41 protein-coding genes are annotated in these 46242 nt (G+C 43.2%); 3 read left to right on the top strand and 38 right to left on the bottom strand.

Going from position 1 to position 46242, the window contains the following annotated elements:
- Window positions 1-68: 68 nt before the first annotated feature.
- The 23 genes from LIZ08_RS07435 to LIZ08_RS07545 all read right to left on the bottom strand — a co-directional run bounded on the left by LIZ08_RS07435 (window position 69) and on the right by LIZ08_RS07545 (window position 23420).
- On the bottom strand, window positions 69-620 hold the full coding sequence (locus LIZ08_RS07435) for an ECF-type riboflavin transporter substrate-binding protein (RefSeq protein ID WP_003008479.1): 552 nt from the start codon (window positions 618-620) through the stop codon (window positions 69-71).
- 14 nt (window positions 621-634) lie between these two features.
- Entirely contained in the window at window positions 635-1483 is an 849-nt protein-coding gene (locus LIZ08_RS07440) for an S-adenosyl-l-methionine hydroxide adenosyltransferase family protein (RefSeq protein WP_023918945.1), read from the bottom strand.
- Window positions 1473-2069 carry an MptD family putative ECF transporter S component gene (locus LIZ08_RS07445; protein ID WP_227038599.1) on the bottom strand — a complete coding sequence of 199 codons (597 nt, stop codon included), beginning with the start codon at window positions 2067-2069 and terminating at the stop codon, window positions 1473-1475. Before LIZ08_RS07445 ends, LIZ08_RS07440 begins: the two co-directional genes overlap by 11 nt.
- Before the next feature lie 12 nt (window positions 2070-2081).
- Window positions 2082-2774 carry a methionine ABC transporter permease gene (locus LIZ08_RS07450; protein ID WP_003008487.1) on the bottom strand — a complete coding sequence of 231 codons (693 nt, stop codon included), beginning with the start codon at window positions 2772-2774 and terminating at the stop codon, window positions 2082-2084.
- Window positions 2771-3838 carry a methionine ABC transporter ATP-binding protein gene (locus LIZ08_RS07455; protein ID WP_227038600.1) on the bottom strand — a complete coding sequence of 356 codons (1068 nt, stop codon included), beginning with the start codon at window positions 3836-3838 and terminating at the stop codon, window positions 2771-2773. Before LIZ08_RS07455 ends, LIZ08_RS07450 begins: the two co-directional genes overlap by 4 nt.
- The gene (locus tag LIZ08_RS07460; protein WP_227038601.1) at window positions 3831-5204 is read right to left on the bottom strand and encodes a M20/M25/M40 family metallo-hydrolase; all 1374 of its coding nucleotides are present in this window, start codon (window positions 5202-5204) and stop codon (window positions 3831-3833) included. Before LIZ08_RS07460 ends, LIZ08_RS07455 begins: the two co-directional genes overlap by 8 nt.
- 72 nt (window positions 5205-5276) lie before the next feature.
- Window positions 5277-6140 carry a MetQ/NlpA family ABC transporter substrate-binding protein gene (locus LIZ08_RS07465; RefSeq protein ID WP_070449873.1) on the bottom strand — a complete coding sequence of 288 codons (864 nt, stop codon included), beginning with the start codon at window positions 6138-6140 and terminating at the stop codon, window positions 5277-5279.
- Window positions 6141-6164: 24 nt separating this feature from the next.
- Window positions 6165-6992 carry an amino acid ABC transporter substrate-binding protein gene (locus tag LIZ08_RS07470; RefSeq protein ID WP_009731556.1) on the bottom strand — a complete coding sequence of 276 codons (828 nt, stop codon included), beginning with the start codon at window positions 6990-6992 and terminating at the stop codon, window positions 6165-6167.
- Window positions 6993-7118: 126 nt separating this feature from the next.
- The gene (locus LIZ08_RS07475; RefSeq protein ID WP_227038602.1) at window positions 7119-8258 is read right to left on the bottom strand and encodes an amidohydrolase; all 1140 of its coding nucleotides are present in this window, start codon (window positions 8256-8258) and stop codon (window positions 7119-7121) included.
- Between the two features lie 145 nt (window positions 8259-8403).
- Entirely contained in the window at window positions 8404-9492 is a 1089-nt protein-coding gene (locus LIZ08_RS07480) for a DUF4352 domain-containing protein (RefSeq protein ID WP_227038603.1), read from the bottom strand.
- Between the two features lie 154 nt (window positions 9493-9646).
- Window positions 9647-10558 (bottom strand): DMT family transporter, encoded by a 912-nt coding sequence (locus LIZ08_RS07485; RefSeq protein WP_070505221.1) that lies wholly within the window; start codon window positions 10556-10558, stop codon window positions 9647-9649.
- A gap of 95 nt (window positions 10559-10653) precedes the next feature.
- Window positions 10654-11697 (bottom strand): 2,3-butanediol dehydrogenase, encoded by a 1044-nt coding sequence (locus LIZ08_RS07490; protein ID WP_021153756.1) that lies wholly within the window; start codon window positions 11695-11697, stop codon window positions 10654-10656.
- Window positions 11698-11830: 133 nt separating this feature from the next.
- On the bottom strand, window positions 11831-12214 hold the full coding sequence (locus LIZ08_RS07495; protein WP_003005450.1) for a hypothetical protein: 384 nt from the start codon (window positions 12212-12214) through the stop codon (window positions 11831-11833).
- 99 nt (window positions 12215-12313) lie between these two features.
- Window positions 12314-13756 carry an Asp-tRNA(Asn)/Glu-tRNA(Gln) amidotransferase subunit GatB gene (gatB, locus tag LIZ08_RS07500; protein ID WP_003005611.1) on the bottom strand — a complete coding sequence of 481 codons (1443 nt, stop codon included), beginning with the start codon at window positions 13754-13756 and terminating at the stop codon, window positions 12314-12316.
- Window positions 13756-15222: an Asp-tRNA(Asn)/Glu-tRNA(Gln) amidotransferase subunit GatA gene (gatA, locus tag LIZ08_RS07505; protein WP_227038604.1), complete on the bottom strand. Its 1467-nt coding sequence runs from the start codon at window positions 15220-15222 to the stop codon at window positions 13756-13758. Before gatA ends, gatB begins: the two co-directional genes overlap by 1 nt.
- The gene (gene gatC / locus LIZ08_RS07510) at window positions 15222-15524 is read right to left on the bottom strand and encodes an Asp-tRNA(Asn)/Glu-tRNA(Gln) amidotransferase subunit GatC (protein WP_070575453.1); all 303 of its coding nucleotides are present in this window, start codon (window positions 15522-15524) and stop codon (window positions 15222-15224) included. Before gatC ends, gatA begins: the two co-directional genes overlap by 1 nt.
- Window positions 15525-15642: 118 nt before the next feature.
- Window positions 15643-17136, bottom strand: coding sequence for a glycosyltransferase (locus LIZ08_RS07515; protein ID WP_227038605.1), 1494 nt, complete (start codon window positions 17134-17136; stop codon window positions 15643-15645).
- Window positions 17133-18416, bottom strand: coding sequence for an accessory Sec system glycosyltransferase GtfB (locus LIZ08_RS07520; protein WP_227038606.1), 1284 nt, complete (start codon window positions 18414-18416; stop codon window positions 17133-17135). The genes LIZ08_RS07515 and LIZ08_RS07520 overlap by 4 nt, the downstream gene beginning before the upstream one ends.
- A gap of 25 nt (window positions 18417-18441) precedes the next feature.
- The gene (locus LIZ08_RS07525; RefSeq protein WP_227038607.1) at window positions 18442-19329 is read right to left on the bottom strand and encodes a glycosyltransferase family 2 protein; all 888 of its coding nucleotides are present in this window, start codon (window positions 19327-19329) and stop codon (window positions 18442-18444) included.
- Complete coding sequence (locus tag LIZ08_RS07530; protein WP_227038608.1) at window positions 19316-20539, bottom strand: glycosyltransferase family 8 protein; 1224 nt, start codon at window positions 20537-20539, stop codon at window positions 19316-19318. The genes LIZ08_RS07525 and LIZ08_RS07530 overlap by 14 nt, the downstream gene beginning before the upstream one ends.
- Before the next feature lie 112 nt (window positions 20540-20651).
- Window positions 20652-21230, bottom strand: a complete 579-nt coding sequence (locus LIZ08_RS07535) for a cysteine hydrolase family protein (protein WP_049490805.1) — start codon at window positions 21228-21230, stop codon at window positions 20652-20654.
- Window positions 21230-22018 carry a GTP-sensing pleiotropic transcriptional regulator CodY gene (gene codY, locus LIZ08_RS07540; protein WP_045759799.1) on the bottom strand — a complete coding sequence of 263 codons (789 nt, stop codon included), beginning with the start codon at window positions 22016-22018 and terminating at the stop codon, window positions 21230-21232. The genes LIZ08_RS07535 and codY overlap by 1 nt, the downstream gene beginning before the upstream one ends.
- A 187-nt stretch (window positions 22019-22205) precedes the next feature.
- Window positions 22206-23420, bottom strand: a complete 1215-nt coding sequence (locus LIZ08_RS07545) for a pyridoxal phosphate-dependent aminotransferase (protein WP_049473129.1) — start codon at window positions 23418-23420, stop codon at window positions 22206-22208.
- A gap of 208 nt (window positions 23421-23628) precedes the next feature.
- Here LIZ08_RS07545 and LIZ08_RS07550 point away from each other — a divergent pair, with 208 nt between their 5' ends.
- Window positions 23629-24081, top strand: a complete 453-nt coding sequence (locus LIZ08_RS07550) for a universal stress protein (protein ID WP_003008541.1) — start codon at window positions 23629-23631, stop codon at window positions 24079-24081.
- Between the two features lie 286 nt (window positions 24082-24367).
- Here LIZ08_RS07550 and LIZ08_RS07555 read toward each other — a convergent pair whose 3' ends face one another.
- Entirely contained in the window at window positions 24368-25768 is a 1401-nt protein-coding gene (locus LIZ08_RS07555) for a Cof-type HAD-IIB family hydrolase (RefSeq protein WP_227038609.1), read from the bottom strand.
- A gap of 62 nt (window positions 25769-25830) precedes the next feature.
- Between LIZ08_RS07555 and LIZ08_RS07560 the strand changes: the two genes are divergently transcribed.
- Entirely contained in the window at window positions 25831-26793 is a 963-nt protein-coding gene (locus LIZ08_RS07560; RefSeq protein ID WP_227038610.1) for an asparaginase, read from the top strand.
- Window positions 26794-26878: 85 nt separating this feature from the next.
- Here LIZ08_RS07560 and recG read toward each other — a convergent pair whose 3' ends face one another.
- The 8 genes from recG to manA all read right to left on the bottom strand — a co-directional run bounded on the left by recG (window position 26879) and on the right by manA (window position 38461).
- The gene (gene recG / locus LIZ08_RS07565) at window positions 26879-28894 is read right to left on the bottom strand and encodes an ATP-dependent DNA helicase RecG (RefSeq protein WP_227038611.1); all 2016 of its coding nucleotides are present in this window, start codon (window positions 28892-28894) and stop codon (window positions 26879-26881) included.
- Between the two features lie 57 nt (window positions 28895-28951).
- Window positions 28952-30064 (bottom strand): alanine racemase, encoded by a 1113-nt coding sequence (gene alr, locus LIZ08_RS07570; protein ID WP_227038612.1) that lies wholly within the window; start codon window positions 30062-30064, stop codon window positions 28952-28954.
- Window positions 30051-30416, bottom strand: coding sequence for a holo-ACP synthase (acpS, locus tag LIZ08_RS07575; protein WP_049515909.1), 366 nt, complete (start codon window positions 30414-30416; stop codon window positions 30051-30053). Before acpS ends, alr begins: the two co-directional genes overlap by 14 nt.
- A gap of 86 nt (window positions 30417-30502) precedes the next feature.
- Window positions 30503-31531: a 3-deoxy-7-phosphoheptulonate synthase gene (locus LIZ08_RS07580; protein ID WP_227038613.1), complete on the bottom strand. Its 1029-nt coding sequence runs from the start codon at window positions 31529-31531 to the stop codon at window positions 30503-30505.
- Window positions 31532-31583: 52 nt separating this feature from the next.
- Window positions 31584-34103, bottom strand: a complete 2520-nt coding sequence (gene secA, locus LIZ08_RS07585) for a preprotein translocase subunit SecA (protein ID WP_227038614.1) — start codon at window positions 34101-34103, stop codon at window positions 31584-31586.
- A gap of 174 nt (window positions 34104-34277) precedes the next feature.
- Complete coding sequence (locus tag LIZ08_RS07590) at window positions 34278-36122, bottom strand: APC family permease (RefSeq protein ID WP_070449905.1); 1845 nt, start codon at window positions 36120-36122, stop codon at window positions 34278-34280.
- 374 nt (window positions 36123-36496) lie between these two features.
- Window positions 36497-37237 (bottom strand): MerR family transcriptional regulator, encoded by a 741-nt coding sequence (locus tag LIZ08_RS07595; RefSeq protein WP_049490815.1) that lies wholly within the window; start codon window positions 37235-37237, stop codon window positions 36497-36499.
- Window positions 37238-37516: 279 nt separating this feature from the next.
- A complete protein-coding gene (gene manA / locus LIZ08_RS07600) occupies window positions 37517-38461 on the bottom strand; it encodes a mannose-6-phosphate isomerase, class I (protein WP_065428400.1) in 945 nt (314 codons plus the stop codon).
- Window positions 38462-38576: 115 nt separating this feature from the next.
- Between manA and queG the strand changes: the two genes are divergently transcribed.
- Window positions 38577-39716 carry a tRNA epoxyqueuosine(34) reductase QueG gene (gene queG, locus LIZ08_RS07605; protein ID WP_227038615.1) on the top strand — a complete coding sequence of 380 codons (1140 nt, stop codon included), beginning with the start codon at window positions 38577-38579 and terminating at the stop codon, window positions 39714-39716.
- Between the two features lie 21 nt (window positions 39717-39737).
- Here queG and LIZ08_RS07610 read toward each other — a convergent pair whose 3' ends face one another.
- From LIZ08_RS07610 to LIZ08_RS07635, 6 genes are all read right to left on the bottom strand, one after another.
- Entirely contained in the window at window positions 39738-40364 is a 627-nt protein-coding gene (locus LIZ08_RS07610) for a GNAT family N-acetyltransferase (protein WP_227038616.1), read from the bottom strand.
- A gap of 83 nt (window positions 40365-40447) precedes the next feature.
- Window positions 40448-40963: a phosphatase PAP2 family protein gene (locus tag LIZ08_RS07615; RefSeq protein WP_049487921.1), complete on the bottom strand. Its 516-nt coding sequence runs from the start codon at window positions 40961-40963 to the stop codon at window positions 40448-40450.
- A 609-nt stretch (window positions 40964-41572) separates the two neighbouring features.
- Window positions 41573-43333, bottom strand: coding sequence for an ABC transporter ATP-binding protein (locus tag LIZ08_RS07620; RefSeq protein ID WP_049486256.1), 1761 nt, complete (start codon window positions 43331-43333; stop codon window positions 41573-41575).
- A complete protein-coding gene (locus LIZ08_RS07625; RefSeq protein ID WP_021153784.1) occupies window positions 43326-45128 on the bottom strand; it encodes an ABC transporter ATP-binding protein in 1803 nt (600 codons plus the stop codon). The genes LIZ08_RS07620 and LIZ08_RS07625 overlap by 8 nt, the downstream gene beginning before the upstream one ends.
- Window positions 45125-45571 carry a MarR family winged helix-turn-helix transcriptional regulator gene (locus LIZ08_RS07630; protein WP_021153785.1) on the bottom strand — a complete coding sequence of 149 codons (447 nt, stop codon included), beginning with the start codon at window positions 45569-45571 and terminating at the stop codon, window positions 45125-45127. Before LIZ08_RS07630 ends, LIZ08_RS07625 begins: the two co-directional genes overlap by 4 nt.
- Before the next feature lie 135 nt (window positions 45572-45706).
- The gene (locus tag LIZ08_RS07635) at window positions 45707-46117 is read right to left on the bottom strand and encodes a peptide deformylase (RefSeq protein WP_024054812.1); all 411 of its coding nucleotides are present in this window, start codon (window positions 46115-46117) and stop codon (window positions 45707-45709) included.
- Between the last annotated feature and the right edge of the window lie 125 nt (window positions 46118-46242).

Consider the following 46242-nt stretch of genomic DNA (forward strand, 5'->3'; position numbering starts at 1 on the left):
GGTGGGACGACGAAATCGAATTCTAACGAATTACCGATTTCTGTCCCACTCTCTTATCTTCTGTACATTTAATCTTTGGTCAAACTTCCATCTTTTGTTTGAGTCCGTGCATAAGCAATCAAGAGAAGAGAACCTGCAACAGCTACTGTTAATGCATTAAATGAACCCGCAACAACACCTTGTAGAAAGACTTTATTGGCACTTTCCTTGTAGATCAAGACATCTCCAACCGGAGCAATCAAGCCCCAGATCACAAGGTTGGATACGATTTGAACAACGTTAAAGACAATTAATTCTTTCTTTGTCACTTCCCCTTTAAATTCACCGATTTGTTTGCGGAAGAAACCAACAAAGAGTCCAAACAAACCACTTGAAATGATCCAAGTCCACCAAAGACCACCTGACATAGCGTCCTTAATGGCATGACCAATCAAGCCGATTAAGAAGCCGACAATTGGGCCAAAGACTACACTAAAGAGAGCTTGAAGGGCATATTGCAACTGAATGCTCGTATTCGGTGCAGGTGCAGGGATTTGCAACATAGCAATCACGACAAAGAGGGCTGCTCCAACCCCAATAGCTACAACATCTTTAATTGAAAATAATGATTTCTGTTTCATTATGATATCTCCTATTAATTTTCCATTTTTCTAATCTCGATATGCCAAGAAGCCCCAACTCCTACATTATAGGCCTTGGCAAAGGATCCCTGGTTGATGGCAAGACCAACACGGTAAAGGGAATTGATATAAAGGATTGGCTGTCCAATCCGCACGTCGGCGAAAGACTTGCCGTAGGTTACTTGGTTTTGATAAACCAGCATGTCATTGTTATAGATGGTCACTTCAAAACGTTCCCCAAATTCAGGTGACAAATGATTGAACTCTTCCCGAGTAATGGAAGTCCAAAGAGAACCAAAGCGCACATCTAGGATGTCAACTGCACCTTTAACAAGATTATCCTCAAGAACCGTCTCAACCACTGGGATTTCCACAATATGTTCGACACTGAGTTCTGGTCCGACTTCTTCAAAACTAATATGGCCACTGGCCAACTTAGCTCCTGTATAGGCGTAGACATCACGCCCATGGAAGGTATAAGAAAACTCTGTATTGGCCCGGCGGTTCTTCACTTCTGAAATCTCACGGATAGCAACAATCCCTACATGTTTCTTGATAAAAGAGAGAGTTCCATTATCCGGAGTGACAATGTATTGATTTTTCGCCGTTTTAGCTACGACACTCTTTCGTTTGGAACCGACACCAGGATCGACCACCGAAACAAAGGTTGTCCCTTCTGGCCAGTAATCTACTGTCTGAAAGAGACGGTAACTCCCTTCAAAGATATTGTAGGGGGTAATATCATGAGTTAAGTGGTGAATTTTAATGGTTGGTGATTCTTCTAAAGCAACCCCAATCATAGCTGATACTGCTCCATCCACCAAACCAAAGTCTGACTGAAGAACTAGTAAATTATTGTGCATCTTTATCTCCTTTTTTGGCCAATAATGGAAGAAGGATGTTCGATAGTCCCCATCCTAATCCAGCACCCAGTATGACCGTGAGGACAAACCAAGTGATGGTCGCTAGATCTGGTGATACCATCACCCGATTGACATAGTCTATCGATTTACCACGATCCAGTAACGACATGCGGTAACTGGCTGGATAGAACCACATCATAAGAATGGGCCCTGTCGTCGCAAAGGCAAAAATAACAAAAGACAAGGCATTTCGTAAATTCGAGCGAAAACGACCACTTGAGGCGACCATCTCCGCAAAACTTCCGGCGATCAAGGCTGGAATAAAGGCCCCTGCACCCTGACGCGAAAAGAGGAAGAAGGATCCGATCACGCAGCCAACTATAAAGATAGATCCAACTCCTTTTATTTTTTCTAGATAATAGCGGTAGATCGTCCCGCCAAACAGGGCTGAAAAGGCAGGAGCATAAAACATATTTCCTTGATGATCGACCAGATTTCCAACTAAGACCCCCAGTCCAATCGCAAGAAAATAGAGGAAAATGAAGGCTCCAACTTGTTTTATTTGATTCACATTTATTCTATTCATTGGATACTGATCCTAACGGTGGCTAATTTTCTTCGAAAGGAAGTCCCCGATAAATTGGACCAGAACGATCAGAATCAGGATCAATAAGGTCGCCACAAAGATGACATCATTGTTAAACATGTTTTTCCCGTAGTTAATGGCTAAGGTTCCTAGTCCTCCTGCACCAACGGCACCAGCCATGGCGGTTTCTCCGATCAAGGAAATGATGGTCACGGTTGTTACGCGGATCAAATCTGGAAGCCCTTCACGAAGGTAGACACCGACAATATCCCAGAAGGTTGCCCCACTGGCTTGGGCCGCTTCAATCACGCCTCCATCCAATTCGGACAAGACAACTTGAACTTGGCGGGCAAAGAATGGAAAGACAGCTAGGGACAATGGAACAAGGGCTGCTGTAGGTCCGATGGTATTTTTCAAGAGCAAGTAGGTCAATGGATTAATAAAGGCCAACAAGATAATGAAGGGAATGGCGCGGAACAAAGAAGTAATCTTGTCTAAAATTTGGAAAACGATTCTATTTTCGATGACGCCACCTGGACGGGTCAAGACTAATAAAAGCCCTGTCACTAAACCTAAAAATCCACCAATAATGAAGGAAATAACGGTCATATAAAGTGTCAGGTAAATAGCGGTTCCCCAACCATACTGGCCAGACCACCCTAATTTATAGACATTTGGTAAATATGTTTGAATTAACTGGATCATGCTTTTCTCCCATCTTTCACAATAGTCACGGAAACTCCTGCATTTTCTAACTCAGCTTTGGCCGTTTCCAGATTTTGAGTTTTACCTGATAAGATGACCACCAACTCTCCAACAGGCGTGTTATCAAGGATCTCGATATTCCCAAATAAAATGTTGGCAGATACTTGGTACTGCTTGTAAATATCATTGATGATCGCTGTATCTGTTACAGAACCTGCATACTTGAGATGCGCTAAAATCGAATCATCTGGCAAGTTCTTCACAATCGCTTGTTGGTTGATTTTCACCATGGCTTCATCGATTCCTGTTGCAACAGTGATAAAGTCTTGGGTCAAGGCATTTTTCGGATTCGAGAAGATATCTAAAACAGATCCTTCTTCGATCAATTCGCCATTTTGCATGACAGCTACTCGGTTCGCTATATCTTTGACAATTTGCATCTCATGGGTAATCAAGACAATGGTCAAGCCTAGTTTTTTGTTCAATTCTTGCAATAAAGCTAGAATTTGTTTGGTCGTCTTTGGATCCAAGGCTGAAGTTGACTCATCTGAGATCAAAATCTTTGGATCGTTGGCAAGGGCACGCGCAATCGCAACTCGTTGCTTTTGACCACCAGATAATTGGGCTGGGTAATTTTCTGCACGGTCAGCTAGACCAACTAGTTCCAACAATTTCGCCACTTTCTCATTCTTTTGTTCTTTGTTTAATTTAGAATGCTTGAGGGCGAAAGCAACATTTTCTGCGACAGTCATTTGAGCCATCAGGTTAAAGTGTTGGAAGATCATCCCGATATCCCGACGTTTCTCTCTTAGGGCAGCTGGTTTTAAGGTCACCTGATCTTGATAAATCACATCTCCATCCACAGTAATGGTTCCGGCGCTAGGCACTTGCAAGAGATTGATCACCCGAACCAAGGTCGATTTTCCGGCTCCGGAATAACCCACAATCCCATAGATATCGCCTTCATTGATCTGAATGGTCACATCTTTGACAGCTTGAATCTGACGTTTCTTTTGCTGGAAGGTCACATCAATGTGGTCCAGCTGAATCATTGCTTTACTCATAACTTGCTATTAACTCCTTTATCAATTCAATATGGGTGTAATAATCGGCGATTTTCACATTTTCATCGCCCCCATGGTCACGGCTATTGGCATTGCCAATTCCAAAGGCTGCCATCGGTACCTGCAAAGCCTCAAATACCGTATGCATTGGTCCTGTTCCCGCTGTTGTAGGAAGAACTGAAACCCCTTCTCTATAGAAATCTTTGGCCAGCTGAATAACATTTAAAATCGATGGGGCACTCATATCACTTCGGTAACTCATTTCACCGAGAGTGTAGACCAATTCGACCTGATCATAGCCATTTTTCTTCAATTGCTGCTTGATCTTTTCTAAGACATCTTTGGGATCTAGTCCTGGAACCAAGCGCACCTCCATCTTAGCACGTGCCTCTGCTGGAAGAATGGTCTTGACACCTTGACCTTGGTAACCAGAACCAAAACCTTCAATATTCAAGGCTGGTTCAAAATAGAAACGGCGCAGGAATTCTTTTCGATCTTCCTTCAAGATTGGAAGGGTTAGACCATAGGTTTCCGCTACAACTTCTGGTCCTTTGTTGGCATATTGCTCAATCAAAGCTAGCTCGCGTTCATTGGGTTCTTGGATCTGATCATAAATCCCATCCACCAAGATTCGGCCTTCTTTGTCACGAAGACTGGCGATAGCATTTAACAAATACCAAGAAGCAGAGTCCACCACGCCACCATAGCTGGAATGGATATCCACTTCTGCACTCTTCACCACCATATCAAATGTGACGATCCCTTTGCTACCACCGGAAATTTCCAACTGACCCTGATTATTTCGGGTACCTTGTTCCCAAACTAAGAGGTCCGCCCCACGCAAGTGTTTCTTATGTTTGGCCAAGTATTTATCCAAGTCAGTCGATGCGGACTCCTCTGCCCCTTCGATGATAAAGGTGATATTGACTGGCAAATCGCCACTTTCACGAATGTATTTTCGAAGAGCTGTGAGACGAGCTGTGATATGTCCCTTGTCATCATCAACCCCTCGACCGTACATGGTCCCGTAATGAACCGATAAGGTAAAAGGATCTCCCGTCCAAGGTTGGTCTCCATCCGCTGGTACTGTATCATAGTGGTTATAGAAGATGATGGTTTTTGCGTCTGGATTTGGGGAGAAAAATTTGGCAATCACAAAAGGGGCTGTGTAGCTATCATCAACTTCGACTTTGGCTCCTGCAGCTGTAAAAATTTCCCCCAAATAGTTGGCCACTTCCTTGAGACCTACTTGTTGAGCAAAGATGGATTTTTTTGAAATCAAGGTTCGCAACACTTCAAAATAATGTTGTGCGACCTCATCATTTTCAAATTTTCGAATTTGTTCCGCTTCTGTTGCAAAAGGCATGCATTCCTCCTAATACACGATAAGAGGTAGAGAATTGCTTCTCCACCTCCTTCATACACTTGAGATCGAATCTTAAAAGACTGGTTGGTCCATTCCTTCTGAAGATTCTTCGATCACTTTCTTCACATTGTCTTTGTGATAGGCTTTGATGATTTCTTTGATAGCTTTTGCTTTATCAGATTTTTCCCAATCTTTCTTAGCAGCGATCAAATTGTACCATTGTTTTGAGTTGTTGTCTTTCTTTTCAACATAGATAGCTTTTTTGAAATCAACGCCTGCTTCACGAACGAAGGTATTGTTGATGACAGCAGCATCTACTGATGGAAGAGCAGATGGTGTTTGTGAAGCATCCAATTCAGAGATCTTCAAATCTTTTGAATTTTCTTTGATATTTGATACGTTTGCCAATTGTCCATCTTTGGTATCCAATTTAATCAAACCTGCTGATTGCAAGACATACAAGGCACGGCTTTCATTTGTTGGGTCATTTGGTACAGCGATTGTTCCACCTTTAGGAATTTCTTTGATAGAAGTGTATTTGTTTTTACCGTTTTCTGTACCAGAGTAAAGACGGATTGGAGCGATGTAAGTATCTGCTACTGCAACAAGGGCTTTGTCGTTTTTAGAATTCCAGTTATCAAGGAAGTTGTAGTGTTGGAATGCATTGATATCTACGCTACCATCTTTTACAGCCACGTTTGGTTGTGAGTAATCTGTAAATTGAGTGAATTCCAATTTGATCCCTGTTTTAGCGTCATCCAAGTTCTTTTGAACTTGATCCCAACGAGCTTTTTCAGTGTCGCTCAAAGTCATGACACCCACTTTAACTGTTGTTTCACCATCTTTGCTAGATGAGTTTGAAGAACCACATGCTGCAAGAGCAAACGTTGCGATAGCTGCAAGAGCTGTTAAACCAAGAATTTTTTTCAATTTCATTTTAAAATCTCCTTTAAATAAATATTATTCTTTAATATCTTTTGCTTCTGGTAGGTAAGAACCACCGAAGTATTTTTTAGACAATTTTTCAAGGGTTCCATTGTCATAGAGTTCCTTGATGCGTTTGTTGACAAATTTTTGAAGGTCTTTATCCTCTTTTGCAATAATTGGATAAACATAAGGTTGTTGGTCGCTTGGAAGCTCAATGACTTTCAAGTTGTCATAGCCTTGATCACGAATGATGGTATCTACAGAAATCCGTTCGAAGATCTTGTAATCGGTACGACCATCCGCTAGATTGGCCATGATGGTTTGAATCGTTCCATCTGTGTATTGCAAGTCGGTTGGATTATCTGAATGTTTTTTATTGTAATCTTCTAATTGTTTAGCAGTAGATGTTCCTTGAACAACTTCTGTTTTCTTGCCACCAATGTCATCCAAAGATTTAATAGAAGAATCTTTTGGTACGACCAATACTAGTGGATTACGAGCATATGGATTTGGATAGAGGTATTTTTCTTCCCGCTCTTTTGAGTAGCTGATGTTGTTGGCACCGATTTGGAAACGGTCACTATCTAATCCAGCAAAGACTGAAGACCACTCTGTCTTGTTAAAGTTCACTTCGTATTTGTCTGAACCTTTAAAGATTTCACGCAATACTTCGATCTCATAACCAGTTAGCTTGCCGTCTTTTTCTTCATAAGAGAAGGGTTTGGTTGTTCCAACCGTCCCAACTTCAATGGTTTTCTTCCCACTGGCTGATTTGCCAGATGAACATGCTACTAAAGCACTGGTTGCAAGGACTGCAACTAATCCTAAAGCAGAATACTTAATCATTTTTTTTAGATTCATAGGATCTCCTTTTTGGTTTCAGGCACATAAAACGCCATTTTAAAAGTATTTTTTTATTCTATCAGAAAAGCATTCACTTGCCTAATATATATTTTTTATGGAGGTGATAGTTTTTCTTTATCACACTTATTTTTCTTTAAAATACCGCAATAAAGCTTGCGCATTTTCAACATAATAGGGAACCGACACCTGAAAGGCTGCATCATCGATGGTCATGTGATCATGATGGAGGTCTGGCGCATCCGGATCTCCATTTGAACCGATAAAGGCAAAGACTCCAGGAATTCGTTCTTGGTAAAAGGCGAAGTCTTCTCCAGCTGTAGATGGATTTGCTGGAAGCACCTCAGCCAAGTCTTGTGAAGCTTCCCAAACGACTTTGGTCAATTCCTCATCATTAAAGGTAACAGGCGGGGTCACTCCCCACTCAAAAGCCACATCCACTTCCAGGCTTTTTGCTATATGACGAATGATCGAAATAAAATGTTCCTTCAACTCTCTTTGCACACTCGGATTAAAGGAGCGAATCGTTCCTTCAAAATAGCCTGATTTTGGGAGTACATTCCAGGTTGAACCCACATCTAGATGCGTAATCGATAAAACAGCTGTTTCAAAGGGAGAAATGGTCCGTGAAATTAATAATTGTACATTCTGAACCATGGTTGTGACGGCTGTTACCGTATCAACTCCCAAATCCGGTCTTGCAGCATGGCTACTAACCCCTGTTACAGTGACCTTAAATTTCTCTACCCCTGCCATCATAGCTCCGGCATTCAAAGCAAGTTGTCCTGCTTTTAGCTGAGGCATATTATGAAATCCAATAATTCCTTGAACATCCTCCAACAGTTCTGTTGCTAGAACGTCAGAAGCACCTTCTGAAATTTCTTCTGCCGGTTGAAAGATCAAGCGTATTGTTCCTTCCAGCTGGTCTTCTTTTTCCTTGAGAAGAGCTGCTGCTCCTAGAAGACTGGTTTGATGAAAATCGTGACCACAAGCATGCATGACACCTGGATGTTGACTTTGGTAGGGCAGATTTGTTTGTTCCAAAATTGGAAGGGCATCGATATCTGCTCGAAGTGCCACCACCGGTTGGCCGGACCCAATTTCTGCAATCAGACCCGTTTTTAATCCACTCTCTAAAATACGAATCCCCAACTCTTCTAAACGCTCTTTTAGAAAGGCGGTTGTCTGGTATTCTTGACCAGACAATTCTGGGTGTTGGTGGATATAGTGGCGAATCTCTGCTAACTCTTCATAAGAAAAAGACACAAGCCTTCATCTCCTTTCAAACTTAAAATTATTTTATCACTAATAGGTGTTTCCGTCTAATTTCTGTTTCTTGGGTTTTGATATAGTTTAAAACTATAGACAAAAACACTCCTAGATTCATATCCTAGGAGTGCCAACTTCAGCATTAAGAAAGATTTCCCTCGGATTTTTCCATAAAGCTATCACTATTATAGGCTTTTTCTACTTCCCATTTGCCATCTTTCTTAACAAAGGTCAACTGGAAATCGTATCGATCCGGCGTCGTCAAGGGGCGATCTGCAAGAGAAGCCATCATTTCCTCTCTATAGGCTTTGTTTTGAGCCTGGTTCGCTTCGATGATCCCTGGATAGTCTTTTCGATGTTCCTGATAGAAGGTCTGCATGTGGTTTAAGATCGTCTTTTCCATGCTGACTGTCTCAGGATTTAGACTAATGACCACCTTGTCCGGGAGATATTGTTTAACCTTATAGGTTAATTTCGCACGCTTAGCATTTTCTTTTTCATAAGCATCGATAAACTGGGTCACTTCTTCTTCAGGAAATTGGTAATCATGCAATTGACGAGTAAAATCAGCCGCAAATTTCGCACGGAAATCACTGCGTTCCTTTTTCAAATCAGTTCCCAAAACAAAAGCGTCATCCTTTTTGACCTTTCGTTGGCCACTAAAGTAAACTTGATTGATGTATTCATCTGCTAGAATAGTGGAAGCTTCCACCTTATCCTCATACTGAGAAGAATCCACCGCAAATTTTAGAGGTTTGGATTTTTTATCAGAGCTATAAGTTTTTCGTTCATACTGCACTTCGTATTTTTTGCCTTTTTCGACTGGGAAAACGATATAGCCGGTTAATTTTTTATCCTTAGCCAACTGATCACTCTTGAGCAATTGGAAGGCTTCCGTTTGGTCATAAATTCCTGACTGCAATTTGACCTTGTTATTATCCGCATCGTAAATAGTGATATCTGAATCTGACACGTTGATAGATTCTTTGGCAACATTCTTAAATTCCAATTGAAGGGCTAAATAGGTTCCGTCTTCTGAGTCATTGAGGACAGGTGGTTTGATGTATTGCCCTCCTTTTAAACTCACCTCGACTTGACCGTCAGATGCAGAGCTTTTCGCTGCTTTTTCAGTCTTTGCTTGCTGCGAATTTGTCTTTTGAGCAGTAGTTCCACAAGCTACTAGACTCAAGGTCGCCACAGCAAATAAGGTCCATTTAAAAATCTTTTTCATTCTCATCTCCTTAAAAAAGTTTTGTTCTATTTTAACATCTTTTTCTATCTATGTATACGCTATCTAGTGATAACTCTTCCTCAAAGGACAAGGATCACAAAAAGGCCAAGACCTTCGTCTCAACCTTTTAACTGAAAAATAATTGATCTTGGTTTTACAAGATTCCTTTTTCTTTTTGAATCATGAGATCCTTAAGGGAAATCAAGAGGACCGCAAAGAGGATCATAGCCATTCCTATAAAATCAATGGCAAAGAAATGCTCATTCATAATGGCAAAGGCAAAAAATACAGCTGAAATAGGCTCAATAGCTGCAAGAAGGCTACCTTTGACCGGTCCAATCAGAGTTGTCCCTTTCAAAAAGACCGTATAGGCAAATATGGTCCCAATCACCACTAAGCCAACTAAGCCCATTAGATTATCCATGCTATATTGGCCATGAAAAAGTCTTCTTCCCGTGAAGGGAATCATCACAAGCCCTGGAATGAGCATACCGATACCAATCACCAACATACTACCCCATTTTTGAATTAACTGAATAGGCAGAATGATGTAGAGGGCATAGGCAAAGGCAGAAACAAGTCCCCAAGCTAGCCCTTTAGGAGTGATTGCCAATTGATTGAGTTGACCATGGGTTGCAATGAGAAAGGTCCCTGCGATGGCTAAGATCATCGAAAAGATTTCCGATACTGTCGGAGCTACCCGGTCCTTAACACAAGAATAGGCCAAAACTCCAATGGGACAGAGATATTGCAAAACAGTTGCAGTACCTGCATTAGTCGCATCAATCGCTTCTAAATAAGTCAATTGGGTCATTAACAATCCCAAAAATGCAAATAAAAGCAAGGGGATGTATGACGAGCGGTCTGTTAGAAAGGCCTTTACTTTTTCCTGGTCCGCTAGATATGCAAGAAGCAGTAGTACAGCTCCTGAAAACACTAAACGAATTGTTGTCAAACCAATTGCTGTAAATCCATGAGCCATCAGGTACTGGCCGCAAGCTCCTGATAAACCCCAAGCGATCCCAGCAATCAAGGTCATGAGCGTCCCCTTCATCGTCTTTGACATAGTCCCCTCCCAAATCTGTTCCTTACTTTTATTGTATCACAAAAGGCCGAAACGAAACGTTTCAGCCTTGCTTTATTTCATATAAATTTATTCGCTTATTCAGGTTGAACCAAGATCTTGATTTGGGATTTATCTTGTGTTAATTCAACAAATCCTTCTTCAACGATATTTTCCAATTTGATTTTCTTAGTAACCAATTTTTCAGCAGAGAAGTAGCCTTGTTCCATCAATTCCAAGACTTTAGGGAAGATGTGACGGTAGGCAATAATTCCTTTGAGAGATTTTTCTTGGATGGCGAATTCATTTGGATTGATGCTGGCTTCACGTTCCCAAATCGATACAACCATACATTCCCCAGCTTTATGAACAGCTGCAAGGGCTTGGCCTAAAACAACTGGAACCCCCGTAACTTCATAAGAAACATCTGCTCCCCCACCGGTTAAACGATGGATGGCTTCGACGATTGTTTCTCCTTCTTCTGGGCGCACAACGATTGCTCCCAATTCTTCTGCTTTCGCTTGGCGTTCAGGAGACAATTCAACCGCATAGATTTTTGATGCTCCTGCTGCACGAAGGGCTTCAACGATCAAAAGACCAATTGGACCCAAGCCAAAGATAACAGCTGTATCTCCAGTTTTCAATGCAGATTGACGAACTGCATAAACAGCAACCGCAGCAGGTTCTGTAAGAGCTGCTTGTTCATAGCTCAAGCTATCTGGAATCACATGAACCAAATCCCCATCAAGGACACAATATTTGGCAAAACCACCATCTGCAGCGAGGCCGACAAAGTTCAAGTTTGGATCAAGGTTATAATCACCAATCAAATTGTGCTCTGCAAGAATTGGTTCGATAGTGACACGATCGCCAACTTTGACACGAGTCACATCACTTCCGACTTCTACAATTTCACCAGAGAATTCATGTCCCAAAGTGACCGGTGCTTTTTGACCAGAATACACATGTTCTTCAGTTGGGATGAAGATCGGTCCATCCAAATATTCATGCAAGTCCGTACCACAGATCCCTGTGAACTTAACTGCCACTTTTACTTGATGTGGTTGTACTTCAGGTACTTCCACTTCTTCGATACGAACGTCTTTTGCTGCATGCCAGCGAGCTGCTTTCATAGTAGCCATATGATGATCTCCTTGTTTTCACCTTTTTTGTTTTCTTTTCAGGAAACTTTATATTTAAAATTGTAAACGTTTTCCTTTTGTTTGTCAAGGAAAAACTGAAGATGAAAAAGAGCAGCCCTTTGACTGCTCCTTTTTATTTCTTCTTGATCCGAGAAGATTCCAATCTCCACCCAACAATCCAACCAAGGACTAGGAGATAATTTTCAAGCGCACCGATCCCATTGACCGGCAGATGATAGTGAAAATAACTGAAGAGATGATTAGTACCGATCCCAAGCCCACCTAGGATCAAAGCCAATAGAACCGTTCGAAGATAAAACCAATCGTATTTGAGATTGACAGCAATCAGGATCACAAGGACCGCCACATTCCAAATCCCAATCTCCCGTTGCCAACCGACAGAAATACCATATCCCGAATGACTTCCCATATAGGATGGAAAGAATAGCTGGAAGATAATCGCTCCAGTCATGGCGATGATAACCAGGACAAATAAGACTCTTAAAAATTTGTTCATGTAACTCCTCCTAATGCCAGTTGATATGTAATGGTCTTTCCTATTCTAACACAATTTTATGGTTAGTAAAAACCAACCTCTCGGCTGGTTTTTTCTCTATTACTCTTCTTTCAACTTCGCCAATTCTTGAGCAAGTAACTTGAGGGCTACTTGTGGGTTGGCTTGACCTTTGGTTGCTTTCATGAGGAAGCCTGTAAAGGCCTTGTCCGCATTCCGTTTCCCTGACTTGAAGTCAGCTACGGCTGCTTCATTGTCTGCAAAGACTTGGTGGATGATTGGTATCAAGACTTCAGGATCTGAAATCTGTACCAGACCAGCTTTTTCGACGTATTCACGCGCGCCGCCACCGTTTTTCGCCAAGTGAACGAAGACTTTCTTGGCAATCTTAGATGAAATGGTTCCATCTTCGATAATGGCAATCATTTCAACCAAGTTTTCTGGTGTCAATTGGATTTCTTCCAGCGTTTTGCCTTCTGCGTTCAAGAATTGTGCGACTTCACCTTGGAGCCAGTTAGACACTTGTTTAGCATCGCCACCAAGGGCTACAGCTGCTTCAAAGAAGTCAGAAGTAACTTTCGTCGCTGTCAATTGGTTGGCATCATAGTCAGACAAACCAAGCTCTGCCACATAGCGAGCTCGACGGTCTTTTGGAAACTCTGGCAACTCAGTACGCATTTCCTCGATCCACTCATCTGAGATTTCAAACAATGGAAGGTCTGGTTCTGGGAAGTAACGGTAATCCGCTGCTCCTTCTTTGACACGCATAAGAATCGTGCTCTTATTCGCTTCATCATAACGACGTGTTTCTTGACGAATGACACCACCTGAACGCAAGATTTTCGCTTGGCGCTCCACTTCGTATTCAAGACCTTTACGGACGTTTGAGAAAGAGTTCAAGTTTTTCAACTCCGTCTTGGTACCAAATTCCTCTTGACCGTATGGGCGAAGGGATATGTTGGCATCCACCCGCATCGATCCTTCTTCCATCTTGACGTCTGAAATACCAGTGTACTGGATGACTTCTTTCAAAGCTGTCAAATAGGCGTAGGCTTCTTCAGGAGAACGCATATCTGCTTCAGATACGATTTCGATCAAGGGCACCCCTTGACGGTTAAGGTCTACATAAGAGAAACCGTCTGTTCCGTGGGTGTTCTTACCGGCATCTTCTTCCAAGTGGGCCCGTTCAATCCCGATTTTCTTAGTTGAGCCGTCTTCTAATTGTACTTCAATCCAACCGTTGTAACCAATTGGCTCGTCAAATTGCGAAATTTGGTAGGCCTTTGGATTATCAGGGTAGAAATAGTTCTTACGGTCAAAGTGCATGTGCTGATGAATATCCATATTCAGCGCCAAAGCAGCCTTGATACCAGCATCCACAACACCCTTGTTCAAGACAGGAAGCACCCCTGGGAAAGACCAGTCGATCACATTGGTATTGGCATTTTGCTCGTTTCCAAAGTGGGCAGAGGTTGGTGAGAAAATTTTTGAGTTTGTATTCAATTCAACGTGGACTTCAAGTCCGATGACTGTTTCAAAGTTCATTAATTGTCACCTCCGAAAATTAGGGGTTGTTGCTTATGGTAATCCGTCGTTGCTTCAAAGGCAGCTGCAGCTTGGTAGATGGTTTCTTCAGAATACTTGGGACCAATCAACTGCAACCCAACCGGAAGACCTTGCGCAAAACCTGCGGGAATCGAAATCCCTGGAAGACCTGCCAAGTTGACTGGAATGGTCAAGAGGTCAGCCAAGTACATGGCAACCGGATCATGGTTGAGCGAATCCAAATCAAAGGCCACGCTTGGAGCTGTTGGACCAAGGATAAGGTCGTAATCTGCAAAGACTTTTTCGAAGTCTTGGATAATGAGGGTACGGACTTGACCAGCTTTCTTGTAGTAAGCATCATAGTAACCAGATGACAAACTAAAGGTACCAAGCATGATACGGCGTTTGACCTCATCGCCAAAGCCTTGACTACGAGTGTTCACGTAGATATCATCCAAGTTCTTGGCATCTTCCGCACGGAAACCATAGCGAATACCGTCGAAACGTTGCAAGTTTGAAGAAGCTTCAGATGAAGCGATGATGTAATAAACGGCAACCCCGTATTTAGAGTGTGGAAGGCTGACTTCTTCGACAGTCGCTCCCAATTTTTCAAAGTGTTTGGCCGCATTAAGGATAGTTTCTTTAACTTCTGGGTCAATCCCTTCACCGAGGTATTCCTTAGGAAGGGCAATCTTCATGCCTTTAATGTCTTGACCAATCTTAGAAGTAAAGTCTGCTACACGAACAGGTGCAGAAGTTGAATCCTTGGCATCTTCGCTGGCAATGACATTAAGCAATTGAGCATTTTCCTTAACCGTTGGTGAGAAGGTACCAATTTGGTCAAGTGAGCTACCAAAGGCAATGAGACCAAAACGGGAAACCGTTCCATAAGTTGGTTTGAGACCAACAATCCCGTTGAAGGCAGCAGGTTGGCGGATAGAACCACCGGTATCCGAACCAAGGGACAAGCGGACTTGCCCTGAAGCTACAGCTGCAGCAGAACCACTAGAAGATCCACCAGGCACCTTGCTGTGGTCCCAAGCATTCTTGGTTGGTCCATAGTAAGAAGTCTCACCAGATCCACCCATGGCAAATTCATCCATGTTGGTCTTTCCAATGACAATCATATCTTTGGCTTTGGCATTGGCAACAGCTGTCGCATCAAAGATTGGCTCGTAGTTATAGAGCATTTTTGATGCCGCAGTCGTCAAGATGCCATCTGTTGAGATATTGTCTTTGACAGCGAGTGGAATCCCTGACAGGAGGTTGTCTGCATCGATTCCTTTTTCATCAATAGCCTTGGCTTGTGCAAGGGCAGCTTCTTCGGCCACCGTTACAAAGGCGTTAACTGCTTCTTCACGCGCCTTGATGTCTTCAAGAGTCGCTTGTGTCAATTCCGTTGCCGAAATTTCCTTAGAGACAAGGAGGTCGTGCAACTCTTCAATGGTTTTATGGTTGAATGACATTAGGCATCTCCTCCATCTTCTAGGATAGCTGGTACCTTGATGTAGTAGTTATCTTTTTCAGGTACATTTTTAAACAAGCGGTCACGGTCCGTCCCTTTTTCAGCGATATCCGGACGCAATACGGTCTTACGATCCGCCATGGTTGTTGTTGGGGCAACACCTGTTGTGTCCACTTCTTCCAACAATTCCACCATGTCGACAATCTTAGACAAGGTTGTCGCAAACTCAGCTGTCTCTTCTGGAGAGAATTTCAATTTTGAAAGATTGGCAACGTGGGTTACCTCTTCTTGCGTAATTTTCATCTTGCTTCCTTTCGTGAAATGATGATTTTTCAATACCCTCTATTTTACCATAATTTAGCCCAATTTGCTTGCCTTAGAAAAAATCTGTAGGACTTTTTTGTCGCTACAGATTCTTCATTTATATTTCTTTTCCGCCGAATTGCCCTATCTCCATTAGAGTCTCTTTCCAGACTTTCTGGACGTTAGATGCGAGGTAAGAAGAGGCCAAGTCATAAGAAGCCTGATGAAATGGAGCGAGGTCCCTTTCAAAGAGCTGCACCAGCTTGTCCGCCAACTCTTTCACAAATTGTTCTTCTGGCATTGTCTCGCTATAAGCTACCAAAAAGCCATTTTCACCCTCTTTTATAAAAGTCGGATTTCCATAACGGGCATCAAAGCCCAGCAAGGCCAAACCTGCTCCAGCCGCCTCCATCAAAGTCAAACCAAAGGTCTCCCACTGAGAAGTGGTGAGGTAGGCTTGGTAGCAAGGATAGATCTGCTGAAGATCCGCATGACCTCGTAGGTGAATATAATCTTGTGCTGAAAGCTCCTGAATCAGGTGGCACAAGTTGTCCGCTTCTCCACCCTTTCCATAAATATCAAACTGAAGGGTTGGGAGTTGTTCATGAGCTTGGGCCACTACTCGAATAGCCAAATCGATGCGTTTTCTTGGATCCAAACGGGAAGCTGTGAGCACACTAAAGGGAGGTCTGTCTCCTAGTGATTCCGTCAATTCTTCTAGATGCCCTACTGGAATGCTATAGATTGGAATTCCTTGGCATCCTTGTTTAGCAAGTGTCTGCTCCAAGACTTCTTTTTGAAGATCCGTTGCTGTGATGAAATAATCGAAGCGTTTGGCATACTTGAACACATAATAATACTCATAGTTGAGATGGCCATTTTCAAATTCATGCTCCGAATGAAACACCATGGCGAGCTTTGAAGGGGCAGGTTTCTCCAACAAAGGACGGGCAAAATCCATGCGCGAAGCCCGGTCAAGCAGAATCAAATCTTCTTCTTTTAGCGACAGCTGCGACAAAAAACGTCTCATCACTTCTGTATGGTTGCTCAAAACCTCAGGCCCCAGTTTATAGAGCCAGCTACCACCGAACCTCGATTCTTCAAAAGCGATAGTCCCATCTTGATGGTGATAGGTCCGTCTGAGTACACTACCATACTGAAAATACTCTGTGACAAGTTTACAAGCTCCATAATACTCTCGCTTGATTCTATTTCCAGCCAAAAGATAGTCTACATAGCGGACACAGTTTGGATGATAGGGATCCAGATGAAAGGTCAGGGCGTTTCCATCCGCAAATTGGTAGCGAATGGCTCTTTCCGTTTTTTCAACAACATCCAGGCGCGTCAGTTGAAACTCCATTTGCAAGGCCCCAACCGTCTTTTGAGGGACCGTAGTCTGTTGATCCGTAAAAGCTAAATGAGCAAAAAGCAGTTCCTCATCCCGGTGCCCCAATGAGAGGTAATAGGCCAATTTTTCTGGAGTGGGCCAAGTGGTAAAGACAAACTTCGCTGCCACTCCTAGTCCCCGGAGCATCTTTGCCCGAGAGGCTTGTGCAACATCGACCCCATTGGGTTCAAATCCCACTAATAGATTAAAGGTATAAATGGTCATGCGGTCCCTCCCTCTAATCGCTTAAACAGCTCTTCCAAAACTTCTTTTTCAGGTAATTTCAAGATTCGCGCTTGCTCTCTCACCAATTCTTTATAGGTCTCTGGATGCTGGAGCAAGATATCTAGTTGCTGTTTCATTTCTTCGACTGTCTCAGTGATCGTGCTCAAGTTTTTATAGGCTTCATGGTGCACGGTAGTCTTCAAACCAAACAAGACCTGCCCATTTTCAAGAGCATGAAGGCTACTGCTCCATACTTCTTCTCCTCGGTTGCAATCCAGATAGATTGAGCAACTAGATAGCAAGTCCTCATATTTGTCCAGCGAAATCCCTGGATAGAGGCGCACATTGGAGCGAGTCGCTAAGTCTGTTAATTTCGGACCCATAGCCGTCAAGGCAGCAATGTGAAAGGTCACTTGTGGGAAGTGATGGACCAGACTAGATAAGCCTTCGACCTCTTGAGAAGCCGTCATGACCAGGGCTTCTGGTCGAAAACTTTCCTGCTCCACATCTACCAGCCCTGACAAGACTGTGATTCCGTCTTTTTTCTCCCTCAACAGACCATCTTCTACCAACAAAATCTGACTGACTTGTTCTTTGATCTCGTCTAGATCATGAGAGTCATTGGCACAGTAGGCGAGTCTTTCCTTTGGTATCTCTTTCACAACATCTAGCAATGCCTTGTCCAGTAAAAGAATAGCTTCATCTTCCGGCAAGACTTGTTCTAAGACAGCTCTTTGCAGCTCTTCCTTACTGGCATACAGGCGATCCCGTCCCTTAGGAGATTGAAGCAAAAAGGTTCCTTGTGAGACAAAGTGAAGCAAGACTTCTTCTTGCTGACGGTTCAAATAGATGTCTAAATAGGATTGGCCAGCTTCTGTAAGGAGACTCTGTTTGCTTCTCCAGCCATAGCGGTTGTAGACATCAATGGATACGATCTCTTCTGCCTGAGCAAACCATTCCACTCTGTCAACCGTTCGTGACAAGATATCCCCTCGCAAAACCACGTTGGCACGACGTTCCTCCCCATCAAAAAGGTAGGTCGTGATCCCTAGTGTCCAACATTCCCATAATTCTGGAACCGCTAGATCATTGAAAAATAAAGGTTTTCCAATTTTTGATGCTGGGTCTTTTTGGGTAAAAAAGGTCGCAAGACTCTCTGTCTGTTGATCCAAATCTGTTTCCAAATTGGTCACAAACACACGATAGGGCTGGCCAAGTTTGTCCAAGTATTTTTGCAAACGATCTAGCTCTCTGGTCTGCTCTGATGCAATAATGAACATGCTGATCCTTTCTCGTTAATAAGGGTTAGTCCATGGTTTCAACAAAACGGAGGTTGGTCACCACGCGCTCATAGGTTTCTGACCCTTGCAAGCCTGCTTCCTCTAATTTTTCAAGGGCCCGTTTCAAGCGCGTTTTATAGATATAACGATGCCAGGTCAAATCATAGCCCAACATCCCCAGTAGAGCCAACTTCTCCTGCTTAGCTTCCATCTCATCGACGACTCGCTTTTCTGTCCAAACTTGGGACAGAGTATCTGCACGGCCCACACGATACCAATAAATACATTTCTCCGTATGAACTACCCGATGGGCTTTTAAGAAGAGCTTATACATGAGAAAGTTGTCTTCGACATTTTTTCCGACTGGAAAACGAAGCCCTTCAAATAAGTTACGCTTATAGAGCTTCATCATGGCACAAGCCCAGGCCATATCTCTGGTCTCCTGGATGGCATCGTGGTCCATGATCTCGCGTCCCTCATAAAGAGTCTCTGAATAATCGTCGTCTGTTACCTTGATCAAGTATTTGCTACTACTGTCATCATAGAGGTTATAGTTGGCTACGGAAACATCCGCATCATACTTCTTCAGTTGACGATAGAGCACTTCTACATAATCCTCCGTCACCCAGTCATCTGGATCAATAAAGGTAATGTAATCACCAGTCGCTAGCTCAATCCCTGTATTCCGAGCAGCAGATAAGCCCCCATTTTCTTGGCGAACGTAGCGGATGCGCGCATCCTTCCTAAAAAATTCTTTACAGATCTCTTCTGACTGGTCAGGCGAACCATCATTGACCAGGATAATTTCCAAATGAGGGTAGGTCTGATGGATAACCGTTTCCAAACATTGTCTCAAATAAGCTTCTACATTATAGATGGGAATGATGATACTCACTACTTCATTTGTTTCCATGCTTCTTCTCATTTCTCTTTAAATAATCGCGAATCGCTGCCACCATCTCCTGCACCTGATCATCCGCAAACACTTGGTTCACACCATTTTCTACATGATTGGTTCCTTCAAAAGAGAAAATCGGTAAGTCCAATTGATGGATCGTTTGCGTCATCTGATCCACCTCATCATAGGGATTGATATCCAAATAGAAATCCAATTTTTCTAGGACCTTTCGACTGGTCAAGGGATCAAAAGAGGGATAGAGAAAGAGGTTGGGGTAGCGTTCCAATTGCACCAAATTAAAACCAAAATGGCTATGGGCAAGAACATGAATCGCTACGTCTGGTAGCTCTTTTAACAAGGTCTCCAACTCGTGGATATCTGCTGTATGGGTATAAATGGCAGCATGATAAGGAAATTCTCCCACTAGGTCTTGATAGGTTTGCTTCAAAATCGGTTTTCGAAGCAAAATTTCCTCCCAAGAGAGGGCATAGTAAAACCACCATTGTTCCCGAAAACGATTGAATCGTTTGGAGGTCCATGGTTTATTATGAGAGGTGTAGTGAATGACCGCCGGAATCCCTTGAAAGGCATCATACCAATCCAAGTCCCCATAGAGGTACTGATCCTTATCAGATCCTACTTGTAAATTATAGGTCCAAGGTAATGGAAACCACGCATCTTTGAAATACAGATTCAAAATTCCTTGATCTCCATAAACATGCTGATGGTGTTCACGAGTGAGGTCAAAAAGCGCCTCTGTCACTTGGTGCTCTTGCCACCAAGTCTTATCAATCACCAAAAGTCCAGCATTAAAACCATCTGTCGTCGTTGGCTTATCGACCACTGCACCCAGTCCATAACCTTTTAGATCAACCTCAAATAAAGGCGATAAATCCTGTGTAAAGATCATGTCACAATCCAGATAGAGGATCCGTTCTTCCTCCACAAACTCTGGAATAGCGTAACGGAAATAGGTCGCATAGTGAATATGGTCGCTTGGAAGCAAGAAGGATTGGAATTGCTCAGGAGACATCCGACAATTGATCACTTCTGAATCCAACTGGCGCAAGCGCTGATTCATGATAGTAAACCACTCTGTTGGTAGATCTTCATTTAAGACATAAATTTTTAACTGGTCCTGATAGGCACACAGTGACTTCATAGCGGTTTCCAACTTTTCCATATAAGATAGATCCGCTGAAAACACGACAGCTTTTTTACTCATAACTCCCCCTTATTTTCTTCCATTAGAATACCATTTTCAAGAGAGGAAGACAATTTCTAGGCCCGAAAAAGAGGCCCAGACAAATGTCTATGACCTCTTTTACAATCTTTTCTTATTTAGTATCTAATACAGCTAGTGCGCTGTCTACCAAGCTTGCCCCTAAGACATGCTTGAAATGATTCAAGGCAAACTGGTGATTTTCAGGAGTGAGCGACGCCACTGCAGGTTCCACGACTTCGATCTGGTAGCCGAGATTGTAGGCATCAACCGCTGTATGGAGGACACAGATATCAGTCAAGACCCCAGTCAAAATAACGGTATCTACATGGCGTTCCCGCAGGCGGATATCTAGATCCGTTCCTGAAAAAGCAGAATAATGACGTTTGTCCATCCAAAAGACGCGTGGATCCGCTTTGTGCTCCCGATAAAAATCTGCTAAAGGGCCGTACAAATCACGTCCACTGGTCCCAATGATATTATGAGGTGGGAAGAGCTTGCTTTCAGGATGAAATGGATCCTCTACATCATGCGCATCAATGGCAAAAAAGACATAGGCTCCTTGGTCAAAGGCCAATTGGGTCACCTGAGCAATGGTCTCAGAAATGGCTTGTGCAGGAGCACCTGCCGTAAGCTTACCATCATCTGCTACAAAATCGACAGTGTAGTCAATTGAAATCAAGGCTTTTGTCATTAGTAATCTCTTTTCTTAATTTCCTCAAAGATATCTGGAATCAACACCTTGAGATAGGTTCCCTTCATTCCAAGAGAACGGCTTTCAATAATACCAGCTGACTCCAATTTCCGGAGTGCATTGACAATCACAGAGCGGGTAATGCCAATCCGATCCGCGATGATAGAAGCAGTCAACTGCCCCTCATTTCCTTTCAATTCACTAAGGATGGCAGAAACAGCCCGCAACTCAGAGTAAGACAAGGTATTGACAGCCATATTCACCGCTGTCCGACGACGAATATTCTTCTCGTCTTCCTCACGTTGGTAGTTCAACATTTGAATCCCTACCACGGTACTCGCAATCTCAACCAAGATCAAATCATCATCCGCAAACTGTTTATCATTGCGCCAAATGATCAAGGAACCCAACCGAATCCCAGAAACATGGATAGGCGCAATGGTGGTCAAGCCATCAGGAAATTCAGACTTGGTTTCGACCGGAAAGATACTCAAATCATGGTCCACATCTAAATTAGCTTCTGTATCGTAGACCAAACTAGCCGCCTTGGCATAATCTTCTGGTAATTTTTTATTTTGAAAGAAAGCTTCTACCCGGTCATTGTTGGTCTTGTAACGCATGAAATAACCAAGAAGGGTTCCCTTGCTATTAATGATACAGGCATTACAGTGGATAATATCCGCTAATTGCTGGGCAATATCATTATAAGGCATCTCGACCTGCAACTGTTCATCAGTCCGTTTCAAGATGGATGTAATTTTACGTGTCTTTTCTAATAAGTTTGCCATAATAAACCTCGCATATAGTCAGATCAAGTATATCATATAAGTGTGGGAATTTCAATCAAATTATCTGAAAATTATTTATTTTTTCTACAATTATGCGCAATTCAGAAAAATGTCGTTTCGATGACATGGATTTTATAAAATGAATCAAAAAAAGATTGAAGACTTTCCTCTTCAATCCTTTATCTAATTAACGTTTGTATTGTTTCAAGAAACGAGTCATTTTTTCTTGAATTTGAGCTAACTCATCGACACGTGGAAGGTAAACGATCCGGAAGTGATCTGGATCTTTCCAGTTAAAGCCACGGCCATGAACCAAGAGAATTTTTTCTTGCTTCAAGAACTCTAAAACAAATTGTTCATCATCATCCACGCGGTACATGTCCCGATCAATCTTAGGGAAGATATAGAGACCAGCCTTCGGCTTAACAGCTGAGAGGCCTGGAATATCATTAATAGCTTTGTAGATAAAGTTGCGTTGTTCGTAGATGCGACCACCTGGAAGCAAGAGTTCATCCACAGATTGGTAGCCTCCAAGAGAGGTTTGTACAACTTGTTGAGCCAAGACATTTGAACAAAGACGCATATTGGACAACATGTTCAAGCCTTCGATATAGCCCTTCACGTGATGCTTGGGTCCGGACAGAACCATCCAACCAACACGGAAACCGGCAATCCGGTGAGATTTTGACAAGCCATTCATACTCACACAGAAGAGATCCGGCGCTAAACTTGCGATAGCCGTGTGTTTTTCCCCATCCATGACCAAACGATCGTAGATTTCATCTGCGAAGATAATCAAGTTATTTTGTCGAGCGATCTCTACAATCTCAAGTAGGATCTCATCTGGATAGAGGGCACCTGTTGGGTTATTCGGGTTGATGACAACGATAGCTTTAGTGTTTGAGGTGATTTTCGACTTGATATCTTCAATATCTGGATACCAGTTTGCTTCTTCATCACAAAGATAGTGAACGGCATTCCCACCAGCTAGGCTGACGGCTGCTGTCCAAAGAGGATAATCCGGCATGGGAACCAAGACCTCATCCCCATTGTCCAAAAGTCCTTGCATGGACATGACGATCAGCTCACTCACTCCATTCCCAAGGTAAATATCATCAATATCCACATTTGGAATTTTTTTCAACTGGCAGTACTGCATGATAGCCTTGCGGGCTGAAAAGATCCCTTTTGAGTCTGAATAACCTTCACTATCACGCGCATTCATGATCAAATCATGGATGACTTCATCTGGAGCTGTAAAGCCAAATTCAGCAGGATTCCCTGTATTCAAACGGAGAATTTTTTCTCCATTTGCGCGCATGCGCATGGCTTCTTCCAAGACTGGACCACGAATATCGTAAGCGACATGTTCGAGTTTGCTTGATTTATTATATTCCTTCATATTCTGCCTCGATTCACGAAATTATCTCTATTATACCACTAGTTGAAATAGAGTACAAACCGAGGACTTTAAAAATTCTGCAAAATTATAGCAGAAAAGAGAGACTTTACCTTTACATTCTAGCTCAAAAGAGATAAAATATAAGTGTATAAAGAATAGGATTCCCTTCTATTCTATCCATGTTTTCAAGCTATAAGGAGGTAGGATTATGTCTCAAAAATACGAAAACATTATGGTCGCTGTCGACGGTTCTCATGAAGCAGAATTAGCCTTTGAAAAAGGGGTTAACGTTTCTCTTCGCAACGGCTCTAAATTGACTATTGCCCACGTCATCGATACCCGTGCCCTTCAAAGCGTCTCAACTTTTGATGCTGAGGTCTACGAAGAATTGCAAGAAGAAGCCAACGAATTGCTCAAGGGCTACAAGGAACGTGCTGAAAAAGTCGGCGTTCAAAATGTTGTGACTGTTGTAGAAATGGGAAATCCAAAAGTCCTCTTAGCTAATGATATCCCAAGTAAAGAAGGGGTTGACCTTATTATGGTCGGAGCTACCGGACTCAATGCCTTCGAACGGTTAATGGTCGGATCCTCCTCAGAATATATCCTTCGCCACGCCAAAGTAGACTTACTAGTGGTGCGTGATAAGGATAAAACCATGTAAGAAAGAAAAAATTATATTGAAAACTTTCCTTAGGTGAGTACGGACGTCAGCGACCTTCTTCGAAGTTCCATGACTAAGTTTTGAGCCTAAGGTCTCAAAACTCCCGAGTGCTAGAAACAATAGTGTTTCTAGCACTTTTCTCACGGCGGAAAGTTTTTCAATATTTTTTATAAATTTTAAAAATAAGAACATATTTCGACTTCTTTGTGGAACACTTTACTTATCTTAGTAAAAAATAGTTTGTCTACATTCTAAAAAAGGTTTGGAACAAAGGTTCCAAACTTTTTTAGTTGTCTTTTTTTGTTTCTTTTTGTTTTGCATGTTTTTCGTAGGCCTTGAGCTGGCGATCGAGTTCTTTTTTGATAGCTGGTTCTGGAGCGTATTTTTCTTCCCAATCATCTGGCTTCAGAATTTTGTGGGTTACTGGATCAAAGTGCGCCTTTCCATCTGGGAAAATCTTGCCCATATTGGCCCGGTGAACAATCTCAAAGACCTCTTCAGGATCGACCCCCATTAGTACAAAGCTACCATAAGTCAAATAGAGAGTATCAATCAAGGCATCAACCTGCCCTACCATGGAGATCTCAGCTGGATGCTTGCTCCGAACCTTATCTGCAGCCTTATCCAAGGCTTCGTGAAGAGCGGCTACCGAGCGGTCAAATTCTTCCTCACTTGTGCTAGCTGCTCGGACAAATTCTACCAACTCCTCTTGCTTGAACATGGTTCGATAAAGGGCGTCTTGAGGTTGCCAAACAACTGGTTTCTCCTGGGTTTCTCCATCCATCACACCATGGAAGGTTTTGACCTTATTGAAGTGATCATCCTTAGAAAGAAAGAGTTCTTTCTCTGAGAGAATACCAAAGTGTTGCAGGGCCTTTTGGATGCCATCCTTGCCATTACTAGTCGTGGTATGCTTAGCAATTGCCTTGACACTGGTCGTCCCATTTCCCATCGCAATAGACAAGCCAACACCTGACAGCATCTCTAAGTCATTATCCGAATCTCCAAAAGCCATCACCTCATCAATGTCAAAGCCAAATTCCTGACCAACGATGCGGATCCCTTCTAGTTTGGAAATGCCTGGGTTGAGGACGTCTGCTGCAAAAGGACTAGACCGTGTGAATTTCAGATGTGGAAACTCTTTTTCAATTTTTGCAGTCTCTTCTGGGCTCGATAAGATCAAAACTTGATAAATTGGTTCTTGCGCTAGTGCATAGAGGGTGTCCTGATCTTGTGGGACGACCTTGCTAACCACTTTGTTAAATCCACGACTGACTGTACGGGCCATTTTGCGGGGCACAAAGCGACTGGACCAGGTTGAAATAGGACTCATCCCAAAACTCATGATCCGAGAACCAAATACCCCATCCTTGGTACCGAGAGCAATTTCCTTGCGGTGTTCTCGAGCATAGTCAATTAGTTGGTGCAGACTCTTTTTATCGATTGGACTGGTGAACAGCACGCGGTCCTTGGTCAAAATATACTGACCATTATAGGTCACTGCAAAATCAAAACCATAGCGTTCCATAAACGGTTTGACAAAGGCCGGTCCCCGCCCTGTCGCAAGGCCTACATAGATCCCTTCTTCCTTTAAAGACTGAATAGCTTTTTCTGTTGATTTGAGGACCGCTCGACTATCATTCACCAAGGTTCCATCGATATCAAAAAAGACTGCTTTTATTTCCATGTCTACTGTTTCTTTCTTTTTATGATAAAATAAATTATATCACATATTCCAAGGAGCTTCACATGTTTAAGAAAATTTTAGCACTACATACCGGAGGGACCATTTCGATGGCAGCAGATGACTCTGGGGCAGTGATTACCAATGAAGTCAATCCCATGACCCAAGTCACTTCACCAATCGAAGGAATTGCAGTCACCTCAGAGGACTTCTTCAACCTTCCCAGCCCTCAAATGACCCCCCGTCACATGTTAGCCCTATATCAAAAAATCAAAGAGGAATCTCACAACTACGACGGCATCGTTATCACCCACGGGACAGATACGCTGGAAGAAACGGCTTATTTCTTGGATACCATGGAGTTACCAGAGATCGCTGTGGTCATTACAGGAGCTATGCGAAGCTCCAACGAGCTCGGAAGCGATGGCGTCTATAATTTTCTGACAGCCCTTCGAGTAGCTGCCGATCCAAAAGCACGTGATAAAGGCGTCTTAGTCGTCATGAATGATGAAATTCATGCGGCTAAGTACGTCACCAAAACCCACACCACCAATGTCAGTACCTTCCAGACACCAACCCACGGCCCACTAGGTTTGGTCATGAAAAAGGAAATCCTCTTCTTTAAAACAGCTGAGCCACGAGTGCGCTTCGATCTCGATAAAATTGAAGGTTTCGTTCCCATTATCGCTACTTATGCTGGTATGAAAACTGATTTGCTAGATTTACTGGAACACTCAAAAATTGATGGCCTCATTATTGAAGCCTTTGGAGCTGGAAATATCCCTAAAGAAACTGCCCATAAACTCCAAGAATTCATAGATGCCGGACTTCCAATCGCTTTAGTATCCCGCTGCTTCAACGGGATCGCAGAACCAGTTTACGCGTATGAAGGAGGTGGCGTCCAACTCCATCAAGCCGGTGTCTTTTTCATCAAAGAATTAAATGCCCCCAAAGCTCGCATCAAACTTCTCATCGCCCTCAATGCCGGCCTAAAAGGACAAGAACTCAAAGAATATATCGAAGGGTAGCATAAGATACAAAGCCCGTAAAATGCCATCTTAAAAGTGAGTAGAGTGGAAACAACACATTTCCACTCTACTCACTTTTTATGATCTAATCTAAATGTTCTTGCTTCTCCAGATAAAGAGAGAGCAAATGCCAATCTGGGTGTTCTCGCCAATCTGGAGTGGCTACGATCTGGCTAGCAACTTTCCTTGCTTCTTCAAGAATAGGATAATCTTCAACTAGGTCTGCTACTTGAAACTCTGGAATTCCTGATTGACGGGTTCCAAAAATTTCACCTGAACCCCGCATTTTCAAATCTTCCTCTGCCAGCACAAACCCATTAGTCGTCTCTGTCATGATTTTCATACGCTGTTTGCCACTATCTGTTTTAGGATTGGCCACTAGAATAGCATAGGATTGCTTATTTCCCCGACCAACCCGGCCTCGAAGCTGGTGCAGTTGGCTAAGACCAAATCGATCTGCATCCATAATAACCATAACGGTTGCGTTCGGTACGTTGACTCCTACTTCAATAACAGTCGTGGATACCAAAACATCAACTTGGTGCTCTTTAAAGGCCTGCATGATGGCATCTTTTTCTTCACTTTTCATCTTCCCGTGAAGAGGAGAAACGCGCGCCCGCTGACCAAAGAAGGCTTCTAACTCCTCCTGGAGGGCAAGGGCGTTTTTCAGATCTAGTGCTTCTGACTCCTCAATCAAGGGAGAGATAAAGTAGGCTTGAGAACCTTTTGCGAGCTCTTTTACCAACCAGTCGAGGACCACTTCTAACTGCTCATGCTTGACCCAACGCGTGATGATTTCCTTGCGTCCCGCAGGCATCTGATCAATGATGGACACATCCATATCTCCAAAAGCCGTGATGGCCAAGGTCCGGGGAATGGGGGTTGCCGTCATCATCAGAACGTCTGGATTTTGTCCCTTTTCTCGAAGAATACGACGTTGGGAAACCCCAAAACGGTGTTGCTCATCAATAATGACCAAGCCTAGATCTTGGTAGTGAACTCCCTCTTGAATCAAGGCATGTGTCCCCACAATCAGTTGAGCTGTTCCTGAGGCGATCTCCTCTAAGACTTCTCGTTTCTCAGCTGCCTTTAATCCTCCCGTTAAAAGAGCAATTGGCAAATCCGGAAAAAGATTTTGCAAGCTTTCCTTGTGTTGCTCTGCCAAAATCTCCGTTGGAACCATCAAGGCTGCTTGCTTACCAGCGCTTAAAGCTGCATACATGGCAAGACCAGCCACGACTGTCTTCCCGCTTCCCACATCCCCTTGAAGCAAGCGGTTCATATGATAAGGAGAAGCCATATCTATCAAGATTTCATTCAAGCTGTTTTCTTGAGCTTGCGTTAGCTCAAAAGGAAGCTGTTTTTTTCGTTCTGCTAATTTTTCTGGATCCCAGGCCAGGGAAATTCCTTGGCTGGCTTCGTGATTTTCTTCTTTTAGCACTTGGAGCTGTAGCTGGAAAAAGAGGAGTTCTTCAAATTTCACCCGACGAAGGGCTTGCTTGTACTCTGCTAGATCCTTAGGAAAATGCATAGCCTGCACTGCTTGAGAGCGTGACAAGAGTTGATAACGCTCCCGCAAAACTTGGGGCAAATTCTCTTCTAAAAGCTGATCCAAGCCCTGATCGAATGCTATTTTGATCAATTTCACCAGGCTGTTTTGGCTGACTCCTTGCGTCACCCGATAGACTGGCTGCAAATCATCTTCCACTTGAGCCAGGAGCTTCATTCCTGTCAAACTGCCTTTTGCCTTGTCCCATTTCCCAAAAATCGCTACTGTTTGCTGAACCTCAATTTTGTCTGCTAAATAGGGTTGGTTGAAAAAATTAACCGCAATGACCTGGTCTCCTTGTTTGATTGAAAAGCGCAAGCGATTTCGTTTGTAACCATAATATTGGACATTGGCTGGAGTTGCTACCACCCCAGAGATAACTGCTTTTTCCCCATCTTCCAGCTCTAAAACATTGCGGGTTTTGAAGTCTTCATACCGAAATGGAAAATACAAGAGTAGATCTTCTAAGGTTTCAATCCCTAATTTTTTAAATTTTTCCGCAGATTTTGGACCGACGCCAGTCAGTACGGATAAGGGTTGGTGTAAATTCATTGTTCCTCCTTTCTTTTATAAAAAAGCAGGTCCTTCAGGGAAAACCCACCTGCTTTTTTATTCTTCACCTGCATAGTCACGAGGAATCCGATCACTCAAGAGACAGACTACTTCATAATTAATGGTACCACGGTAGTCCGCAATCTCTGTTGCCGTAATTTCTTTCTCGCCGTCTCGGCCAATCAGGGTAACCTTGGTTCCCAGAGATAATTCTTCTGGAAGGCGAACAGTAATCTGGTCCATCGAAACTCGGCCAACAATGGGACAATAGTCCCCCTTAATCAGCACATGGAAATTTTGCATCTGTCGGATCCAACCATCTGCATAGCCGATAGGAATCGTTCCAATCCATTGGGCATCTTCCGTCGTATAGGTTGCCCCGTAGCCAATATCTTGACCGGCTTCTAACTGTTTGACATGAACTAACTCACTTACTAAACTCAAGGCTGGCTTGATTTCATAAGGCAAGGCTAGCACCGAACCACTTGGATTCAAGCCATACATGACATCTCCCAGACGAACAGCTGTGAAAATCGTATCTGCATGCCACAAAGAGGTGGCTGAATTACTAGCATGAACAATCGGAGGAAGGGTTTCAAGTGCAGCCAATACTTCTTTGAAAAAGTGATATTGCGCTTGAAATTTTCGATCATCTGCTTCATCTGCTGTCGCAAAATGAGTAAAGATTCCCTCAATTTCAGCACCAGCTACTAAGAGAAGGCGTTCAGCCTCTTTGATCTCTTCGATAGTTCGGAATCCAATCCGCCCCATTCCAGAATCCACCTTGATATGGATCTTCAATCCTGAAAGATCTGCTTCTTCTCCAAGCAATTGATCCAACCAAGCAAGACTAGCCACCGTTAAGCGGATGTCATGCTCTTTGGCCAGACTCACTGTTTCGCTTGGTACCACTCCCAAAATCAAAATAGGGTGTTGCAAGCCTACCTCACGGATTTCGAGGGCTTCATCCATATTGGAAACACAAAAACCATCTACCTGAGACGCCAATTTCTTCGTCACTGCAACAACCCCATGACCATAGGCGTTAGCCTTGACGACTGCATATTTCAAAGCTTGACTCGGAATATGTTCACTGACTTGTTGCACATTAAAGGCAATGGCATCCAAATCGACTCTTGCAACAGTTGGTCTATGTTTACTTGCTTTCATTTTCTTCCTCCAAAATGACACTGGTCGAGACTAAGTCTCCCTTGTGACTGATCGAAATCCATACCTTCCCAGAAAAAGGAGACTTGGAAAAATAAGGAGCTCCTTGGGCATCATTTAAAATTTCTAAATCTTGAAAGCCAACCGGTCCAATCCCTGTTCCCATTGCCTTTGAAAAGGCTTCTTTAGCAGACCATCGACCCGTTAAATATTCCATTTTCCGCTTTCCGGACAATTCCTCAAAGCGCGCCCGCTCAGCCTCAGTTAAAACTTTTTCTACAAATCGTGCATTCTTTTGATAGGCTTTTTCAATCGCAGTGATCGATTCAATATCGATCCCATGTCCTTTGATCATCTTGTTTTATCCTTATTTGTTGTCTCAATATCTCTTTACTGACAAAAGAGAAGGGGCCAAAGAATCACTCCTTCCGCCCCTGCCTTTTATTTATTCATCGTTGCAATTTCTTTGACCAAGGCCTGTGTTTTTTCCCAACCCAGGCAAGGGTCTGTGATCGATTGACCATAAACCACCGGTTCATTTTGACGGCCATCTTCTAAGTAAGACTCAATCATGAAACCACGAACTAAGGATGCTAAATCTTTATTCCAAGCACGGTTCATCATGGTTTCTCTCACGATGCGTACTTGCTCTTTAAATTGTTTTCCAGAATTATCATGGTTGGTATCCACCAGGATGAAGGGATGTTGCAAGCCCATTTCGCTATAGCGTTTTGATGCCGCTAGCAAATCTTCATAATGGTAATTTGGAATATTCTTACCACTTGCATCCAAGCCTCCGCGAAGGATAGCATGGGCCAAAGGATTTCCTGATGTTTCCACTGCTTGGGCATTGAACAAGAAATTTTGGGGATGTTGGGCCGCATAAATCGCATTAAACATGACGGAAAGATTTCCTGATGTTGGATTCTTCATGCCTGTTGGAGCAGAGATTCCACTTGATACAAAGCGGTGCTCCTGGTCTTCGACTGAGCGCGCTCCAATCGCGTGGTAGGAGATCAAATCTTCGACATAAGGAAGACTGCCTGGATAAAGCAATTCGTCCGCAGTCGTTAAACCAGTTTCTGTAATCACACGATAGTGAAGATGGCGCACAGCTTTTAAACCAGCCACAAAGCTTGGTGCGGCCTGTGTATCTGGTTGGTGCATCAAGCCTTTATAGCCATCCCCATTGGTCCGAGGCTTAGCCGTATAGACCCGCATCACAATAAAAATCTGATCTTTCACTTGCTCTTGCAGGTCTGCCAAGCGACGGGCATACTCCATCACCGCTTCTTCATTATCAGAAGAACAAGGCCCAATCACAAGAAGGATCCGTTGGTCTTCTCCTTTGATAATCGCCTCTAACTCTCGATCACGCGCTTCTTTACGCTCCAAGGCTGCACCTTCCAAGCGGTACAGCGAAGTGATCTCTTGCTCATCAATCTTATTGCTCTTCGTAACGAATACCATACGGCCCCCTTCTACTACCTAGCCCCTTCCTCTCTACGTTTAAGAGGAGATCTTAACCTTTACGTCCGTGACAGTTTTTAAATTTCTTACCGGAACCACAAGGGCACAAATCATTGCGTTTCACTTGTGACAAATCAATTTCTGCTGGAATATCTTGTTGTTGCGCTGCAATATTGCGAGTAGCAGTTGTTGAAATGCTGTGTTCTGTACGTGGACGTTCTTGTTCGTGAATTTGGGCTTTCATCATGAGACGAGTGACATCAAATTCAATTGATCCAATCATATCGTTAAACATACGGAAACTTTCTGATTGGTATTCCACCACTGGGTTATTTTGCGCATATCCACGAAGTCCAACTGCATTTCGCAATTGATCCAAAGCATCGATGTGGTCTGTCCACTTGCTGTCCACCACTCGAAGGATCAATACCTTTTGAAACTCTTGCACAGACTCTTCATCACGCAATTTTGCTACTTGACTGGCATAGATTTCTTCTGCCCGTCCATACAAGTAGTCGATGACTTCCTTGTCTGATTTTCCTTCAATATCACTTTCAGAAATCGTATCTTCCGGAACCAAATTGTATTTGGCAAAGTTCAGAATCGCTTCAATGCGTTCTTCCTTGCTTGAGTGGCTAGCTCCTTCGACAATCCGTTTGATGGTCCGTTTAATCATAGCCATGATTTCAGGAGCCAAGTCGCGGTTAGCTGTGATCACATCATAGCGTTCTGCATAGATGATCTCCCGTTGTTCCCGCATCACGTCATCGTATTGAAGGACTTGCTTACGAGTATCGTAGTTATTTCCTTCAACCCGTTTTTGTGCTCCCTCTACTTGGCGGGTAAACATGTTTGAACGAATAACCGATTCTTCTTCACTCAACTTGAAGCGGTCGAGCACTGCTTTGATCCGTTCTGAACCAAAACGACGCATCAACTCATCTTCAAGAGACAAGTAGAATTGAGATTCACCTGGATCCCCTTGACGTCCGGAACGTCCACGAAGCTGGTTATCGATCCGACGACTTTCGTGACGCTCTGTCCCGATGACACACAGTCCACCGAGTTCGCGAACTCCTTCACCAAGCTTGATATCGGTACCACGTCCAGCCATGTTGGTCGCAATGGTAACGGCACCACGTTGACCAGCATTCATAATGATTTGCGCTTCTTTGTAGTGGTTTTTCGCATTCAAGACTTCGTGAGGAACACCTGCTTGAACCAACAATTGAGAAAGGTAATCACTGGTTTCAACGGCAACGGTACCAACTAGGACTGGTTGACCTTTTTCATGACGAGACTTGACATCTTCCACAACAGCCTTGAATTTTGATTTCAAGCTAGGGTAGAGAAGGTCTGGATGGTCAATACGGGCAATCGGACGGTTGGTTGGAATTGGAATCACGCGAATGTTATAAATTTCACGGAATTCTTCTTCTTCAGTTTTCCCTGTCCCTGTCATCCCTGACAACTTCTTGTACATACGGAAGAGGTTTTGGTAAGTAATCGACGCAGATGTTTTGGTTTCTTCTTGAACTGGAACACCTTCTTTGGCTTCAATCGCTTGGTGAAGTCCATCAGAATAGCGACGTCCTTCCATGGTCCGACCAGTAAATTGGTCGACGATCAAGATTTCTTGATCTTCGCTGACCACATAGTCGATATCCAAAATCATGATGTAGTTGGCACGAAGGGCATTGTCGATAAAGTGAGTCAAAGCTACGTTTTCAATATCGTACAAGTTTTCAAGATTAAAGTAGCTTTCTGCTTTATCGATTCCTGAATCAGACAAACCGATGGTTTTAGATGGGACGTCGATAATGTAATCATCCTCGTTTAAGGTCTTCACATAAGCATCCGCCATGTGGTAAAGCTGGCTCGTATCAGAAGCTGTTTGACCAGAAACGATCAACGGCGTACGCGCTTCGTCAATCAAGATGGAGTCTACCTCATCGACCAAGGCATAGTTCAATGGACGTTGAACCATGTTTTCAGCACGCACAACCATGTTGTCACGCAAGTAGTCAAACCCGATCTCTGAGTTGGTTGAGTAAGTGATATCACAGAGGTAAGCTTCTTTTTTCTCAGCTGGAGATTTTGCTGCAAGGTTGATCCCTACTGAAAGGCCAAGCCATGAGTATAGTTCTCCCATCTCTGTTGCATCCCGCTCTGTCAAGTATTCATTGACGGTGACAACGTGCACCCCTTTGCCAGACAAGGCATTCAAGTATACCGGCATGGTTGCTGTCAGGGTTTTTCCTTCCCCTGTACGCATCTCTGGTACGTCACCATGGTGAAGGACGATTCCCCCCATGACCTGAACCTTGTATGGGAACAAACCAAGAACCCGTTTTGCAGCTTCACGAACAACTGCAAAAGCCTCGTACAAGAGATCATCCAAAGACTCACCATCTTGGTAGCGTTGCTTAAACTCAACTGTTTTCGCTTTTAATTCGTCATCCGTCAAAGCTGCCATTTGGTCTTCATAAGAAAAGACCTTGTCAGCCATTTTTTCAAGGCGTTTGATTTCGCCTCGATCATTTTCAATAATTGTTTTTAATAAATTTGCCATTTTTTTCCTTACTTTGAATTTTTCAAAATCTAAAATGTTCTTTTTATTTTAGCATTTTTTAAACATTTTTTCAAGATCAAGGCTGTATCTTACAAGACTTTCGAGTGGTTTTTTTCGTGTAAGAAAATCCAAAAAGATGCCTGCTCAAGCAGACATCTTTTCTATATACGGTGTTTATTCAGACAAATGGTAAGAATAGCTTGCCACAACCACTTCTTCATGCCAACGAAGTGCATACTTCAATTTCAAACTCATTTGGTTGTGGAGAATATTTTGCCAATGTTTTTTAGGGATAAATTGAGGGACTAAGACTGTAACGGTGTTGCCTTTTTCCTTGGCCTCCTCAGCTACTTTTGAGACAAATTCAACCGTTGGCTGGATAATATCCCGGTAACTGGTCATGACATTTTCAAAGCGAATATGAGGGAAATACCGCTTAAATTCTTCTGCTACCTCAGCGTCTTTAACCTTGGTTTCTTCCGTTGAGACATGCATAGCTATAACATCGTTTCCTAGGCTATTTGCATAACTCATAGCTCCCACACTTACCTGAGTGACATTCCCAACAAGGACAATCACGGTATTGCCCGCATAACTTGTCTTTTCAATCTTACCTCCCAAGCGCAATTGGGCTGCAACTTTATCATAGTGATTACGGATACTCAAGAACATCCAAAGCAAGAGACCAATAATAGGGAAGAAGGGCCAGATCTCACGCAAACGGAATAATAAGAGGATCAAGACAATCCCATAACAGATGGCTGCCCCCAGGATATTGGCAAGCGAATACTTAAGAAATCCTTTTTGATATTGGCGTTTCCAGTGGATCACCATCCCTGTTTGAGAAAGGGCAAAAGGAATGAAGACCCCGATGGTATAAAGCGGAATCAAGCTTTCTGTTTGCCCATCAAAGATCAAGAGCAAAACGATGGCACCAATCGCCAAGGTCAAAATCCCATTAGAATAGCCCAGACGATCCCCTTTTTCCATATACATGTGTGGCATGTATTTATTTTTAGCCATGTTAAAGGCCAACATTGGAAAGGCTGAGAAACCGGTATTAGCCGCAACTGCCAAGATCAAGGCTGTTGATAATTGGAAGACGTAAAAGAAGGCTTGTCCGACTGGGGAATTCCCTAAGATGGCTTGGGCCATTTGGGCTAGAGTTGTTACCCCTTTTGCCGGAACGACACCCACCCAGTAATTGAGGAAGGTAATCCCTGCAAACATGATCCCCAAAATCAAAGCCATGATGGTCAAGGTAGAGGCTGCATTCTTTGCTTTTGGTTTCTTAAAGAAAGGAACCGAATTGGAGATGGCTTCAACCCCTGTTAGTGAAGCCGATCCACTCGTAAAGGCCCGCAATAAGAGAATGACACTAACCCCTGAAATGGTTTGACCCACATGAGCAGTTGCGTTATAGGCCAAGTGACCCGTCAAGATTTGGATCACACCATAGCCGATCAAGGCAATGGTACTGACAATGAACAGATAGACCGGAATCATCAAGGATGTAGCTGATTCGCGTAGCCCCCGAAGGTTCATCAGCATCAAAATCAAGACCAACAAAATGGAAATGTGAAGATTATAAGGATGAAGAGATGGAATCGCTGACGTGATGGCATCTGCACCGGAAGAAACAGATACTGCTACCGTCAGCATGTAGTCGACTAAGAGACTACCACCAGCGATCAAACCCGCTTTGGGAGACAAGTTCTCCGTAGTCACCATGTAGGCCCCTCCCCCTTGAGGGTAGGCATGAATGACCTGGCGATAAGAAATCGTTAAACTGGCTAGGAGAATCAGGACCACAATCCCAATCGGAATAGACCACCAAATGGCTCCCGCTGAAACGGTCATCAAGACCAGGATAACTTGCTCTGGACCGTAGGCGATAGAAGAAAGCGCGTCACTAGAGAGCATGGCCAAGGCCTGCATTTTCCCTAGCAATCCACCTTCACCTTCTGCACCAGATTTCAACGGACGGCCAATAAACCATTTTTTCAATGTTGAAAACATAAAAAACTCCTTGAAAAAAGATCATGAGGCCGGGGATTCCCTGCCTCTTTTCATAAAACAGGGGTTATTCTACTCCTTTTTTTCAAGACTGTCAACCGAAATGGTGAAATTTTCATAAAGTTTTCATTGTGTTCATCCATCCAACCTCTCTTAGATCGGTCCGCTTCTTTTCAAATTGATCCAAGAAAAAAACGAGGCTGGGACAAAAATCCTAGCCTCTCAATTATTTTTGGATTGTCGAGCAAGACGCAGTGGTTGAGTGGGCTCTACTACGCTGATTTCATCAGCTTTTACAGCCCTACTCAACTATGCGGAGGTGGGACGACGAAATCGAATTCTAACGAATTACCGATTTCTGTCCCACTCTCACTTTTTTATTTTGCTTGATTTTCGACATAAAAGGCAATGACATCCGAAGTGTACTGGGCTGTGCCAGCTCCAAACTTGTCGATGTTTTCCTTGAATTCTGGATTATAGACATAGCCTTTGCCGATATGGCCAAAAACCTCTATAGAGCAGTCAAATCCATACGTTCGAATCGCGTCTAAAAGTTTGGCTGCTTCTTCTTGGTTTTCCGATGCTGTTACTGGCAAACCTGCTTGGAGGTTTTTCGCCAAGGCTTGAAAGACTTGATTAAAGGCTCTTGTCGCCTCCTCTTCTCGACCTTTTTGACGTTCAAGCGCTTGATCCATGACTTCTTGACCGTACTTATCTACCGCCTCTTGCTGGTATTTTTGAGTATCTTGATAGCTAAATCCAGTAAATTTTTCCTCAATGGTCATTTTTCTTTCTCCTTTTTGTTCTTGAATGGTTTTTTGCAGGGTAGAAATCAAGGTATCCAGACGTTGTCTTTCTTGAGTCAAATAGTCCAACTGTTTGGTCAAATGGGGCAATAAGTTAGATTTTTCTTCAGCTAAGAGTTCTGCTATTTGGTCTAAGGAAAATCCTAGATACTTGTAGTAGAGAATCACCTGTAATCGTTCTAAATCTTCTTGACTGTATGTCCGATAGCCATTTTCAGATTTCACAGGGACGAGAAGTCCTATCTTGTCATAGTGGTGCAAGGTCTTGACAGAGACACCTGACAGCTCTGCAGCTTCTTTGATATGGTACATGATTTCCTCCTTATACTCAATGAAAATCAAAGAGCAAACTAGGAAGCTAGCCGCAGGTTGCTCAAAGCACTGCTTTGAGGTTGTAGATAGAACTGACGAAGTCAGTAACATATATACGGTAAGGCGACGCTGACGTGGTTTGAATTTGATTTTCGAAGAGTATTACAAGGATAGTATAACCCCTCCCCTTAGGTCAGAGTCAAGGCTTAACATAAAAATAGTTTTCAGATAAAAAAGGCTTGAGTTGTTTCACAACTTTTAACTCAAACCCTTTCTTTTTTATGGATGACTCACGATCAATTCTAAACCTTGTCCTTCCAAAGTCCAAGATTCAACATCGCTCGGTAGGATAAAGTGGCTTCCTTTTTGAATAGGATAATCCTTTCCATCTACCGTCAATTTTCCTTCTCCGGCTAAGACGCTCAACAAGCTGTAATCAGCAGTCTTTTCAAAATCAGCTTTTCCAGTCAGTTCCCACTTATAAACGGTGAAGAAATCACTTGCAACCAAGGTGGTCATTCGAAGATCATCGATTACAACTGTATCTGGATGGCTATTAGCAGGCTCACCGATGTTCAAGACATCAATTGATTTTTCCAAGTGAAGTTCCCGCAAGTTTCCTTGAGCATCCTTACGGTCAAAATCATAAACCCGGTAGGTGGTGTCACTCGACTGTTGGGTTTCAAGAATCAAAATTCCAGAACCAATGGCGTGCATGGTCCCACTTGGCACATAGAAGAAATCTCCAGCCTTGACTGGAACTTTTGTTAACAAGGCATCCCAGTTCTTGTCCTCAATTTGCCGGCGGAGTTCTTCTTTTGACTTGGCATTGTGCCCATAGATAATCTCTGATCCTTCATCAGCCGCAATTACATACCAACACTCAGTTTTTCCAAGTTCTCCTTCATGCTCCATTGCATAGGTATCATCTGGGTGCACCTGTACACTGAGCCAATCGTTGGCATCCAAAATTTTCGTTAATAAAGGAAAGACAGGCTCTTTACGATTGCCAAATAATTCTCGGTGCTCTTGATAGAGCTGGTCCAATCCTATTCCTTCGTATGGACCATTGGCTACTTTAGAAACCCCATGTGGATGGGCTGAAATCGCCCAAAATTCACCGACATGGTCGCTCGGAATTTCGTAACCAAATTCTTCTTTCAGACGAGTTCCTCCCCAAATTTTTTCCTGCATAACTGAATGTAAAAATAATGGTTGTCCCATAATATCCTCCTCGCATTTCATGTTTCTATTATACAAAAAAAAGAAAGTTTTTGAAAGCCCTTTCCATCATTTTCCTCTCTCGCCAGAAACTTCATTTTTGTGTATAATGAAAGGGATGACACTAAAAGAAAACATTATCCAACTGGCGCATTCTATTGGGATTTCAAAAATTGGATTTACAACTGCTGATGACTTCGCTTATTTGGAAAAATCGCTCCGCTTGGCCGTTGAGGAAGGACGGAATTCTGGATTCGAGCATAAAAATATTGAAGAGCGCATCCAACCCAAATTAAGTCTCTCCTCCGCCAAGACCATCATCTCAATCGCTGTCGCCTACCCCCACAAACTCAAGCAACAACCTCAAAAAACAGCCTATAAAAGAGGAAAATTCACTCCCAACAGCTGGGGGTTAGACTACCATTATGTCCTTCAAGACAAGCTCAACCGCTTAGCTGCTGGGATTGAAGAAATGACGCAGGATTTTGAATACAAGGGCATGGTCGATACTGGAGCACTGGTAGATACGGCCGTCGCCCAACGAGCAGGGATTGGCTTTATCGGAAAAAATGGCTTGGTCATTTCAAAAGAATACGGTTCTTACATGTTTCTGGGGGAATTGATTACCAACCTCGAAATCGAACCAGATCAACCAGTCGACTATGGTTGTGGAGACTGTCGGCGTTGTTTAGATGCTTGCCCAACCTCCTGTTTAATCGGGGATGGCTCTATGAATGCCAAACGCTGTTTGTCCTTCCAAACTCAGGACAAGGGCATGATGGACCTAGAATTTCGCAAGAAAATTAAAACGGTCATCTATGGATGTGATATTTGTCAGATTAGCTGCCCTTATAACAAAGGGCTAGATAATCCCTTAGCAACAGAAATCGATCCAGATCTGGCTCATCCAGAGTTGATTCCTTTTATCGAGCTGTCCAACGGACAATTTAAGGAGAAATTCGGGAACGTTGCTGGAAGCTGGCGAGGTAAGAATATCCTCCAACGCAATGCTATTATCGCACTAGCCAATGCCAATGACCGCTCGGCCATCCCTAAACTCCTGAACATCATCGAAACTTCACAAAATCAGATCCATATTGCAACGGCTATCTGGTCTTTAGGGCAACTGCTCCGTGAAGTCACGCCAGACCTTGTTGAGCTCTTACGGAATATCAAACATCCGACCGATGCTATCATAGAAGAACGAACTGCTTTCTTTGAAAAATTCGGTGTTCAAGCAGATTCACAGCTACAATAAAAAAACACTAAGGTTGTAACCTTAGTGTTTTTTTAGTTCCTTCAAGAAATACCAACTCCCCATCTCTACTTGGTTAAAGCTAATCTCACTTGAATAGACTTCCTTGTAACCATTTTTCGTGTAAAAATAGACATTTCCTTTGGTATTGGTATAAAAGGCTAGTTTTTTTCCTTGGATCTCTTCCAAGAAAGGCTCAATTCCTTCTATCATAAAGCGACTGCCATAGCCCTGCCGTTGGTGTTTAGGGGCGACTGCAAGAAGCATCAAATACCAATCAAAATCTACATTTTGCTCCAATTCCTTATCCGTGTCCTCCATAAATTTAAAGTAGGACAACATATTCTTCAAGGAAATAAACTTGAGCAAACCGAATCCCCCATTTAAGAGATAGGCCCGAAAAGGGATCGGTTCCTTTTGCAACAAGGCAACTGCATAAATTTCATCATTTTTTTCTGCCACAAGGCAAATATGGTGCTTAAGAAAAACCTTTACCAGGATGCGCATCATTGCCTCAACAAAGGATGGGTATTGCTTGGGATCCCGAACCAAATCCTTGATAACTTTTAAAAATAGATAGTCCTCAAAGGCTGTACTGGCTACTCGAACCACCTGATCCAGATCTGCTTTTTCTGCTTTTCTGTACTTCATCTTCTCTCCTATTCTAAGTCCACTTTCCAGTATACACTATCCCTCGCTCTTAGACAAAGGTCAATTTTCAGCAATTTGTTCATTCAAGCCAGCAAAAAGAGTCCTCCCCAGACGAGTCCTAGCCCCCAAGCGACGAGGGCATCCTTGGGATAATGAACTCCTCCAAGAACTCGGACAAGGGCTAATAGAAGAGATAGGAGCATCGAGCACATTCCTAGCGGAAGAGACAACTGGCAGACACACATGGAGATAATGGTCGCCGAAAAAACATGTCGGCTAGGAAAGGAATGACCGGATGAATTTTTTTCTAATAATGGTTGAATCTCCCATTTTTCATAAGGTCTTGGAACATTGACCCAATGACGAAAGAGGCTAAACAAGACAAAACCCGAAGCAGGGATCCAGATAAAAGGCCAGATTCCTCCCATTGAAGTTTTCTTTAAAAACAGCCAACAAAAGACCAGGCCGTAGATGCCTGGCATGGCGAACGTCAAGATTCGATTCGTCCTTTGAAGGACCTGCACACGATGTGGTTTTCTCGTAAAAGGCAGGGTTAGCCAACGATAAAATTTCGGATAATCTTGAAGATTGGGCTTCATGTCGGCACTCCTGTCTTTCATCTTATTTTATACTACTAGTATACGCGATCCTAAGAAATACTGTCAAGCCAGGCTTCTTTTTTATCCTTTCTTTCTTCTTTTTCACATGATTTAGCACTAAAATCTGATGATTTATCATTTTTCTGTCTCCAAGAAACCTCTTTTCCATTACTATTATCGATAAAGAAATGAGGCTGGGACAAAAGTCCTAGCCTCTCAATTATTTTTGGATTGTCGAGCAAGACGCAGTGGTTGAGTGGGCTCTACTACGCTGATTTCATCAGCTTTTACACCCCTACTCAACTGTGCGGAGGTGGGACAACGAAATCGAATTCTAACGAATTACCGATTTCTGTCCCACTCTCATTTTTTCACTTTGTATGTTACGCCCTTTGTATCTTGTTGGAATTGCGACAGGACGAAGGTGGATCGATATTATCCACCTGAGGAGTTAGTGAGTCGTGTCGGCAAGGCACCATTGTGCTTTCCATTACACGAATTGAACACGCCCTAAATGCTGTGTGAAAAAGATAAATTCTCTTGTGAGCATGGCTCACTGCAAGAATTTCCTATTTTCACTTTGCATTTTACGGGCTTTGTATCTTGTTGTTACGCTACTTCTTCTGTGAATTGGCTATTGTAGAGATCAGCATAGAAGCCATTTTGGGTCATGAGTTCTTGGTGATTACCCTGCTCGATAATATTTCCATCTTTCATCACGAGAATCAGATCCGCATTACGAATAGTGGACAAGCGATGGGCAATGACAAAGGAGGTCCGGCCTTCCATGAGTTTGTCCATAGCTTTTTGAATCAACTCTTCTGTACGGGTATCGACAGATGAGGTTGCTTCATCCAAGATAAGAAGCGGAGCATCCTTCAAGAGGGCACGCGCAATGGTCAAGAGTTGCTTTTGACCCACGGACAAGGTCACTGAATCATCTAATACAGTATCATAGCCATTCGGCAAGGTCCGAATAAAGTGATGGACCCCAACCGCTCGGGTTGCTGCTTCCACCGCTTCGTCTGAAATATCCGTTTGATTGAAGACCAGGTTTTCTCGAATGGTCCCCTCAAATAGCCAGGTATCTTGCAAGACCATCGAAAAGGCATCATGAACTTCTTCTCGGCTCATGGCCTTAGTATCCACACCATCGATGGTAATTTTACCAGCTTGAATGTCGTAAAAACGCATCAAGAGATTGACCATGGTCGTCTTACCTGCACCTGTCGGACCAACAATGGCCACCTTCTGTCCTGGCTTAGCTTCAGCTGTAAAGTCATGGATAATAGTCTTATCTGGTGAATAACCAAAGCGAACATGTTCAAAGGTAACATGACCTTTTGGCACTTCCAATTGGCGTGTTTTTTGGGATTCATCTTCCATTTCTTCTTCGTCTAAGAATTCAAAGACACGCCCCATAGCAGCACTAGCTGATTGCAATTGGGTAATGCCTTGAGCCATTTGACTAATTGGTTGGGTAAAGATGCGGACATAGGTCATAAAGGCAACAATGGTCCCGATGGTAATGTCTCCATTAATGGTGAGGACAGCCCCAACGATACAGACCATGACATAGCCGAAATTCCCTACAAACTGCATCAAGGGCATCATGATCCCAGAGAAGAATTGGGATTTCCACATGCTATGGTACAAATCTTGGTTGATGGCATCAAAATGATTTTTGGCTTGGTGACGGCCATTGTAGGAAATGACGATATTGTGGCCACTATAGATTTCTTCAACATAACCTGAAACTTTGGCAAGGTTGTCCTGTTGTTGCTTAAAGAGAGGCTGGCTCTTGACCATAATGATGCTGGAAAGAGCAAAACCTGCAAAGACGGACACAATCGCTGTCACCGCCAAGTGCCAGTCCGTCTTAAACATCATAAGGATGGAGCCAATCAATAAGACAATAGAAGAGACCATTTGAACCAAGCTTTGGTTAAAGGATTGGGTCATCAAATCCACGTCATTGGTCACACGAGACAAGGTATCTCCTTGTTCATGGCTATCAAAATATTGGAGGGGCACGCGATTGATCTTCTCAGCAATGGCATTGCGCAAGCGTTCTGCAAAGCGCTGAATCATGGTTGAGATAATGAAACTACTGCTGTAGGACACCAGTGCTCCAACTCCATAAAGGATGGCTAAGGTCAGGGCAATCGAAGTGATCTTATCAATATCAATGGCGCCTCCCATCCCTTTTGTAATGGTATCTGTAATTTCTTTTAACTTATCCGGTCCAATAACCGTGATTACACTCGATACGATCGAAAAGAGGATAGCAATTAGGAAAAATAGGTGGAAGCCCTTCAAATAGGGAGAAAGTTGGCTCCAAAGGGATGTTTTTTGTTTTGTCTTATGCATGTTCCAACTCCTCCTTAGATAATTGTGAATAGGCAATTTCTTGATAGACTTCATTGGTCGCAAGCAATTCCTTGTGGGTACCTTGACCGACGACCTTCCCTTGATCCAAGACCAAAATCAAATCTGCATCCATAATAGTCGAAATCCGTTGGGCAACGATCAATTTGGTCGTATCTGCAAGCTCTTCTTTCAAGGCTTGTCGCAGGATCCGATCTGTTTTATAATCTAGAGCTGAGAAGGAATCATCAAAGATGAGGATCTCAGGTTTGCGAGCCAGGGCCCGTGCAATGGCCAAGCGTTGCCGTTGACCGCCAGAGAAGTTGCTTCCTCCTTGCGCTACTTCTGTATCCAAGCCTTTTTCTTTTGCGGCCACAAACTCTTTGGCTTGGGCCAATTCAAGAGCTTTCCAGATGGCTTCATCCTCTAATTTTCCTTGACTACTTTCTCCAAATTCCATATTGGAGCGAATAGTGCCGCTAAAGAGCACTGCTTTTTGGGGAATATAGCCGACTTTATTATTCAGTTCTTGGTGGCTATAATTCTTGACATTGATGCCATCCACTAAGATCTTTCCTTCTGTTGCATCGTAAAAGCGCGGAATCAAGTTGACCAAAGTGGATTTCCCAGAACCGGTTGATCCGATGAAGGCAACGGTTTGTCCTTTCTGAGCTGAGAAGGTCACATGTTCAATCACAGCACGGGAAGTCCGTCCATATCGGAAGGAAACATCTTGAAATTCAACGGTACCCTCTTGGCCTGTTGTTTCTTTTGACTCACTTGGGAAGGCTACAGACGGCTCTAAAGCTAAGACCTGGTTGATTCGTTTGGCAGATACCAAGGCACGAGGAAGAATAATCAAGATGGCCACCATCATCATAAAGCCAACGACAACCTGCATGGCGTAAGAGGAGAAGGTGATCATATCGGAGAAGACCTTGGTCCGATCCGCTAATGCAGGACTGGTGAAGATCTTTGTAGGATCTTTTGGCATGGCGATATCATTGATCAAGTGCGCCCCAATCCAGTAGATAGCAAGGGTCAACCCACTTGATACCACTGTCATGACAGGGTTCATCAAAGACATCAAACGATAAACAAAGAGATTTAGACGGGTTAAGCCCTTGTTTTCAGCCTGGAATTTCTCATTTTGATAAGCTTCTGCATTGTAGGCGCGAACCACTCGCACCCCAGTCAAACTCTCCCGTGTCGTCGCATTCAAAGCATCGGTCAAACCTTGAACCTTTTGCTGGCGCGGAAAGGCAATAAGAACCAGAACAGAGAGAAGAATCAAGACCATCAAGACCGCAATCCCAACAGACGTTGTCCAGGCACTGCTCTTCCCCCAAATCTTGGTCAGAGCCCAAATCGCCATAATGGGACCACGCGTCACAACTTGCATCCCCATGACAATCATGATTTGTAACTGGGTCAAATCATTGGTTGTACGAGTCAAGAGAGAGGGAACGGAGAATTTCTTGATCTCGGCATCAGAGTAATCCATCACTTGATGGAAAATCTCTCCTCGAAGTCGCGTCGTAAAGCTGGCAGCGACTCTTGAAGCCAAAAAGCCCACAAAAACTGCCATCAAAAAGCTTCCAAAAGAGAAGAGCAACATCTTGCTTCCCGGATCCATAATATCAGAAACCTTGGTCCCATCCTTGGCTAAGAGGGTCGTGATATCGGATAAGTATTCAGGAGTCTTTAAATCCATCCAAACAGCCAGACAGATAAAGACCGTACTAAGGGCAATCATGCCCCATTCTTTGGCAGTTAACCGCCGAAATATATTGATCATTCCTCGCTCCTTTTTTTCATATTCTCATAAAATTGATGCATGACCCTGAAAAAGATGGCCAATTCTTCTTCTGATACACCAGCCATCATATCCTGGTCCACTTCTTCAAAGAATTGTTTCATGTCATTCAATTTATCTTTTACACTGTCTGTTAGGTAGACATACTTGGCCCGTTTATCGGTTGGACTAGGCTCTAGATAAATAAAGCCATTTTTCTCCATGCGCTTGATCAGGTTACTCGTCACGGATTTTGAGATATGAAGTTCCTGCTCAACATCCCGAATCAAGGTCACTTTCCCCTCCTTTTCACGATGAGATAAAAAGCCCAATACCTGACCTTGGGGTCCTGCGCTAAATTCAAGCCCTCTCTTCTTGGCCTCTCTTTCTACCATGAGGTGAATGAGATGACCGATTTTTTTAAATTCTAGTAAAGGTTTGTCCATCATTTCCTCCAAATAGTTCTCTTAAGAACTTTAAAGTTACTATGAGAACTATTTTAACACAAAAAAGATCCCTGTCAAGAAAAAAGTTTCCATAAGAACTAAAAAAAGGAGCCGAATCGACTCCATCCTTCATCTTTAGATAATAATGCCTTCTAGATGATCCATTTCATGCTGACAGATCTGGGCCGGAAAGCCTGACAAATGAATTGTTTTTGCTTTCCAATTCATATCTCGATAGGCCACTGAAATCTCCTCATAACGAGTGGTCGGCCGACTCCCCACCAAGGACAAGCATCCTTCCTCTGTTTGGTAAGGCTTTTTCTTTTCAAGGAGAACCGGATTAAACAGGACCAAATTTTCACTTCCCATTCGGATGATAATCGCTCGCTTTTTCACCCCGATCATATTGGCTGCTAAACCGACACACTCAAGGAGATGAGCATTTAAGGTGTCCTGCAAATCCAAAGCCAAGGTGCGATCCTCAGGTGTCGCTTCTTCTGACTTTTGACCCAAGAATAAGACATCTTTTACAATATTCTTTTTCATTCCTTCCTCACTTCTTGATAGATAGACGAAAGAAGAGAGTGGGACAGAAATCGGTAATTCGTTAGAATTGGATTTCATCGTCCCACCTCCGCACAGTTGAGTAGGGCTGTAAAAGCTGATGAAAT

It is taken from the genome of Streptococcus sp. 210928-DFI.4.42, from assembly GCF_020554365.1.
Classification (GTDB): Bacteria; Bacillota; Bacilli; order Lactobacillales; family Streptococcaceae; genus Streptococcus; species Streptococcus parasanguinis_S.

Bases quoted from the DNA above. Each gene is read 5' to 3' on its own strand.
- LIZ08_RS07435 (WP_003008479.1), bottom strand. From the start codon at position 620: ATGAAACAGAAATCATTATTTTCAATTAAAGATGTTGTAGCTATTGGG.
- LIZ08_RS07440 (WP_023918945.1), bottom strand. From the start codon at position 1,483: ATGCACAATAATTTACTAGTTCTTCAGTCAGACTTTGGTTTGGTGGAT.
- LIZ08_RS07445 (WP_227038599.1), bottom strand. From the start codon at position 2,069: ATGAATAGAATAAATGTGAATCAAATAAAACAAGTTGGAGCCTTCATT.
- LIZ08_RS07450 (WP_003008487.1), bottom strand. From the start codon at position 2,774: ATGATCCAGTTAATTCAAACATATTTACCAAATGTCTATAAATTAGGG.
- LIZ08_RS07455 (WP_227038600.1), bottom strand. From the start codon at position 3,838: ATGAGTAAAGCAATGATTCAGCTGGACCACATTGATGTGACCTTCCAG.
- LIZ08_RS07460 (WP_227038601.1), bottom strand. From the start codon at position 5,204: ATGCCTTTTGCAACAGAAGCGGAACAAATTCGAAAATTTGAAAATGAT.
- LIZ08_RS07465 (WP_070449873.1), bottom strand. From the start codon at position 6,140: ATGAAATTGAAAAAAATTCTTGGTTTAACAGCTCTTGCAGCTATCGCA.
- LIZ08_RS07470 (WP_009731556.1), bottom strand. From the start codon at position 6,992: ATGAATCTAAAAAAAATGATTAAGTATTCTGCTTTAGGATTAGTTGCA.
- LIZ08_RS07480 (WP_227038603.1), bottom strand. From the start codon at position 9,492: ATGAAAAAGATTTTTAAATGGACCTTATTTGCTGTGGCGACCTTGAGT.
- LIZ08_RS07485 (WP_070505221.1), bottom strand. From the start codon at position 10,558: ATGTCAAAGACGATGAAGGGGACGCTCATGACCTTGATTGCTGGGATC.
- LIZ08_RS07490 (WP_021153756.1), bottom strand. From the start codon at position 11,697: ATGGCTACTATGAAAGCAGCTCGCTGGCATGCAGCAAAAGACGTTCGT.
- LIZ08_RS07495 (WP_003005450.1), bottom strand. From the start codon at position 12,214: ATGAACAAATTTTTAAGAGTCTTATTTGTCCTGGTTATCATCGCCATG.
- gatB (WP_003005611.1), bottom strand. From the start codon at position 13,756: ATGAACTTTGAAACAGTCATCGGACTTGAAGTCCACGTTGAATTGAAT.
- gatA (WP_227038604.1), bottom strand. From the start codon at position 15,222: ATGTCATTCAACCATAAAACCATTGAAGAGTTGCACGACCTCCTTGTC.
- gatC (WP_070575453.1), bottom strand. From the start codon at position 15,524: ATGAAAATTACGCAAGAAGAGGTAACCCACGTTGCCAATCTTTCAAAA.
- LIZ08_RS07515 (WP_227038605.1), bottom strand. From the start codon at position 17,136: ATGACCATTTATACCTTTAATCTATTAGTGGGATTTGAACCCAATGGG.
- LIZ08_RS07520 (WP_227038606.1), bottom strand. From the start codon at position 18,416: ATGTTCATTATTGCATCAGAGCAGACCAGAGAGCTAGATCGTTTGCAA.
- LIZ08_RS07525 (WP_227038607.1), bottom strand. From the start codon at position 19,329: ATGGAAACAAATGAAGTAGTGAGTATCATCATTCCCATCTATAATGTA.
- LIZ08_RS07530 (WP_227038608.1), bottom strand. From the start codon at position 20,539: ATGAGTAAAAAAGCTGTCGTGTTTTCAGCGGATCTATCTTATATGGAA.
- LIZ08_RS07535 (WP_049490805.1), bottom strand. From the start codon at position 21,230: ATGACAAAAGCCTTGATTTCAATTGACTACACTGTCGATTTTGTAGCA.
- codY (WP_045759799.1), bottom strand. From the start codon at position 22,018: ATGGCAAACTTATTAGAAAAGACACGTAAAATTACATCCATCTTGAAA.
- LIZ08_RS07545 (WP_049473129.1), bottom strand. From the start codon at position 23,420: ATGAAGGAATATAATAAATCAAGCAAACTCGAACATGTCGCTTACGAT.
- LIZ08_RS07550 (WP_003008541.1), top strand. From the start codon at position 23,629: ATGTCTCAAAAATACGAAAACATTATGGTCGCTGTCGACGGTTCTCAT.
- LIZ08_RS07555 (WP_227038609.1), bottom strand. From the start codon at position 25,768: ATGGAAATAAAAGCAGTCTTTTTTGATATCGATGGAACCTTGGTGAAT.
- LIZ08_RS07560 (WP_227038610.1), top strand. From the start codon at position 25,831: ATGTTTAAGAAAATTTTAGCACTACATACCGGAGGGACCATTTCGATG.
- recG (WP_227038611.1), bottom strand. From the start codon at position 28,894: ATGAATTTACACCAACCCTTATCCGTACTGACTGGCGTCGGTCCAAAA.
- alr (WP_227038612.1), bottom strand. From the start codon at position 30,064: ATGAAAGCAAGTAAACATAGACCAACTGTTGCAAGAGTCGATTTGGAT.
- acpS (WP_049515909.1), bottom strand. From the start codon at position 30,416: ATGATCAAAGGACATGGGATCGATATTGAATCGATCACTGCGATTGAA.
- LIZ08_RS07580 (WP_227038613.1), bottom strand. From the start codon at position 31,531: ATGGTATTCGTTACGAAGAGCAATAAGATTGATGAGCAAGAGATCACT.
- secA (WP_227038614.1), bottom strand. From the start codon at position 34,103: ATGGCAAATTTATTAAAAACAATTATTGAAAATGATCGAGGCGAAATC.
- LIZ08_RS07590 (WP_070449905.1), bottom strand. From the start codon at position 36,122: ATGTTTTCAACATTGAAAAAATGGTTTATTGGCCGTCCGTTGAAATCT.
- LIZ08_RS07595 (WP_049490815.1), bottom strand. From the start codon at position 37,237: ATGTACCATATCAAAGAAGCTGCAGAGCTGTCAGGTGTCTCTGTCAAG.
- manA (WP_065428400.1), bottom strand. From the start codon at position 38,461: ATGGGACAACCATTATTTTTACATTCAGTTATGCAGGAAAAAATTTGG.
- queG (WP_227038615.1), top strand. From the start codon at position 38,577: ATGACACTAAAAGAAAACATTATCCAACTGGCGCATTCTATTGGGATT.
- LIZ08_RS07610 (WP_227038616.1), bottom strand. From the start codon at position 40,364: ATGAAGTACAGAAAAGCAGAAAAAGCAGATCTGGATCAGGTGGTTCGA.
- LIZ08_RS07615 (WP_049487921.1), bottom strand. From the start codon at position 40,963: ATGAAGCCCAATCTTCAAGATTATCCGAAATTTTATCGTTGGCTAACC.
- LIZ08_RS07620 (WP_049486256.1), bottom strand. From the start codon at position 43,333: ATGCATAAGACAAAACAAAAAACATCCCTTTGGAGCCAACTTTCTCCC.
- LIZ08_RS07625 (WP_021153784.1), bottom strand. From the start codon at position 45,128: ATGATCAATATATTTCGGCGGTTAACTGCCAAAGAATGGGGCATGATT.
- LIZ08_RS07630 (WP_021153785.1), bottom strand. From the start codon at position 45,571: ATGGACAAACCTTTACTAGAATTTAAAAAAATCGGTCATCTCATTCAC.
- LIZ08_RS07635 (WP_024054812.1), bottom strand. From the start codon at position 46,117: ATGAAAAAGAATATTGTAAAAGATGTCTTATTCTTGGGTCAAAAGTCA.